At 66.0% G+C, this 56,347-nt stretch carries 56 protein-coding genes and 1 tRNA gene (1 of these 57 cut by a window edge); 14 read left to right on the top strand and 43 right to left on the bottom strand.

What is annotated here, in order from left to right; all coding sequences use genetic code 11:
• A protein-coding gene (locus JYA52_RS13335; protein WP_205653661.1) for an ADP-ribosylglycohydrolase family protein crosses the window boundary here: on the top strand, positions 1-113 show its 3' end. Its footprint begins 1,015 nt before the window's first position; the window shows 113 of its 1,128 coding nt (coding positions 1,016-1,128); the start codon falls outside the window, past its left edge; its stop codon occupies positions 111-113.
• Here JYA52_RS13335 and JYA52_RS13330 read toward each other — a convergent pair.
• Together JYA52_RS13330 and JYA52_RS13325 are read right to left on the bottom strand one after the other, a co-directional pair.
• Complete coding sequence (locus JYA52_RS13330) at positions 100-636, bottom strand: DUF4395 domain-containing protein (protein ID WP_205653660.1); 537 nt, start codon at positions 634-636, stop codon at positions 100-102. The genes JYA52_RS13335 and JYA52_RS13330 overlap by 14 nt on opposite strands.
• Before the next feature lie 9 nt (positions 637-645).
• Positions 646-1,719: a 3'-5' exonuclease gene (locus tag JYA52_RS13325; protein WP_205653659.1), complete on the bottom strand. Its 1,074-nt coding sequence runs from the start codon at positions 1,717-1,719 to the stop codon at positions 646-648.
• 68 nt (positions 1,720-1,787) lie between these two features.
• Here JYA52_RS13325 and JYA52_RS13320 point away from each other — a divergent pair, with 68 nt between their 5' ends.
• Positions 1,788-2,555 carry a DedA family protein gene (locus JYA52_RS13320; RefSeq protein ID WP_205653779.1) on the top strand — a complete coding sequence of 256 codons (768 nt, stop codon included), beginning with the start codon at positions 1,788-1,790 and terminating at the stop codon, positions 2,553-2,555.
• An 85-nt stretch (positions 2,556-2,640) separates the two neighbouring features.
• Here the strand turns inward: JYA52_RS13320 and rdgB are convergent, their stop codons facing one another.
• The 6 genes from rdgB to clpS all read right to left on the bottom strand — a co-directional run bounded on the left by rdgB (position 2,641) and on the right by clpS (position 7,033).
• Positions 2,641-3,297, bottom strand: a complete 657-nt coding sequence (gene rdgB, locus JYA52_RS13315) for an RdgB/HAM1 family non-canonical purine NTP pyrophosphatase (protein WP_205653658.1) — start codon at positions 3,295-3,297, stop codon at positions 2,641-2,643.
• A 14-nt stretch (positions 3,298-3,311) separates the two neighbouring features.
• On the bottom strand, positions 3,312-4,070 hold the full coding sequence (rph, locus tag JYA52_RS13310; RefSeq protein ID WP_240460304.1) for a ribonuclease PH: 759 nt from the start codon (positions 4,068-4,070) through the stop codon (positions 3,312-3,314).
• Between the two features lie 65 nt (positions 4,071-4,135).
• Complete coding sequence (locus JYA52_RS13305; protein ID WP_205653657.1) at positions 4,136-4,933, bottom strand: MBL fold metallo-hydrolase; 798 nt, start codon at positions 4,931-4,933, stop codon at positions 4,136-4,138.
• Entirely contained in the window at positions 4,930-5,955 is a 1,026-nt protein-coding gene (gene murI, locus JYA52_RS13300) for a glutamate racemase (RefSeq protein WP_372433844.1), read from the bottom strand. Before murI ends, JYA52_RS13305 begins: the two co-directional genes overlap by 4 nt.
• A 138-nt stretch (positions 5,956-6,093) precedes the next feature.
• The gene (locus JYA52_RS13295) at positions 6,094-6,660 is read right to left on the bottom strand and encodes a DUF2017 domain-containing protein (RefSeq protein WP_205653656.1); all 567 of its coding nucleotides are present in this window, start codon (positions 6,658-6,660) and stop codon (positions 6,094-6,096) included.
• Positions 6,653-7,033: an ATP-dependent Clp protease adapter ClpS gene (gene clpS / locus JYA52_RS13290; RefSeq protein WP_205653655.1), complete on the bottom strand. Its 381-nt coding sequence runs from the start codon at positions 7,031-7,033 to the stop codon at positions 6,653-6,655. Before clpS ends, JYA52_RS13295 begins: the two co-directional genes overlap by 8 nt.
• Positions 7,034-7,070: 37 nt before the next feature.
• On the opposite strand from clpS, the gene JYA52_RS13285 reads away from it, so the two are divergent.
• Positions 7,071-8,399 (top strand): nicotinate phosphoribosyltransferase, encoded by a 1,329-nt coding sequence (locus JYA52_RS13285; RefSeq protein ID WP_205653654.1) that lies wholly within the window; start codon positions 7,071-7,073, stop codon positions 8,397-8,399.
• A 9-nt stretch (positions 8,400-8,408) separates the two neighbouring features.
• Positions 8,409-9,044 (top strand): isochorismatase family protein, encoded by a 636-nt coding sequence (locus JYA52_RS13280; protein WP_205653653.1) that lies wholly within the window; start codon positions 8,409-8,411, stop codon positions 9,042-9,044.
• Positions 9,045-9,052: 8 nt separating this feature from the next.
• Here the strand turns inward: JYA52_RS13280 and JYA52_RS13275 are convergent, their stop codons facing one another.
• The 8 genes from JYA52_RS13275 to JYA52_RS13240 form a co-directional block, all read right to left on the bottom strand.
• Positions 9,053-10,831: a DEAD/DEAH box helicase gene (locus JYA52_RS13275; protein WP_205653652.1), complete on the bottom strand. Its 1,779-nt coding sequence runs from the start codon at positions 10,829-10,831 to the stop codon at positions 9,053-9,055.
• Positions 10,831-11,172, bottom strand: a complete 342-nt coding sequence (locus JYA52_RS13270; protein ID WP_205653651.1) for a DUF3039 domain-containing protein — start codon at positions 11,170-11,172, stop codon at positions 10,831-10,833. Before JYA52_RS13270 ends, JYA52_RS13275 begins: the two co-directional genes overlap by 1 nt.
• 87 nt (positions 11,173-11,259) lie before the next feature.
• Entirely contained in the window at positions 11,260-12,042 is a 783-nt protein-coding gene (gene nagB / locus JYA52_RS13265) for a glucosamine-6-phosphate deaminase (RefSeq protein WP_205653650.1), read from the bottom strand.
• Between the two features lie 102 nt (positions 12,043-12,144).
• On the bottom strand, positions 12,145-13,716 hold the full coding sequence (locus JYA52_RS13260; RefSeq protein ID WP_205653649.1) for a transporter: 1,572 nt from the start codon (positions 13,714-13,716) through the stop codon (positions 12,145-12,147).
• Positions 13,698-14,462: an ABC transporter ATP-binding protein gene (locus tag JYA52_RS13255; RefSeq protein WP_205653648.1), complete on the bottom strand. Its 765-nt coding sequence runs from the start codon at positions 14,460-14,462 to the stop codon at positions 13,698-13,700. The genes JYA52_RS13260 and JYA52_RS13255 overlap by 19 nt, the downstream gene beginning before the upstream one ends.
• A 109-nt stretch (positions 14,463-14,571) precedes the next feature.
• Positions 14,572-15,675, bottom strand: a complete 1,104-nt coding sequence (locus tag JYA52_RS13250) for an NADH:flavin oxidoreductase/NADH oxidase (RefSeq protein WP_205653647.1) — start codon at positions 15,673-15,675, stop codon at positions 14,572-14,574.
• Complete coding sequence (locus tag JYA52_RS13245) at positions 15,675-16,685, bottom strand: tetratricopeptide repeat protein (RefSeq protein ID WP_205653646.1); 1,011 nt, start codon at positions 16,683-16,685, stop codon at positions 15,675-15,677. The genes JYA52_RS13250 and JYA52_RS13245 overlap by 1 nt, the downstream gene beginning before the upstream one ends.
• A gap of 98 nt (positions 16,686-16,783) precedes the next feature.
• Positions 16,784-18,508, bottom strand: coding sequence for a DUF8094 domain-containing protein (locus JYA52_RS13240; RefSeq protein WP_205653645.1), 1,725 nt, complete (start codon positions 18,506-18,508; stop codon positions 16,784-16,786).
• Between the two features lie 366 nt (positions 18,509-18,874).
• On the opposite strand from JYA52_RS13240, the gene JYA52_RS13235 reads away from it, so the two are divergent.
• Positions 18,875-20,053, top strand: coding sequence for an AI-2E family transporter (locus JYA52_RS13235; protein WP_240460315.1), 1,179 nt, complete (start codon positions 18,875-18,877; stop codon positions 20,051-20,053).
• Between the two features lie 27 nt (positions 20,054-20,080).
• Here the strand turns inward: JYA52_RS13235 and JYA52_RS13230 are convergent, their stop codons facing one another.
• Both JYA52_RS13230 and JYA52_RS13225 read right to left on the bottom strand, forming a co-directional pair.
• The gene (locus tag JYA52_RS13230) at positions 20,081-20,881 is read right to left on the bottom strand and encodes an alpha/beta hydrolase (protein WP_205653644.1); all 801 of its coding nucleotides are present in this window, start codon (positions 20,879-20,881) and stop codon (positions 20,081-20,083) included.
• A 20-nt stretch (positions 20,882-20,901) separates the two neighbouring features.
• A complete protein-coding gene (locus tag JYA52_RS13225) occupies positions 20,902-21,258 on the bottom strand; it encodes an Rv1322 family protein (RefSeq protein ID WP_205653643.1) in 357 nt (118 codons plus the stop codon).
• Between the two features lie 115 nt (positions 21,259-21,373).
• Here JYA52_RS13225 and nucS point away from each other — a divergent pair, with 115 nt between their 5' ends.
• The gene (gene nucS / locus JYA52_RS13220; RefSeq protein WP_205653642.1) at positions 21,374-22,069 is read left to right on the top strand and encodes an endonuclease NucS; all 696 of its coding nucleotides are present in this window, start codon (positions 21,374-21,376) and stop codon (positions 22,067-22,069) included.
• A 286-nt stretch (positions 22,070-22,355) separates the two neighbouring features.
• Positions 22,356-22,559, top strand: coding sequence for a cold-shock protein (locus JYA52_RS13215; RefSeq protein WP_011692441.1), 204 nt, complete (start codon positions 22,356-22,358; stop codon positions 22,557-22,559).
• 157 nt (positions 22,560-22,716) lie between these two features.
• Here the strand turns inward: JYA52_RS13215 and JYA52_RS13210 are convergent, their stop codons facing one another.
• The 14 genes from JYA52_RS13210 to JYA52_RS13150 form a co-directional block, all read right to left on the bottom strand.
• Positions 22,717-25,212 carry a bifunctional lysylphosphatidylglycerol flippase/synthetase MprF gene (locus tag JYA52_RS13210; RefSeq protein WP_205653775.1) on the bottom strand — a complete coding sequence of 832 codons (2,496 nt, stop codon included), beginning with the start codon at positions 25,210-25,212 and terminating at the stop codon, positions 22,717-22,719.
• A 41-nt stretch (positions 25,213-25,253) separates the two neighbouring features.
• A complete protein-coding gene (locus tag JYA52_RS13205) occupies positions 25,254-26,552 on the bottom strand; it encodes an alpha/beta hydrolase (protein ID WP_205653641.1) in 1,299 nt (432 codons plus the stop codon).
• 5 nt (positions 26,553-26,557) lie between these two features.
• A complete protein-coding gene (locus JYA52_RS13200; protein WP_205653640.1) occupies positions 26,558-26,989 on the bottom strand; it encodes a DUF2550 domain-containing protein in 432 nt (143 codons plus the stop codon).
• A gap of 10 nt (positions 26,990-26,999) precedes the next feature.
• Positions 27,000-27,284: a F0F1 ATP synthase subunit epsilon gene (locus JYA52_RS13195; protein WP_205653639.1), complete on the bottom strand. Its 285-nt coding sequence runs from the start codon at positions 27,282-27,284 to the stop codon at positions 27,000-27,002.
• 1 nt (position 27,285) lies between these two features.
• Positions 27,286-28,740: a F0F1 ATP synthase subunit beta gene (gene atpD, locus JYA52_RS13190; protein WP_205653638.1), complete on the bottom strand. Its 1,455-nt coding sequence runs from the start codon at positions 28,738-28,740 to the stop codon at positions 27,286-27,288.
• Between the two features lie 81 nt (positions 28,741-28,821).
• On the bottom strand, positions 28,822-29,712 hold the full coding sequence (locus JYA52_RS13185; RefSeq protein ID WP_205653637.1) for a F0F1 ATP synthase subunit gamma: 891 nt from the start codon (positions 29,710-29,712) through the stop codon (positions 28,822-28,824).
• A 76-nt stretch (positions 29,713-29,788) separates the two neighbouring features.
• The gene (gene atpA / locus JYA52_RS13180) at positions 29,789-31,426 is read right to left on the bottom strand and encodes a F0F1 ATP synthase subunit alpha (protein WP_205653774.1); all 1,638 of its coding nucleotides are present in this window, start codon (positions 31,424-31,426) and stop codon (positions 29,789-29,791) included.
• Positions 31,427-31,508: 82 nt separating this feature from the next.
• Positions 31,509-32,336 (bottom strand): F0F1 ATP synthase subunit delta, encoded by an 828-nt coding sequence (locus JYA52_RS13175; RefSeq protein ID WP_205653636.1) that lies wholly within the window; start codon positions 32,334-32,336, stop codon positions 31,509-31,511.
• Complete coding sequence (locus tag JYA52_RS13170) at positions 32,336-32,893, bottom strand: F0F1 ATP synthase subunit B (protein ID WP_205653635.1); 558 nt, start codon at positions 32,891-32,893, stop codon at positions 32,336-32,338. The genes JYA52_RS13175 and JYA52_RS13170 overlap by 1 nt, the downstream gene beginning before the upstream one ends.
• A gap of 52 nt (positions 32,894-32,945) precedes the next feature.
• Positions 32,946-33,164, bottom strand: coding sequence for an ATP synthase F0 subunit C (gene atpE / locus JYA52_RS13165; RefSeq protein ID WP_011692451.1), 219 nt, complete (start codon positions 33,162-33,164; stop codon positions 32,946-32,948).
• Between the two features lie 80 nt (positions 33,165-33,244).
• Positions 33,245-34,045 (bottom strand): F0F1 ATP synthase subunit A, encoded by an 801-nt coding sequence (atpB, locus tag JYA52_RS13160; protein ID WP_205653634.1) that lies wholly within the window; start codon positions 34,043-34,045, stop codon positions 33,245-33,247.
• Between the two features lie 81 nt (positions 34,046-34,126).
• Positions 34,127-34,465: a hypothetical protein gene (locus JYA52_RS22510; RefSeq protein ID WP_240460303.1), complete on the bottom strand. Its 339-nt coding sequence runs from the start codon at positions 34,463-34,465 to the stop codon at positions 34,127-34,129.
• Positions 34,458-34,955, bottom strand: coding sequence for a Cg1360 family ATP-synthase-associated protein (locus JYA52_RS13155; protein WP_205653633.1), 498 nt, complete (start codon positions 34,953-34,955; stop codon positions 34,458-34,460). Before JYA52_RS13155 ends, JYA52_RS22510 begins: the two co-directional genes overlap by 8 nt.
• A gap of 96 nt (positions 34,956-35,051) precedes the next feature.
• Positions 35,052-36,164 carry an MraY family glycosyltransferase gene (locus JYA52_RS13150; RefSeq protein ID WP_205653632.1) on the bottom strand — a complete coding sequence of 371 codons (1,113 nt, stop codon included), beginning with the start codon at positions 36,162-36,164 and terminating at the stop codon, positions 35,052-35,054.
• Positions 36,165-36,507: 343 nt separating this feature from the next.
• Here JYA52_RS13150 and JYA52_RS13145 point away from each other — a divergent pair, with 343 nt between their 5' ends.
• The gene (locus JYA52_RS13145) at positions 36,508-37,404 is read left to right on the top strand and encodes a glycosyltransferase (RefSeq protein ID WP_205653631.1); all 897 of its coding nucleotides are present in this window, start codon (positions 36,508-36,510) and stop codon (positions 37,402-37,404) included.
• Here JYA52_RS13145 and JYA52_RS13140 read toward each other — a convergent pair.
• The 10 genes from JYA52_RS13140 to argS form a co-directional block, all read right to left on the bottom strand.
• Positions 37,385-38,182, bottom strand: a complete 798-nt coding sequence (locus tag JYA52_RS13140; RefSeq protein ID WP_205653630.1) for a WecB/TagA/CpsF family glycosyltransferase — start codon at positions 38,180-38,182, stop codon at positions 37,385-37,387. The genes JYA52_RS13145 and JYA52_RS13140 overlap by 20 nt on opposite strands.
• Complete coding sequence (locus tag JYA52_RS13135; protein WP_205653629.1) at positions 38,179-38,958, bottom strand: L-threonylcarbamoyladenylate synthase; 780 nt, start codon at positions 38,956-38,958, stop codon at positions 38,179-38,181. Before JYA52_RS13135 ends, JYA52_RS13140 begins: the two co-directional genes overlap by 4 nt.
• A gap of 15 nt (positions 38,959-38,973) precedes the next feature.
• Positions 38,974-39,873 carry a peptide chain release factor N(5)-glutamine methyltransferase gene (gene prmC / locus JYA52_RS13130; protein WP_205653628.1) on the bottom strand — a complete coding sequence of 300 codons (900 nt, stop codon included), beginning with the start codon at positions 39,871-39,873 and terminating at the stop codon, positions 38,974-38,976.
• Between the two features lie 18 nt (positions 39,874-39,891).
• Complete coding sequence (prfA, locus tag JYA52_RS13125) at positions 39,892-40,965, bottom strand: peptide chain release factor 1 (protein WP_205653627.1); 1,074 nt, start codon at positions 40,963-40,965, stop codon at positions 39,892-39,894.
• A gap of 192 nt (positions 40,966-41,157) precedes the next feature.
• Positions 41,158-43,299, bottom strand: a complete 2,142-nt coding sequence (gene rho / locus JYA52_RS13120; protein WP_205653626.1) for a transcription termination factor Rho — start codon at positions 43,297-43,299, stop codon at positions 41,158-41,160.
• A 402-nt stretch (positions 43,300-43,701) separates the two neighbouring features.
• Positions 43,702-44,667 (bottom strand): homoserine kinase, encoded by a 966-nt coding sequence (gene thrB / locus JYA52_RS13115; RefSeq protein ID WP_205653625.1) that lies wholly within the window; start codon positions 44,665-44,667, stop codon positions 43,702-43,704.
• Positions 44,668-44,678: 11 nt separating this feature from the next.
• Positions 44,679-45,785: a threonine synthase gene (gene thrC, locus JYA52_RS13110; protein WP_205653624.1), complete on the bottom strand. Its 1,107-nt coding sequence runs from the start codon at positions 45,783-45,785 to the stop codon at positions 44,679-44,681.
• Positions 45,786-47,102, bottom strand: a complete 1,317-nt coding sequence (locus JYA52_RS13105; protein ID WP_205653623.1) for a homoserine dehydrogenase — start codon at positions 47,100-47,102, stop codon at positions 45,786-45,788.
• Complete coding sequence (gene lysA, locus JYA52_RS13100) at positions 47,103-48,575, bottom strand: diaminopimelate decarboxylase (RefSeq protein ID WP_372433841.1); 1,473 nt, start codon at positions 48,573-48,575, stop codon at positions 47,103-47,105.
• Positions 48,576-48,597: 22 nt separating this feature from the next.
• Entirely contained in the window at positions 48,598-50,247 is a 1,650-nt protein-coding gene (gene argS / locus JYA52_RS13095; protein WP_205653621.1) for an arginine--tRNA ligase, read from the bottom strand.
• A 174-nt stretch (positions 50,248-50,421) separates the two neighbouring features.
• Here argS and JYA52_RS13090 point away from each other — a divergent pair, with 174 nt between their 5' ends.
• The 6 genes from JYA52_RS13090 to JYA52_RS13065 all read left to right on the top strand — a co-directional run bounded on the left by JYA52_RS13090 (position 50,422) and on the right by JYA52_RS13065 (position 55,085).
• Positions 50,422-50,898 carry an FMN-binding protein gene (locus JYA52_RS13090; RefSeq protein ID WP_205653620.1) on the top strand — a complete coding sequence of 159 codons (477 nt, stop codon included), beginning with the start codon at positions 50,422-50,424 and terminating at the stop codon, positions 50,896-50,898.
• 51 nt (positions 50,899-50,949) lie between these two features.
• Positions 50,950-51,822: an FAD:protein FMN transferase gene (locus JYA52_RS13085; protein ID WP_205653619.1), complete on the top strand. Its 873-nt coding sequence runs from the start codon at positions 50,950-50,952 to the stop codon at positions 51,820-51,822.
• Entirely contained in the window at positions 51,819-53,378 is a 1,560-nt protein-coding gene (locus tag JYA52_RS13080; RefSeq protein WP_205653618.1) for a ferredoxin--NADP reductase, read from the top strand. The genes JYA52_RS13085 and JYA52_RS13080 overlap by 4 nt, the downstream gene beginning before the upstream one ends.
• 105 nt (positions 53,379-53,483) lie before the next feature.
• A tRNA-Arg gene (locus JYA52_RS13075) sits at positions 53,484-53,556 on the top strand.
• 110 nt (positions 53,557-53,666) lie between these two features.
• Complete coding sequence (locus JYA52_RS13070; protein ID WP_205653617.1) at positions 53,667-54,710, top strand: M4 family metallopeptidase; 1,044 nt, start codon at positions 53,667-53,669, stop codon at positions 54,708-54,710.
• 60 nt (positions 54,711-54,770) lie between these two features.
• Entirely contained in the window at positions 54,771-55,085 is a 315-nt protein-coding gene (locus tag JYA52_RS13065; RefSeq protein WP_205653616.1) for a protealysin inhibitor emfourin, read from the top strand.
• Between the two features lie 191 nt (positions 55,086-55,276).
• On the opposite strand, the gene JYA52_RS13060 is transcribed toward JYA52_RS13065, so the two are convergent.
• Positions 55,277-56,347: HNH endonuclease (locus tag JYA52_RS13060; RefSeq protein WP_205653615.1), on the bottom strand; the 1,071-nt coding region annotated here is incomplete at its 5' end.

The following is a 56,347-nucleotide window of genomic DNA, read 5'->3' as shown; positions in this document are numbered from 1 at the left end:
TGGGCGCCTATTACGGCGAGGCGTGCCTGCCGGCCGACTGGCTGGAGGCACTTGAGGCGCCCGACGTGATCCGTGGCATGGCGGACCAGCTGGTGTCCGTTACAACTGCCTGAGGGAAATGTTGTTGCAGGCCTCGCAGACGTCCTCCGGGATCATGCCCCGGCGCTGCAGGAAGCCGAATATCGAGCAACCGAGGCAGAACCCGGCGAAGGCCTCCAGGGAAGCAGCGGCGACGAGGACGGCCAGCAGCACCCAGGCCGCCGGTGCCAGGCCCGCGAAGAACAGCGCGGCCGCCGCAGTGGAAACCGCAGCCCCGATCCCCTGCGCGAACCGCTTGGGCGGTCCGGGAACCAGTTTGGCGCGCCCGAGCCGCGGAGCAAGCACCTTGACCGAGAGCAGCGCCAGCGGGGAGATCCTCGGGCCGAAAAGCACGCGAAGCCAAAAGCCGGCAGCAATGATGGCAAGTCCCCAGCCGAAGCCGGTGAGGAGCGTGGCGGCGGCGAGCAGCACCACCAGCCCCGCCGTGATGCGGGCGGCATATTCATTGACCGGGTTGGGAAAGGCAAACACCGCCTGCCAGTCCACCCCGCCCCTTGCGGTGGCCGGGGACACACTGGTCTCGCTTGGTCTGCTCATGCAGCAAGGCTAGGAGCGCAGGGCCGCCGCTGGGAAGCTTTGTTGCGCCAGATGAATCCCGGCAGCGGGCAGCCCGGCGCCAGTCAGCGTCGTGCCCGGCGTCCCTCCGACCATCTGCAGGAATTCGCCCTCGGACAAGACCTCGATGGACTGCCCCCGTTCGTGCAGCTCAAGCACGCGCTTGGCCTTGCCGGTGAGCCGTCCGGACCGGAGGTCGCCGGCGTCGAATCCGTCGCCCACCACCAGGACGCTGGTCCGGGCGGTGACCCGGCTTTCCGGTTTGGCCCCCATCTCGGCCGAGCGCATTTTGGCCTCCGGCCGGGGCATGGCCAGCTGGCCGGTGAACACCACCGTCTGGCCATAAAGCGGGTGGCCGGGTTCGGCGTCCGGATTAGGTACGGGGTTGTCCCCCTCCTCCGGCCATCCGCTTCGGAAGGGCCGGGCAGGTCCGGCACTGCCGCCGCCGGCGAGGGCCGCGACGGTCGCCTTGGACAGGGCGTCTTGGGCCGGGTGAAAGGCCTGCTGCCGGGGTATCGACAGGCCGAGTGACAGGTAGAGCTCCGCAACGCTGTTTGCCTGGTTGCGGGCGGCGATGTCGATCAGGATGCCGGCGCAGGCCCTCGCATCCTCGGCGGCATCGTGGTGGTTGACCAAGGGTACGCCGGCCTCTTCGGCAGCGAAGGGCAGCGAATTGGACACCAGTGAGTAGCAGCGCCGGGACAGCATCACGGTGCACACGTAGTCGTACGCCGGACCGGGAAGCCCGGAGACTTCGAGTCCGGAGCGGATGACGCCCAGGTCGAAGGCGGCGTTATGTGCAGCGAGGATGTCGCCGCCAATGAATGCACCGATTTCAGGGAACAGCTCCCCGAAGCGCGGCAGGCCCGCGACCTTCTCGGGCCTGATGCCGTGGATCCGCACGTTGTGGTGGTCGAAGGAGTCGTGGTTTTCCGGCGGCCGCATGAGCCAGGAGGCTTCCTCGACGATCACACCGCCGCGGACCTTGCTGAGGCCAACGGCGCACGGAGAACCGCGAAAGCCGTTGGCGGTCTCGAAGTCGATCGCCGTAAAGTCCAAACTCACGGGCTCAACTTTAGCGCCGCGGGAGCAGCGGCACGGTCAAGTACCCTTGGAAGGTGAACTTTAATGCCATCAGCGACTTTGCCGTGCCCATGTTGGGAGGAGCCGGACCTGTCCAGCCGCAGCTGGCCTCGTTCCTGCCCGACTGGCTTAATCCCCAGGTTTTCCTCGCCGACCCCGCCCTGGCTCCGTGGGTGGTGCTGCTGGTCTGCGGAATCATCTTCGCCGAAACCGGCCTGCTCATCGGGTTCTTCCTTCCCGGCGACTCCATGCTGTTCACCGCCGGCCTGCTCGTGGCCACGGACACCATCAAGTTCAATATCTGGCTCTTCGCCGCGCTCATCATCGTGGCGGCGATCATCGGAAACCAGACCGGATACCTCATCGGCTCCAAGGCGGGCCCGGCGATCTTCAACAAGCCGGATTCCCGGCTGTTCAAGCACGAAAACGTTGAAAGCGCCCACAAATTCTTCGAGAAGCACGGCGGCAAAGCCCTGATTCTGGCGCGCTTCGTTCCCATCATCCGGACATTCGTGCCGGTCATCGTCGGCGTGGCGCAGATGGACAAGCGGAAGTTCTTCCTCTTCAACGTCATCGGCGCGTTTCTGTGGGGCGGGGGCGTGACGCTGCTGGGCTACCTGCTGGGTGACAGGATTCCGTGGGTGCGCGAGAACCTGGACATCATCTTCATCGTGATCGTCCTGCTCTCGGTGATTCCGATCGGCATCGAGGTCTTCCGGGGAATGGCCGCCAAGCGTCAGGCCGCCAAGTACGGCACCGACGTGGTGGAGGAGTTCATCGAGGAGCACGAGCCCGAAGAGGAACGCAAGACGCCCTAGGGTCCTCAGAGACACGAACGGCCGTTCCCCGCATACGCGCTGCTGGCCAGCAACGCTTATGCGGGGAACGGCCGTTTAAAGGGATCTAGCGGCCGGCGAGGGCGTCGACTATCGCGGGCAGCAGGGCACGGAAGGCCTGCCCGCGGTGGCTGATGGCGTTCTTCTCGTCCGGCGTCAGCTCCGCGCAGCTGCGGTCGAGTCCGAGGGGCTGGAGCACGGGGTCGTAGCCGAAGCCGCCCTCACCGCGCGGCTCCCGCAGCAGGGTGCCGGCGAGCTGGCCGTACTCCACCACCTCGTGTGCCCCGTCCCCCGCCGACGCCGGCACCGCCAGGGCTGCGGCGCACACGAAGGCGGCGCCGCGGTGGGCGTCGGGGACATCGGCGAGCTGGGCCAGCAGCAGCCGGAGGTTGGCGGCATCGTCCCCGTGCCGACCTGACCAGCGGGCGGAAAAGATGCCCGGGGCTCCGCCCAGCACGTCAACGGACAATCCGGAGTCGTCGGCGATCGCAACCAGCCCTGTCGCCTCGGCCACCGCCCGCGCCTTGAGCAGCGAGTTTTCCGCGAAGGTCACGCCGGTCTCGGCGACGTCGGGGCCTCCGACGGCGGACGCGTCCACTACCTGGGTGTCGACGTCCAGCCCGGGAACCTGCCCCCGCAGCAGATCGCGCAGTTCCCGCAGCTTCCCCTTGTTGTGCGTGGCCAGCACCAGCCGGGGTGCCGGCGCTGGGCTCTGGCCGCTCACGGCGCTGTTGTCATTCACGGCGCTTCGGCCAGGGTTTCGCGCTGGATGGCTGCGAGCTGCTCCGTCCCCAACAGTGCAAGGTCGAGCAGCTTGTTGAGCTCGTCGCGGTCGAACGGGGCGCCCTCCGCGGTGCCCTGCACCTCCACGAACTTGCCGGAACCGGTCACCACGACGTTCATGTCGGTCTCGGCCCGGACATCCTCGATGTACGGCAGGTCAAGCATCGGAACGCCGTCGATGATGCCAACGGACACGGCGGCGATGGTGTCCACCAGCGGCTGGGCGTTCCGGGCAATCATCTTGTTCTCGCGGGCAAAGCGGATCGCCTCGGCGAGGGCCACATAGGCGCCGGTGATCGCGGCGGTCCGCGTCCCGCCGTCGGCCTGCAGGACATCGCAGTCCAGCACGATGGTGTTTTCGCCGAGCGCCTTGGTGTCGATGATCGAGCGCAGCGAACGCCCGATCAGGCGTGAAATCTCATGGGTGCGGCCGCCGATCTTGCCCTTGACGGATTCGCGGTCGGAGCGCGTGTTGGTGGCGCGCGGCAGCATGGCGTATTCGGCCGTGACCCAGCCGCGGCCTTCGCCCTTGAGCCAGCGGGGAACGCCCTCGGTCAGGGAAGCCGTGCACAGTACCCGGGTGTTGCCGAACTCGATCAGGGCGGATCCCTCCGCCTGCTTGGACCAGCCGCGGGTGATGCTGATGGGGCGGAGCTGGTCCGGGGTGCGGCCGTCGGCACGGATGACGGGGGCAGTGGTTGCTTCGGAAGTCATGCCTTTAGCTTATCGATTTATCCGCGCCCGGCTGGCGCAGTAGGTGCCAGCCTCAGACCGTGCCCTCAGACGATGTAGTGGACTCCCGCGACCGCGACGGCGACATCGCCGCCGAAAGCGGGACGCGCCTCGGCCATGACTTTCGTCTGGGAGGTCCAGACCGGGATGTGCGTCAGGAGCAGGCGGCGGGCGCCGGCCACCGCAGCGGCTTCGCCTGCCCGCTTGCCTGTCAGGTGGACGTCCTTGATGCCGTCGTCGCGGCCCTCTTCGAAGGCCGCCTCGCACAGGAACAGGTCAGCGTCCTTGGCAGCTTCTTCGAGTCCGCGGCAGGAATCGGTATCCCCCGAGTAGGTCAGGACGCGCGTCACGGCCGCCCCGGTGGCGTCGGGCTCGGTCACCTCCACGCGCAGCGCGTAGGCCTCCTCCACGGGATGGTTCACCGCGAAGGGCGTCACGGTGAAAGGCCCCACGGTGACGGACTGGCGCTCGGTCCAGTTGGTGAAGTCAAATTCCTCGTGCATGCCCGGGTCGAGGTCAAGGCCGTACGCGGTGGCCATCCTGTCCGCCGTCGCGGCAGGCCCCCAGACCGGGATGCGTCCCCGGTCCCAGCCGCCGGGCTTCCACCGCACGGCCACGTGCAGTCCGCACAGGTCCATGCAGTGGTCCGGGTGCAGGTGCGTCAGGAAGATGGCGTCGATGTCCTCAAGGTCCGTGTAGCGCTGGATGGCGCCCAGGGCTCCGCTGCCAAGGTCCATGACGACTTTCCAGGTGCGTTCGCCGTCATGCGCTGTCAGCAGGTAACAGGACGCGGGCGAACCAGGCCCGGGGAAGGACCCGGTGCAGCCGACGATGGTGAGCTTCACAGGGCGGAACCTCCGGACGACGGGCTGCCGCCGGCACCCTGTCCCACAAAATTCGAGATCCGCGGCCGGGACGCCGCACGCTGGGCAGCGGCGATCATTTCCGGCGTAATGCGCGCCAGGCTTCCGGTCGGATACTGTGCGGCCACATGGTCGACGTGCTTGACGCTGAGGACTTCGGGCCCGAGGAACCTGCGCGCGAGCGATTCAAACTGGCCCGCGTCACCCGTGGCGATGAAGCTGTGCTCCGGCGCGGCAGCGGCGGTCCGCTCCAGGCCGCGGCTGGCAAGCGCGCGGTACACGTCCTTGGCGGTTTCCTCGGCACTGGAAACGAGGGTGACGTCCTCGCCCATGACATAGGAAATGACTCCGGTCAGCAGCGGGTAGTGGGTGCAGCCGAGCACAACGGTGTCCACTCCGGCGGCCTTCAGCGGCTCGAGGTACTCCCCCGCCACAGCCAGCAATTCGGGGCCGGTGGTGATGCCCGCCTCCACGTAGCTGACGAACGCGGGACAGGCCACGGAGGTGATGACAAGGTCCGGCGCCGCGGCAAACGTGTCCTCGTAGGCGCGGGAGCCCACGGTGGCGGAGGTGCCGATCACGCCGACGCGCCCGGTGCGGGTGGCCGCCACGGCACGCCTGACGGCCGGCTGGATCACCTCGATCACCGGAATCCCGTAGCGGGCCGTGTACCGCTCGCGGGCGTCCCGGAGGACCGCTGCCGACGCCGAGTTGCAGGCGATGGTGAGCAGTTTGACGCCGGAATCCACCAGTTCGTCCATGACGCCCAGGGCATTGGCGCGCACCTCGGCGATGGGGAGGGGACCGTAGGGCCCGTGGGCGGTGTCACCGACGTAGAGGATGGATTCGTTCGGCAACTGGTCGATGATGGAACGCGCCACCGTGAGTCCGCCGACGCCCGAATCGAAGACCCCGATCGGCAGCGATCCGAGGTTGCCGCCGATGGTCGTTGCGGAATCCGGCGCAGCTCCTGCTGCGGGATCCGTGCTCGATGCTGAAGTCATGATTATTCGAGGATAGGTCTTCCCGGTAGGCGCGGCCATCACTTGTGGTGTGCGCCTCATGTCAAATTTGTCACATCCGGGAACCCGCGCGCCGGCCCGTACGTGGAAGGCCAGCGGACAACGTGCCCCGAGATGGGGCTACGGGCGGGTTTCCAGGGACTGCAGCATCGCCTGGACGAGGGACTCCTGAAGCCACGTGGTGAAGTTGTAGACGAGGGCCAGGTAGCTTTCCACGTCTTCCGCCTGGGACCAGTCCTGCATCTGGTGCACGTGGTCGGCATCGGCCTCGTCCCGGATGTCGAGGCGCTCGGCCAGGACCAGCCGGACATCGTTCAGTGCCGTGGACCAGTGCCGGGCGTCGGCGGCAGTCAGGACCAGCTCATCCTTGTCCAGCTCCAGCGCCGCCGCGCGCAGCGCGCCGATCTTGCTTTCCCGCAGTGAACGTTCGGTGAGCTGGCGGAACTCAAGGGAGGCGGCGCCGTCGTCCTTAACAACGTTCGGCAAGAGCCGCCGGAGCGCGCGGTCCGAAGGCTCCTTGACGTCCATGTCCAGCCCGATCATGGCGGCCAGCGGATCCTGGTTTCCGCGGTCTTCCGGCTCGAGCATCGAGATGACGTCGTCAAAAAGACTGCGCAGCAGCTCCCGCTCCGCCGGTTCCAGGAACCCCGTGATGCCCTTGAGCCCGTATTTGAAAGCCTTAGCCACGTTTTCCCCTGCCCTTGCCTGGGCCGCCGTTCTTGCCGCCCCCGCTGTTTCCGCCGGTGGCCTTCTCAACCGTTGCCCACAGGCCGAAGCCGTGCATGGCCACCGCGTGCTGTTCCACCTGTTCCTTGCTGCCGTGGGCAACGATGGACCGGCCCTTCTTGTGAACCTCCATCATGAGCTTGTTCGCCTTGCTTTCCGAATACCCGAAATAGCTCTGGAAAACGAAGCTGACATAGCTCATGAGATTGACCGGATCATTCCAGATCACCAGGTTCCAGGGGATGTCAGGGGCGGTCAGGGCGTCGGTGGACTCCGCTGTTCCGGTTTGGGTGCTCTCCTGTGTGTCAGGGCCGAGCGCAACGCTTAAGGTCATCTGTCCATTCTATGGGGAGGCGCACTAGAGTGATTTTGTGAGTACCTCCCCGGGCTGGAACCAGCCACGCACGTCCCTGTTCACTGATCACTACGAACTGACCATGTTGCAGGCCGCGCTCCATTCCGGCGCCGCCCACCGCAAGTCAGTCTTCGAGGCGTTCGCACGCAGGCTGCCCGACGGCCGGCGCTACGGGATCGTGGGCGGCACCGGCCGGCTGCTGGACGGCATCGCGGCCTTCCGCTTCGGCGACGCTGAACTGGAGTTTCTGGGCCGTACGCACGTGGTCAACCAGAAGACCCTGGATTACCTGGCCGACTTTCGCTTCACCGGGGACATCTGGGGCTATGCGGAAGGCGAGGCCTACTTCCCGAACTCGCCCGTCCTGATCGTCGAATCGACGTTCGCCGAGGCCTGCATCCTGGAGACCTATATCCTCTCCGTGCTGAACCACGACAGCGCCATCGCCTCGGCGGCCTCCAGGATGATCACCGCGGCCGGGGACCGGCCCTGCATCGAAATGGGCTCGCGGCGGACGCACGAGGAATCGGCCACGGCCGCTGCCCGCGCCGCCGTGATCGCCGGTTTTGACAGCACCTCCAACCTCGAGGCCGGCCTCCGCTACGGGATCAAGACCGTGGGCACCGCGGCCCATTCCTTCACGTTGCTCCATGACACCGAACGCGACGCCTTTGAGGCGCAGGTCGCCTCGCTGGGTACCGGCACCTCGCTGCTCGTGGACACGTACGACGTCGAAACGGCCGTCCGTACGGCCGTGGACATCGCCGGGGACCAGTTGGGCGCCGTCCGGCTGGACTCGGGCGACCTGGTGGAGCAGGCCCAGTGGGTGCGCCGGCTGCTCGATGAGCTGGGCAACGTGAACACCCGCATCATGGTCACCTCCGACCTCGACGAGTTCGCCATTGCGGCCCTCCAGTCCGCGCCGGTGGACGCCTACGGCGTGGGCACGTCCCTTGTTACCGGGTCCGGGGCGCCCACCGCGAGCATGGTGTACAAGCTTGTCAGCCGCACTGACGACAACGGGGAGTTCGTTCCCGTGGCCAAAACTGCCAAGAACAAGGTGAGCAAGGGCGGGCGCAAATATGCCCTCCGCCGGCTGAACGAGCACGGCACGGCCACCCAGGAACTTATCGGCGTGGGCCACCGCCCCCTCGACGACGGCAACGACCGGCCCCTGCTGCAGCAGTTCATCAAGAACGGAGAGCTGCTGCCGGCCTGGACCGGCCACGAAGGCGTGCTGCGCGCCCGCCAGCGCCATGCCGAATCCATGGCGGAACTGCCGGCGGTCGTGCACCGCCTGCATCGCGGCGAGCCGGCCATCCCCACTCTTTACGAGGAAAACTGAGGAGAACTGATGTCACGTGCACTGATCATTGTCGACGTCCAGAACGACTTCTGCGAGGGCGGCGCCCTGCCGGTGGAGGGCGGAGCCGCCGTGGCGGGGGCCATCAGCGAGTACGTCGAAGCGCACCACCTCCAGTTCGACCACATCGTCGCCACGCAGGACTGGCACATCGATCCCGGCGCGCACTTCTCGGAGACACCGGATTTCAAGGACAGCTGGCCGCCGCACTGCGTCGCGGGAACGCAGGGCGCTGAACTCCATCCGGACCTTGAGACCGAACACATCCAGGCCTACTTCCACAAGGGCCTGCACACCGCCGCATACTCCGGCTTTGAGGGCCTGCTCGCTCCCGAGGACGCTGTGCCCACCGGTGACCGGAAACCCGGCGCCCTGCCCATGCCCGGTGATGCGGACTACGCGCCCGAAGAGGACTCCATAGGCCTGGACGACTGGCTCCAGAGCCACGATGTGGAAGACGTCGTGGTGGTGGGCCTCGCCACCGACCACTGCGTCATGGCCACCTCCCTGGACGCCGTGCAGGCGGGCTACTCGGTCACTGTCATCAAGCGGCTGACGGCGGGAATCGCCGAGGACCTGGACGATACCTACGCCGAGCTGGAACTGGGGGGCGTTGACCTCGAGTAGCCGTCCCGCTACTTGCGGCCGACGAACCAGTCCTGGAGCTTCTTGAGCCTTGACTGCAGCTGCTCCTCGTTGGCCTGCGCGACGGGCGGACCGCCACAGACAGTACGCAGCTTCGTATGGACCACACCGTGGGGCGTTCCCGTCCGGGCGGACCAGGCAGCCACATTCTTCGCAAGCTCGTTCCGCAGGTCCATCAGCATCCGGTGGTCCGGAACGGCCGGCGCCGCCGGGGCCGCCGCGGGGCCCTGGCGCTTTTTCCGGCTCTGCTGCTCGTGCTGGCGCTGGCGCAGCAGGGTTCCCACCTGTTCGGCGTCCAGCAGGCCCGGAATGCCGAGGAAATCCAGTTCATCCTCGGACCCGATGTCGCCGCCCGTGCCGAATTCGCCGCCGTCGAACAGCACACGGTCGAAGGATGCCTGGGAATCAAGGGCCTCGAACTTGCCCTTGGTCAGGCTGTCAGAGGCCTTGTCCTCACGGTTGGCCTCGTCCATGAGCGAATCTTCCGGATTGAAGAGGCCGTCACCGTCCTCCTTTTCCGGCCGGTCCAGGGCATGGTCCCGTTCCGCCTCCATGCTGTTGGCCAGCGCCATCAGCTGGGGAACCGAGGGCAGGAACACAGAGGCGGTCTCGCCCCGCTTCCGCGCACGCACAAAACGGCCCACGGCCTGGGCGAAGAACAGCGGCGTGGACGTCGACGTCGCGTACACGCCCACCGAAAGACGCGGAACGTCCACGCCTTCGGACACCATGCGGACGGCCACCATCCAGCGCTTCTCGTTCGCCGAGAATTCTTCGATCTTGCTCGAAGCCTTCGCATCATCCGACAGGATGACGGTGGGCGATTCGCCGGTGATCCTCTTCAGCTGGCCGGCATACGCCCTGGCATCCTCATGGTCCGTCGCGATCACCAGGCCGCCTGCATCCGGCACGGACCGGCGCACCTCGCTGAGGCGCTTGTCCGCTCCGGCGAGCACGGCCGGAATCCACTCCCCGGCGGGGTTCAGGGCTGTGCGCCATGCCTGGGACGTGACATCCTTGGTCACCGCGGCCTCGCCAAGGGAAGCGGCCATTTCCTCTCCGCCGCTGGTGCGCCAGCGCATCTGGCCCGAATACGCCATGAACATGACCGGCCTCACCACGTGGTCGCGCAGCGCATTGCCGTAGCCGTAGGTGTAGTCCGCCTTGGACCGCCTGATGCCGTCCCGGTCCTCCGCGTACTCCACGAACGGGATGGGCGAAGTGTCCGAACGAAAGGGGGTGCCGGTCAGCGACAGGCGCCGGACCGCGGGATCGAACGCCTCGCGGAGGCCGTCTCCCCAGGACAGCGCCTCGCCGCCGTGGTGGATCTCGTCCAGGATCACCAGGGTGCGGGCAGCCTCGGTCTTGGCACGGTGCAGCATGGGCTTGCTGGCCACCTGCGCATACGTCACGGCAACGCCAATGAAGCCCCGGCCGTGCTGGCCGTCGGAATTCTTGAAGTTCGGATCGATGGCGATGCCGACGCGTGCGGCGGCGTCAGCCCACTGCCTCTTCAGGTGGTCCGTCGGGGCAACGATGGTCACCCGGTTAACGGCGCCGGACTCGATGAGCATGGACGCCACGCGGAGGGCGAAGGTGGTCTTGCCTGCGCCGGGCGTCGCCACAGCCAGGAAGTCGCGCGGACCAGTGCTGAAGTAGCGGTCGAGGGCTTCCTGTTGCCAGGCACGGAGTTTCTGGGCGGTTCCCCAGGCTGCACGTTCCGGATAAGCCGGGGGCAGGGTGGGTCCGCCGAAGAGTGTCTCCGTCACTACTTGTTGTTGCCTGAGTCCCCGCCGGACCCCTTGCCGCCGTCATTGCCCGGGCGAAGGCCGTCGTAGACCTCTTTGCACATCGGGCAGACCGGGAATTTCTGCGGGTCACGCCCGGGCGTCCAGACCTTGCCGCACAGCGCGATGACGGGGTCACCGGTCAGCGCGGACTCCATGATCTTTTCCTTGCGGACGTAATGCGAGAAGCGTTCACGGTCGCCGGGTTCCACTTCCTGGCGCTGTTCCTCGCGCTCAATGGTGGCCGTGGACGATCCGGCTCCGGAGAGCTCACGCATGGGGTCGTTGTCGAGAGGATCCGTCATGCTAGTCATGCCATCCATCTTAGCCCGTCCCGGAGCGTGGGCCGCGGACCCCGGACCGGAGCCGCGCAGCCGGCAAAGCAGCAGGCAAAGCGGCCGGCGCGGCGTCTACAGGTCCTGCCAGGCCGGCTTGTGATCGTACGAATGGCGGTAGTAGTCGGCCAGTTTCAGCGACGACGCCGCGGCCTCGTCGATGAGGATGGACGCGTGCGGATGCAGCTGGAGGACGGAAGCGGGGCAGACTGCCGCCACGGGACCCTCGATGAGATCATGGACCGCCTGCGCTTTCTGTGCCCCCGTCGCCACCAGCACGGCGTGGCGGGATTCGAGGATGGTGCCCAGTCCCTGCGTCAGCACGTGGTGGGGCACCTCCGTGAGGCTGCCGAAAAAGCGGGCATTGTCCCGGCGTGTCTGCTCAATGAGCGTCTTGATGCGCGTCCGGGACGCCAGCGATGAACCCGGTTCGTTGAATCCGATGTGGCCGTCGGTTCCCAGTCCCAGCAGCTGCAGGTCCACCCCGCCGCTCTCCCGGATGGCGTCCTCGTACGCCCGGCACGCGGCGGGAATGTCCGGCGCGCTGCCGTCCGGGCCGTGGACATTGTCCGGGGGGATGTTGACCCTGTCGGCAAAGTCCCTGCGGATGACCTCGCGGTAGGACTCCGGATGGCCGGGTTCCAGCCCCACGTACTCGTCCAGCAGAAAGCCGTGGACCCTGCTGAAGTCCAGCAGGCCACGCTCATGGCGCGCTGCCAGTTCATCGTAGATCGGCAGTGGCGATGAACCTGTGGCCAGGCCCAGCACGGCCTCGGGCTTGCGGCGCAGCAGCGCCTGGACGGCATCCGCCGCCAGGGAGGCGATCTGCCTGTTGCCCGGAAGGATCACGACCTCCACGGTGCACCGCCTTTCATCTGCATGCCGCGACCGGACGTGCACGGTCCGGGCCAGCGGTCTCGTGCCTAGTCAACCACGTGCGGAGCCGCCCCGGCAGGCCCGTTACCTGTTGACGGTCAGCTGGGCCAGCAACTCGGGCCCGCGGGCATCGAGCCAGCGGCCGCCGACGCGGACGCCTGCCACGAAGAGGGCCAGTCCCAGCAGCAGCCCGACGGCGAGGTTGGCCCAGCCAAAGGCCGGGTCACCGGTGACGGACTGGGCGATCAGCAGGGCGGCTTCCGGAAGCATCAGCACCAGCAGGACGCCCATGCCGCCGAACTGGACGGCCAGGGTCTGGCCCACGTTGCCGGGCGGTTTCTTGAAGGGGCTGTCCCCGGGGAGCGGAACCGCCGCCGTGTAGCGGGCCGAAACCACCGAGGCGAGGCCAAGCCCGCTGAACAACACACCGAGGGAGAGCCCCAGGATGGCCGGCAGCCACTCCCAGTTCCCGGTCAGGAAGAACGGCCCCACCGCAAGGACCAGCACGGTGGGCAAGGCAAAGGAAAGGCATGCCAGGGCGCGCCCCAACCGGTCATGCAGGCCGCGGACTCCTGCGGCGAGATGCAGGGCGAATGCCGTGTTGTCGTAGGACACATCGGCCGAGATGGACCAGGCCAGCAGGAATGCGGTCAGCGGGCCGACGATCATGATGACGCCGAAACTGCCCGTCTGGCTTCCCTGGAACGCCAGCACCACGGGCAGGAGCGGAATGGCCACGAGGGATCCGGAGTACCGCGGATCCCGGAACCAATAGGTCAGGGAACGGGCGGCAATGGCGCCCGTCGGCGAGGCGGGAAACAGCGCGAACAGCCCCATCCGGCCCCCCGTCCTGCGGTTGCTTCCGGCGTAGGGCGGGGTGACCAGGGCGCGCTGCAGCAGGAGTTTCCAGCACCAGGCCATGGCGCCGAGGGTTGCCACGCCGATGAGGAGCTTCAGGGCTGCATCGACAGGACGCCCCGCCGCGAGGTCGCCGCCCAGTGACCAGGCTGCGCCCAGGGGCGTCCAGGACAGAACCTGTGCGAGCTCGGTGAGGAAGTCCCGGGAGTCCGCAATGCCCTGTGACACGCCGGCCACAAGAGGCCCCATCAGGACCAGGGGCACCATGAAGGCCAATCCGCTGGCATCCTTGAAGCGCCGCGAAGCAGCCAGGCTAACGGTGGCGGTGGTGACCACCTTGGACAGCACGACGCAGCTCAGCACGGCCACAACGGCACCGACGAGGGCGCCGGCCGCAGGGAGGACGCCCCGCCACCAGGTGCCCACCGTCGCGAGGGCCACGAGTGATGTGGCCAGCCCGGGAATCCCGATCAGGCCTCCCACAGCAAGGCCCGCCAACAGCTGGGGCATCGGGATCGCCGAGGTTGCGAACCGCGCGGGGTCCAGCGTCATGTCGGCCGCGGCGGCAACCACGGGAACAATCCCCCAGCCGAGCAGGGCCGCAGAACCGCCGAGCACAACAACTGTCTGGGCAAGGAGCGGGTCCTGCTGGCGGAGGAAGAGCAGCGCCGCGACGCATGTGCCCACGATCCCCAGGGCGTACAGCCCGCCGATTGCCAGGCCGATCAGCTGCAGCGGACTCCGCCGCAGCCCGTTGCGCAAAAGCGTCAGTTTCAGCCTTAGGAGGTGCGCAACCACTCGAGCCCCCCGGTCTGGACTTTTCCGCCCACCAGCTGGACGAACCGCTCTTCGAGGCTCACGCCGCCGCGGACTTCTGCCACAGTACCCGCGGCCAGGAGCCGTCCTTCGGCAACGACGGCAACGTGGTCGCACATCCGCTGCACCAGGTCCATGACATGGCTGGAGACGATCACGGTTCCTCCGCTGGCAACGTACCGCTCCAGGATGTCGCGGATGTTTGCTGCGGAGACCGGGTCCACTGATTCGAACGGCTCGTCCAGGACCAGCACCTTGGGCGCATGGATCAGGGCGGACGCGAGGGCTATCTTCTTGGTCATCCCGGCCGAGTAGTCCACCACGAGCGTTCCGGCGTCACCGCTCAGGTCCAGCGCGGTCAGCAGCTCCCCCACGCGGGCCGAGACCACGGCCTTGTCCATGCCGCGGAGCAGTCCCGCGTAGGTGACGAGCTGTTCGCCCGTGAGCCGGTCGAACAGCCTGATGCCGTCCGGCAGGATGCCCATCAGCTTCTTGGCTTCCAGCGGCCGCGCCCACACGTCAACGCCGTGGACCACCGCCGTGCCGAAATCGGGCCGCAGAAGCCCGGTGGCCATGGACAGCGTGGTGGTCTTGCCTGCACCGTTCGGGCCGACGATTCCGAAGAAAGAGCCGGCGGGAACCTCCAGGCTGATACCGTCGACGGCGATCTTGCTGCCGAAGCGCTTGGCAAGTCCCCTGATGGACAGGGCAGCGGCGGGAACACTCATGGACTCACCCTATCCGCGTCCCGGCCGCGGCGGGATCCCCCTCAAGGAGTAAAGCGCCGCCGGCAGCGGCTCCGCCTCAGGGCTGAGGGCCGCGCCCCGCTGCGGGTGCTCAAAACGTCCGCCGGGGCACCGCCCGCTCGTACTGGGGTGCCCACTTGAGGTCGTGTCCGAGCTCGAAGGCGGCCCGCAGCCACCAGTGCGGGTCCCGCAGCGCCGCCCTGGCGATGAAGACGCCGTCGGCTTGTCCGGTGGCAACCACATGCTCCGCCTGCCCGGGCGACGTCAGCAGCCCGACGGTGCCCGTGGCAACGCCGGTTTCGCGGCGGATGCGGGCGGCGAAGCCGGTCTGGTATCCCGGTCCCGGCTGGATCTGCTGGTGCGCCACCGCACCGCCGCTTGAGACGTCGATGAGGTCAACGCCGTGTTCCGCGGCCTGGGCCGCAAGCTGCACGGAGTCCTCGACGACGATTCCGCCCTCGGTCCAGTCCGTGGCCGAAATCCTCAGCAGCAGCGGCATGGAGTCGGGGATCACGGCGCGCACGGCGTCGACGACGGCAAGGGTCAGCCTGTTCCTGCCTGCGGCGTCCCCGCCCCAGGCGTCGGTGCGGTCATTCACGAGCGGACTCTGGAACTGGTGCAGCAGGTAGCCGTGCGCACCATGGATTTCAATCGTGTCGAACCCTGCGTCGACGGCCCTCGTGGCCGCAGCGGCGAAATCGGCGATGACGCCCCGGATGTCCTCCTCTGTCATTGCCGCCGGTGCAGCGTAGCCGTCAAACGCCCCGCTGCCGGGCCCCACGGTCTCCCAACCGCCGGCGGATGCGGGAACAGACCCTTTCTCCCCGGAAAACGGCCAGTAGGTGGAGGCCTTCCTGCCTGCGTGGGCGAGCTGGGCGCCGATCTTGGCGTCCGCGGCGCCGTGGCGGTGCACAAAGCCCACGATGCGCTCCCAGCCGGCCGCCTGCTCGTCGTTATAAAGCCCGGCGTCACGCGGACTGATCCGCCCGGAGGCGTTGACTGCCGCGGCCTCGGTGAGGATCAGGGCCGCTCCCCCGGCCGCGAACGAGCCCAAATGCATGAGGTGCCAGTCGTTGGGCACACCCGGCGCGGCCTCAGGGTCGCAGCTGTACTGGCACATGGGCGAAACCCAGCCCCGGTGCTGCAGCCGCAGCGAGCGGAGGGACAGCGGCCTGAAGAGGGCCGGAACTGTCACTAGAACAGCACCCGCGCCAGCGCCTGGCGGGCCTTTGCGACGCGCTGGTCGGTGCTCCCGACGACGTCGAACAGCTCCAGCAGCCGCACGCGGGCCGTCTCACGCTCCGGTCCAAAGTTCCTGCCGATGAATGCCACCACGCGGTTCAGGGCATCCTCCACGTGTCCCCCGGCGACGTCGAGGTCGGCGACTCCGAGTTGGGCATCGAGGTTGTCCGGTTCGTCGGCCGCGAGCTGCCGGAGCGCGTCACCCTCCGGGCCGGAGACCTTCTGGAGCCGGTCCATGAGTTCCACCTGTGCCAGGCCTGCCTTGGCCTCGGCATCGGCCGGCATCTCGGTCAGCGCCTGCCGGTAGGCCGCCGCGGCGGCGGCGTAGTCCCCGGCCTCGATGGCATCGAAGGCGGCCTGATGCAGCGGCGGCACCGGCGCTGTGGCCGGCTCGGCCGCGGCAGCTCCGCCGACGCTGCCGGACACGCCGTTGGCTGCGGCAACCTTGAGCAGTTCGTCGAGCAGTGCGCGGATCTGCTGTTCGTCGGCCCCGCCCTGGAACAGCGGAACGGGCTGGCCCTTGAGGACGGCCACTGCTGTGGGCACGGCCTGCACCTGGAAGGCCTGGGCGAGCTGGGGAAAGGCCTCGATGTCCGCCGCACCCAGCACCAATCGGCCGGCATAGCCTTGCACGATCCGCTCCAGCGCATCCAGCACGCCCGCCGATTCCGGTGAGTACGCTGCCCAGAGTGCGAACACCACGGGGACCTGCGACGACAGCTCCACGAGGTCCTGGAAGTTGGCCTCGGTGACATCGACGCGAAGGGCCGGCGCCTCGGAGCCGGCAGTCCCGGGCGCTCCGGCCGGGGGCGTGCTGGCCGGGCCGGCGCCGGCAGCGGGGCCCGCCGCCGGAGCAGCCGGCGGCGCCTGGCGCTGCTTGAGGACAGACAGATCGACGGCGCCGCGCAGGTTGAGCTGGCTGGCGGCGGCTGGAGGGACAGGACGGGAGGCTGGCGAACTCATAGCTTCCACTCTAGCCACTCCCGGCGCCACAGGGGGCACGGTTAACGCAGAGAGCACCGCCCCGCGGCAAGCGGTAGCGGTGCTCTCTGGTGAGGCGTTTACTTGAAGCTGGCTCCGACGAGCCCGCGCGTGGCGGCCACGAGCTTCATCGGGTCTTTCGACCCGGTCGGCGGAACGTAGACAGCCACGGATTCGGCAAAGTTCAGCACCATGCCGGACGTGGTTTCCTTGCCACCGGCGAGGACGGCTGCATCGTTACCGATGGACAGCTTGTCACCTTCAGACTTGGGCGTGCCATCGAAATTGAAGGTCAGCCGGCCGAGCACCAGGGCTCCGCCATCCGCGGTGCGGAAGACCACAGCACTGTCCGGAACGACCTTGTGGGTGAAGGCGAACTTACCGTTCACGCCCGACTTCACCACGTCGGCCTGGTAGGACAGCGTGTCCGCGATGTACGGCGAGGACTCGCCTTCAACGAGTTTGCTCTTGAACGTGGAGTCCTCGTTGGACAGCCGGTCGGCAAGTCCGGAGAGCGCTTCCTGTCCGCTGTACAGCAGCCCCGATTTGTCCCCGGCGGCCAGTGTCTCGGTGCCGTTCCGGGCAATCGAGGGGAACGTGGTGCCGGGCTGGAGCGGGCTGGTGCCCACGAGCTTGTAGTTTTCGCGCGGGGACTTCTGGACCAGCGTCAGCAGCTGGGGCACGACATTGCCCTCGCCCTGCGTGACCGCCAGTACCTGGCGCGGCCAGGCGCGCTTGCTGGTGACCACGGTGGTCAGCAGCTTGGTCGCGCGGACCGGCATGCGTGCATCGTAGGAAGCCACCCGGGAACGGATCTTGTAGTTCTGGGTGCGCACTTCAAGCTCTGACCCGGCAACGCGGGTGGCGAGCTTCTTGGAATCCTTGGCGGCGTCGCCCGAGTCGGTGGCACTCGCCACCTGCTCCAGGATCCGGCGGAACTGGGCGTCCAGAAGCACGGGGCCGCCGCCGGCATCCGCGGTGGGGGCCGCCGTCGAGGACGCGCCCGGCGTGGCAGCGGGATCCGGCGTCTGGCTGGCCTGCGCGGCGGCGCCGGTCCCGGCGAGCAGCGCGGCGGTGGACGCCGCCACAATGACGCTCATGCGCGAGGAGGAGGAACCGGTGGCGGTCTTCACGGCAGCCTTGGCGCGCTTCGTGAAGGGGTTGCCCGGACCTGCGGCGGAGCCGCCCCGCCCGGAGATCCCACGGTTGCCGCCCTTGGGCTTGAGGACCAGGAGCGCGGCACCGGCGAGCATCAGGAGAGCACCGATCACCATGAGCGGCACAGCCCACGGCGTGGAGGTGTCATTGGGGAAGGTCATCGAAATCGACGACGGCGCGGGCTTCTTGCCGTCGCTGGCCAGCAGAAGTGACCACTCGCCGTCGGCAGGTGCCGACCACGTGTAGTCCAGTTCGCCGCTGGCGTTTTCGCTGGAAACCCACAGATCCGATCCGGCCGGCGACGGGGCGGCTGCCTCGCCGTCGGTGCGCTCCACCTGCAGTGACTTCTTGTCCTCGGAGAGTCCGGTGACCGTGTTGTGCGCCGTCTTGCCCACCCAGGCGGTGACGTCGTCAGGGCGGCCTGCGGCGAGGAGGAAGTTGCCCTCACCCTTAACCTTGATGGTCACCGTTCCGCCTTCGACGGTGCGGAGCTTCTGGTCAATAACGGTCAGCGGCGCGGCTTTGGCATCCGCGGGGGCGGTGGCCGTCACCGTCTCGGCGGGGGCCCACACCGTCTTCTGTCCGATGCCGGCGAGCAGTGTCAGGAGGCCGAGCAGCACGAGTGCAACTGCAGTCTTGAAACGCAAAGGAGTCCTATCATCAGCGGGGGTTTGCCTTCAATAGTAACCGTTTTGTTACCAATCCATCAGTTCGGGTCGCCTAACCCGTCCCGGGACACCCCTGTAGAACAGTGCACATCCGGCTATCCACAAGGCTGCTGATAGTGTTTGCGATGATCATCACATGCGGCCCGCAGCCGCGGCGCCACGGACGGAACACAGACGGAAAAGGCATCAAAAGCAGTGACTGAACACACGGATCCGTCGATGCGCGGCCCGGAAAACCTGCCCGACGCCGGCTCCCCCAATCACGCCCCAGCAGCGACCCCCGCTCCGGATGACCACGCGAAGCCGCTGCGGACCAAGGCACGCCGCCCCGCCGTGCTCGGAGCCATGCTGAAGCGCCTGCGGCAACCCATCCCTGGCGCGCAGCCGCGGCTCCGGTTCGAGATGCCGCCCGAACAGCTTGACATGCTCGAAGCCGAACCGTCGGATGCCGGGGACGTTGACCGCTTCGGCTCCCCGGGCCCCCGGATTTCTGCCCAGCATCCGCTCTATCTCGGCTTCATGGGCACAGTCGGCGTCGGCCTTGCCCTCCTGGTGTACTGGATCGGTTCCAACACCACGCAGCTTCTCCTGTGGATCGTGGCGGCCCTGTTCATAGCACTCGGGCTCGATCCGGTGGTGCGCTGGCTGGAAGGCCGTGGAATACCGAGGCCTGCCGGCATCCTGCTGGCCGTCTCGGTGCTGGTCGCCGCGGTGGTGGGCTTTTTCGCCACCCTCATTCCCACCATCGTGGAACAGGTGACCGAGCTCGTCAGGCAGGCCCCGGTCTGGGTCCGCGACTTCATCGATTCGGAGTTCTTCCGCACCCTGGACAGCCAGTTCGGAGTACGCGACCGCATCAACGAGGAACTGGACAAGTTCGTCAACAACCCGGAGGCCATGGGCGGCATCTTCGGCGGAGTGGTGGGGTTCGGCTCCACCGTCGCAAACGGCCTCTTCGGAACCCTGATCGTGCTGGTGCTCAGCCTGTATTTCCTTGCCGCCCTGCCCGCCATGAAGAAGTGGGGGTACCGGCTCGCCCCGCGGTCCCGCCGCGCCAGGGTGGAAGCGCTCTCTGAGGAAATCACACGCTCGGTGGGCAACTACGTGATCGGGCAGGCCGTGGTGGCCCTCCTGAACGCCACGTTCGCCTTCATCGTCATGTCCATCATCGGGGTGCCCTTCGCTGTGCTGCTGGCCTTCGTCGTGGCGCTCCTGGCGTTCATCCCCCTGGTCGGCGGACTGATTGCCGGCGTGGTGGTCATCCTGATCACCCTCACGCTGGGCTGGCAGTCGGCCCTGGCCTATGCCATCTGCTATTTCGCCTATCTGCAGTTCGAGGCCTACTTCATCTCGCCCCGCATCATGCAGAAGGCCGTGGCCGTGCCCGGTGCCGTTGCCGTGATCTCGGTGATTGCCGGCGGCAGCCTCCTGGGCGTCCTCGGAGCCCTGATTGCGATACCGACGGCAGCGGCGGTCCTGCTCCTTGTCAAGGAGATTTACATCGTCCGCCAGGACAACCACTAGTCCGTGCGGCACCGCACGCGGCGGCTGCTAAACGGTCGCCGTGGCGGCAGGTCCGCTCCACTCCTGGGCGAGCCCGGCGGACCCTGAGCCGTCGCGCGTAACATCGTCAACGATTTCGTTGAGCACGCGCGCAGCCTGCTTCTCCCCCACCCAGAGGTGCTTGGCGCCGTCGACGCCCACCACCCTGGCCTGCGGCACGAGGCTGAAGCGGGCCGACGCAGCGGCCGGCCGGAGGTAGTCGTCGTGTTCGGGAACGAGGACAGTCAGCGGCTTGCCGGATTCCGCCCACAACTGCAGGTGGGCGTCCGTGGCACGGTGCAGCGGCGGGGACAGCAGAATGGCGCCTTCCACCTGCGAGGCCACGGGTTCAACGGCGCCGTACATGAGGGCGAGCTCCGTACCGAAGGACCATCCCACAAGCCAGCGGTTGGGCAGACCCCTCTCCACGGCGAAACGAACCGCGGCTTCAACGTCATGCCGTTCGCCGATGCCCTCTTCGAACTGACCGTCGCTGGTGCCCCGGGGCGACGAGGTGCCGCGGGTGTTGAAGCGCAGCACCGCCACGCCTGCGAGAGCCGGCAACCGGTAGGAGGCCTTCCGGTAGACATGGGAGTCCATGAAACCACCGTGCGTGGGCAAAGGGTGAAGCGTGATCAGCGTGGCACTGATCTCCCCCGATTCCGGCAAGGCAAGCTCGCCAACGAGCGTGCGGCCGTCTTCGGTATGGATCTCGATGTTCTCGCGGCGGGCAGGCAGCACCGTGGAAGCGCGGATGGCCGTCGCTTCGGACGGCTGGCTGAAAACGTACGACGACGGGTCAAAAGTCATGCGTAACAGCTTAGCTTCCGCTACCGGTACCGGAAGTTCCGCGACGTCCAGCAATTGGTGTGCCAGTGCCGGCGCTCGGCGAGTCCCGCCGCCGCTCCGAACAGGTGGTCGTCGGCCCACACCACCAGGTGGGCGATGCCCGGCAGCACAGCCGTGGAGCAGCCCGGGCAGATGTAGGCCTTTTCCGCCTTGCGGGCTGTCATCGTGCGCACCATCCAGACGCCGTCCGGCGCGCTCTCCCGCCGGGCGATGCCGGCGCGCGCCCGCTCAAGGTCAAGCTCGGGAACCGGTCCTGAACCGTGCTTGCCTCCTGCCGCGGCCTTCCCGGACGAGGAACGCCCTGCGGAGGAGCGGCGGGGACGGTTCGAACGCGGCATGTCTCCATTCTGCCCCAGCCCCAGCGGTTCCAATGCCCGCCCCGAACTCCGCACGCGGCCGCCGGGCCGCGACACAGTGACCGGGCTCCCTGGCTGACGCGGTAGTGTGTACGGCGTGCGTCTTGTCATAGCCCGTTGCTCTGTTGATTACGTGGGTCGGCTCAAAGCCCATCTGCCCCTCGCCACGAGGCTCCTCCTGGTGAAGGCCGACGGCTCTGTGCTGGTCCATTCCGACGGCGGCTCCTACAAGCCGCTGAACTGGATGAGCCCGCCCGCCTCACTGCGCGTCTCCTCACCGGATGAGACGGACGTCGAGGTCGGCGTCATCGAGCAGTGGACCGTGCAGTCCGCCAAGACTGACGACAGGCTGATCATCAACATCCACGAACAGATTCACGACACGTCACATGAGCTCGGCCAGGATCCGGGACTCATCAAGGACGGCGTCGAGGCCGATTTGCAGCGGCTGCTGGCCGAACAGATCGAAACACTCGGGTCGGGGTTCTCGCTGATTCGCCGCGAGTACTTCACGGCCATTGGCCCCGTGGACATCCTGGCCCGGGACGCTGACGGTGCCACCGTGGCGATCGAGCTCAAGCGGCGCGGCGATATCGACGGCGTGGAGCAACTGACCAGATACCTGGAATTGCTGAACCGGGATCCCCTGCTGGCCCCGGTGCGGGGGATTTTCGCCGCCCAGCAGATCAAGCCGCAGGCCCGCGTCCTCGCGGCCGACCGCGGCATTGACTGCATCACGCTGGATTATGACGCCATGCGCGGAGTGGACGACATCGAGTCACGGCTCTTCTGACCCCCTGGGTTCGGCGGCGGCGGCCCTGCCAGGCGTTTACTTTCGTTTTACCCAAATTTTGTCGGATTCTGCGCTTTGCCCGTTGACCAGACCGTGCTGTCATGAAATTCTTAGAGCAGTCTTTGTGTAGGTGTTTTTCATGCTCGCAAGACATGTTGCGAGCGCGAAGCTCCTGCAATGCTTTCCGGCCCAGCCGGAGCTGCTGGCCAGGATTCTTCTCGCAGAGTGACCAAGACCAGTACGAGGTGTACTGGCCTTAACTTAGTTCCATAATGAGGAGAAATAAATGGCACAGGGAACCGTCAAGTGGTTCAACGCTGAAAAGGGCTTCGGCTTCATCACCCCGGACGACTCCGATGGCGATGTCTTCGTTCACTACTCTGAGATCCAGACGGGCGGCTTCAAGACCCTCGACGAGAACCAGCGCGTTCAGTTCGAGATCGGCCAGGGCGCCAAGGGCCCCCAGGCCACCGGTGTAACGCTGGTCTAGTTTATAGAGGTTTCCCTGCGGGGAATCGCCTTATAAAAAGAATGATCCCCGGCATTAGTGCCGGGGATCATTCTTTTGCGTTGCGCTGCAATTGCTGACCCGGCCACGCCATGGGCGCAAATGGCGGCAAAGGCATGAGGGATCCCCGTTGAATTTTCTAGCGCACGAGCGTCCTCAGCAGGCGCGCGCTTTGCCGAATGGAAAGTCCCGGCAGATAAGCGCGGCTCAGCGCGCGGCCTATGGCGGGCAAGTGCAGCGGGTCCTGGTAGTACAGATAGAGGGTCCTGTACTCCGGCTTGAACCGCGACTTGAACGTCGCCAGGGACCTGAATCCATAGATCGGTTCGAGTGCCCGCCCCACGACGTCAAGGATGCCGGACAGCACCTCGGTCTCCTGCTCCCGTCCGCCGCCCCCGGGAACAGCGGGGTCCTGGGCCAGCGGCGAACCGGAGAGAGAGATGACCTCGACTGTTTTTCGTAATTCCAGGACGGCGGATGCAACCAGGAACTCCATCACTCCGGGGAAGCCTTCGCCGCGGCGCCGCATGAAGTCCAGCGTCCAGCTCACCACGTGCCCGTCTTCATACGCCGGCAGCCAGCTCGTCACTCCGTGCACAAGTCCCTGCTCGTCGACGGCGAGGCAGCACAACACGTCGTCGTCCATCAGCTCGTCGATGCCGCCCAGGGTGAAGCCCATCTCCGGAACGGTTTTCTGTGCTGCCCACTCCTCCGAAACTTCACTGAGCTGGGTCCGCAGGGACTGCGGCAGGCTGCTGTAGTTGCCCCATTGCGCGTTCACCCCGAGTTTCTTGGCACGGTTGAGCGCAGTGCGGACGTTTTGCCATTCCTTGCCCTTGAACTCCAGTTCGCGCACCGACAGCCTCGTCTCCTGGGCGACCGAAACCCGGGAGAAGCCACGGTCGCTCAGCATCGGCCATAGTCCGTCCGTGCAGGAATAGAAGCACGGAATCAAGGCATGCTCGGCGCAGAAGCGCAGGAAACCTTCAGCAGCCTCCTCACGTTGGAGTGGATCGCCGAAGGGACCGGCAAGGGTCAAGGCGACGCTGCCGTGCTGTTGGTACGCGATCCCGGCAGCCCCGCCCGGCAGAAACCAGTACTTGTTGGGTTCCCACAGGGCCATCCATGAGAGGGAATCACCGCTTCTCCGCACCAGCTCCCGCGCTGCCTCCCGGTCGTCCGCCCCCGCGTCGGAGTGGTCTTGGCGCCCCAGCAGGACCATCCAGACGCCTGCGAGTGCAACAATCCAGAAGATGACTCCCGAATAGGCAAACAGCACGGTTTCCATGGCACTGTGGTTCTCGAAAACCCGCCGGTAGAGCCCGGGCAAGGGTATGGGAAGGTATTGCCGCGCCAGTTCGCCGGCCAGGACCAGCAGCCCTCCGTCCCTCCGCGGGCCACCGGCGGCGTACCAGGACGCGGTATACAGCGAGGCCAGTGCCAGCCAGGTGCCTCCAACCGTCAAGGCGAGGGCGCGCAGGGCCCGGGATGAGGTTTGGATGCGGAAGTGACGGCGGTACGCCAGCAGCAGCACCACCAGCAGTACCGGCACAGCGACCAGCGGCAGAACGTGCACGAACTTTGATTCCAGTGCCGAGGTGTCCTGGAGGGATACGGAACCGGCAACCTGGGCGAAGAGCGCAAGGTATACAGCGGAGAGTGCGGCCACGCTCAGCTGGACGACTGTGGCAATCCAAAGCGCCAGTTTCCGGCCGCGGCGCATCCCGTCGGCGCAGATCAGCAGCAGGATCACCGGTACGACGGCGAGGGCCAGGCCCAGCGGCCCCCCGAGGCCCTGCCTGTCCAGTTCCAGGCAGCCCGCGTCCAGCGTGCCGCCGCAGTTCCCCTCAAGCTGGCTCAGCGTGGGCAGCGGGTTGAGGACAACGTTGCGCAGAAGGGCGAGCGGACCGGCGGGACTCTTTGCCGCGGCGGTGAGCATTGGCCCGATGGCGAAAATGGCGACCGTCAAGGCGAGGAGGTTGCGGGTTTCGCGGCCGGTGGAACGGTGCCGGTGCAGAACTCCCTGGTCGCTCTGGATCCACCATCCTGCGGCCAGCCCCAGCAGTGCCCCGAGCAGCCCCACCACGGCTTCGGCGTGTCCCACATAGAGCACCAGCACCAGCGCGGTGGACAGCACTGCAGTGCGCAGCCGCCGCTGCCACAGCGGCGGGAAGAGTCCGCTGGCTGCGAGGGACGCTGCGAGGACAGGCGCGTACGGCCCCATCAGCAGGGTATTCTCCATGGGCCCGAGCCACGGGTCACCGGCCCGCTGGGCAAGCTGGGTGATCAGGAAGAAGAGGGTCACGGAGGCGAATTGTCCTCCGAAATAGAACGCGGCCGTGCGCACCGGGCCGAGCTTCCTCTCGGCAAACCCAAGCAGCAGCAGGATCATGAGCGCGGCGGCCAGGTAGGCCGCGGGGTTGCTGGCGAAGAACATCGAGGTGAACAGCGACCACCAGCGCCCGGCTTTGACGCCCTCCGCGTTTACGGCGGCGAAATCAAGCATTGATTCGGGTGGCCCCGACAGAAAGCTGCCGGTGACAGCACCGGCCGCGACGAAAGCAGTCAGTACGGCAAGTGTCAGTGGTGTGGTCCTCAAGTGCTGCAGGCACACTTTCGCAGTCTGCCGCCGCATTTTGGTGAGAGCATCACCCGCGCCGGCTTCGGATACCGCCGTCAAGGCGCGATGCCCCAGCGCGGAGCGAGGAAATCGAGCGCATCCTGCATGCCCTTGGACACGGTCTCCCAGGAGTGGCCGGAATTGGCGATGCGGCGGACTTCAACCTCGAACCCTGCTTCGCGGGCGGCTGCCGAGAGCACGTCCATGTACCCAGTGAACTCGGGATCGGTGGCTCCGGCAGCGAAATAGACCGCGCTGCCTTCAAAGCTGTGTTGTTTCATCAGATACAGAGGGGTCTGCGCTTCGAAGGCCTTCGTGTCCCCGCCGAAAGAAGCCTCCACTGTCTTCTCCCGTTCCTTGGCCAGCGCCGGTTCATGTTCACTGGCAAAAGCGAGGATGGAACTGTAGAGCTCCGGATGCCTGGTGCCCAGTTGCATGGCGCACGTGCCACCGAACGAAAACCCTCCGACGGCCCAATTGCTGCGCTCCGCGCCGACGTCGAGCGTTTCACTGATCCAGCGGGGCACATCGACGGACAAGTAGGTGTCCGCCTTGGCGATACGGCTGTCCATGCAGAGCGAGTTCCCGGAAGAAGAACCGTTGGGATCCACCACCACCACTACCGGGGCGACTCCATTGTGCCGGGCGGAGAACCTGTCCATGTGGCTTCGCAGGGCTCCCCCGGTGAGCCAGTCGGCCGGCCCGCCGGGCTGGCCTGAAAACAGCACCAACACCGGAAGCGCGGGGCGTTCCGGGCTCTGATAGGCGGGCGGCAGGTAAATATAGGCCTCACGGGCGTCGAAACCCGAACTCGTGCCCGGAATGTCGGCTTTCCGGAGCACCCCTTCGGAGGGCAGGCCTTCAGGCCTCGCCCATTCTGCGAGCGGCACCGGCACCGCCCTTCCGGCGTGGCGGGTCAGCTCTGCCTCGAGCGGAGGAATGCGCGCAACGGCTGTCCCCAAAAGGTCGCCCACTGTGCGGTTGAGCCCAAAGTAGGCATTCATTTGCACCGAGGACAACAGGACGACCCCCAGCATGGCTGCCGTGGCGGCGGCCCTGCCTTTCCAGCCGGCAGGAACGAGCCTGGTGATCCAGAGCAGCACGCCGGCTACTGCCGGTACGGACCACCCCAGCACCTCGCGCGGGAGATCTTCGGGGAACGTGGAGAAGACGTAAATCAGCAGCCAATGAACGGCTGCCACGATGAGGGCAGCCGAGACCACGGCAAGAACGGGCACCGTGGGCCAGCGTCTGCCGCGCCGCCAGAGCAGGTATACAGCGCCAGCGGCTCCCACAGCCCAAGCGGCCCACAAAAGGGGTCCGTCCACGAGCCGGATATCGGATAGCGCATCCATGCCGGCTAGCGCCAGGTGCCGATGCCAATAACCGGGCCAGCCTCAAGCCACGAGGAAAGTCCGGTATATGCGTCGAACTTCATCGCGAGCAGCACGTCCTGGCCCTCGTACTTGAGTTCGACGATCACGACGTCGGGCTGGACTTTGACCAGCTCGGCTTCGGTGGGCTGCCGCCGCCCCCGCAGCTCCAGCGAACTGCGCGTGAAGCGGTGCTTGGGCCGTACGCTCAGGGACAGCAGCCTGAACCACTCCAGCTCATTGTCCTGATAACGACAAACCCCCATCTGCCAGCTCTTTCCAGCCGTGCAAATGGAGGCGTCAACCGTGCCAAGGGCGCGCCGCAGGTTGTAGCGGCGCACCCCGAAAAGGCACAGCGTAAAAATCAGCAACCCAAACGCGGCTGCTATGGCGATGAACGGAAAACCAGTAACGTCCATCAAGGTCGTGCTAGCGGATCCCCGCAGTGGCCGCGTCGCCCAGCTGGGCGTTGTCAGCAACAATAACCACCCGGTTGTTGTCGACGGAGAAGAACCCGCCGTCAACAACTACAGCGATACGGTCACCGGAAACCGGCTCGATTGCCATTTCACCTTCGGCCAGAATCGCCAGCAGGGGCGAGTGGCCGGGCAGGATTCCGATTTCACCATCGCTGGTGCGGGCCTTGACCATCTTGGCCGCTCCGGACCACACGAAGTGGTCCGCTGCGACAATCTCAACCTCAAGCTCAGCCATATTACTTGGTCTGTTCCTGGATCTTGGCCCACTGGCGCTCAACGTCATCGAGGCCACCGACGTTGAAGAACGCCTGCTCCGCGATGTGGTCGAGGTCGCCGTCGCAGATGGCGGTGAAGCCTTCAACGGTGTCCTTGATGGACACGGTGGAACCCTCGACGCCGGTGAACTGCTTGGCGGTGTAGGTGTTCTGCGACAGGAACTGCTGGATGCGGCGTGCACGGGACACGACGATCTTGTCTTCCTCAGAGAGTTCGTCAACACCGAGGATGGCGATGATGTCCTGGAGTTCCTTGTTCTTCTGCAGGATCTGCTTCACACGGACAGCCGTGTTGTAGTGGTCCTTGCCGATGTACTGGGGGTCCAGGATTCGGGAGGTCGACGTCAGCGGGTCAACGGCCGGGTACAGACCACGGGAGGCGATTTCACGGGAAAGTTCCGTGGTCGCGTCGAGGTGTGCGAAGGTCGTGGCCGGGGCCGGGTCGGTGTAGTCATCTGCGGGAACGTAGATGGCCTGCATCGAGGTGATGGAGTGGCCCTTGGTGGACGTGATGCGCTCCTGGAGGAGGCCCATCTCGTCAGCCAGGTTCGGCTGGTAACCCACGGCGGAAGGCATGCGGCCGAGAAGGGTGGAAACCTCGGAACCTGCCTGCGTGAAGCGGAAGATGTTGTCGATGAAGAGCAGCACGTCCTGGTTCTGGACATCGCGGAAGTACTCCGCCATGGTCAGGGCCGACAGGGCGACGCGCAGACGCGTTCCCGGCGGCTCGTCCATCTGGCCGAATACAAGGGCGGTGTCCTTCAGAACGCCGGCTTCTTCCATTTCAACCCAGAGGTCGTTACCTTCACGCGTACGCTCGCCAACGCCGGCAAACACCGACGTACCACCGAAGTTGCGGGCAACACGGGTGATCATTTCCTGGATCAGAACAGTCTTGCCCACGCCGGCGCCGCCGAACAGGCCGATCTTTCCACCCTTGATGTACGGGGTGAGGAGGTCGATGACCTTGATGCCCGTTTCGAGCATCTCGGTGGAGCCTTCGAGGGACGCGAAGGACGGAGCCTTGCGGTGGATGGGCCAGTAGTCCGAAGCGTTGATCTCGGACTCGGCAACGTCGAGCGGCTTGCCCAGCACGTTGAAGATGTGGCCCTTGACGCCGTCGCCCACGGGCACGGTGATCGGTCCGCCGGTGTTGACGACAGCCGTGCCGCGGACGAGTCCGTCGGTGGCCTGCAGGGCGATAGCGCGGACGAGGTTGTCACCCAGGTGCTGGGAGGTCTCGAACGTGATGGTCTTGGTCTCACCGTTGAGAGTGATCTCGGTGGTGAGTGCGTGGTAAATCGAGGGGATTGCGTCAGCCGGGAATTCGACGTCGACAACCGGGCCAATAACACGTGCGATACGGCCGGTGGCACCGGACGTTGCGGCTACGTGTTCGGTAGCGGTGGCAGTCATCTCTCTCACTTCACTCAGTAGATGGCGTGGGGGTTAAGTTTATCTTTGGTGCAGGTCTGGCTGGATCCGAGATCCGGCAGGCTAGGACGCGAGAGCGTCGGCGCCGGCCACGATTTCGGAGAGCTCCTGCGTAATTTCCGCCTGGCGGGCGGTGTTGCGCAGACGCGTGTACTTCTTGATGAGGTCCGTGGCGTTGTCGCCGGCGGACTTCATGGCCCGCTGGCGGGCAGCGAGCTCCGAAGCCGCGGCCTGCAACATGGCTGCGAAAATCCGGGATTCGATGTACCGCGGCAGCAGAGCATCGAGAACCTGCTCTGACTCCGGTTCGAACTCGTACAAGGGCAGCAGGTCCGATTCGGAGGCAGGCTGCTCGTCTACAACTTCGAGCGGAAGAAGACGGATGACCGTCGGCTCCTGGGTCACCATGGACTTGAAGCGGGTGTACACAACGTGGATTTCGTCCACGCCGTCCTCTTCGTAGTCCGTTGCGAAATCCTTCAGCAGTGTCGCGCCGATTTCCTGCGCCGTAGCGAACTCCGGTGCGTCGGTGCCGCCGGTCCAGACCCCTCCATAGGAGCGGCCACGGAAGTCGAAGTAAGCCTGTGCCTTGCGGCCCACCAGGTACGTCTTGACTTCCTTGCCCTCGGCGCGGAGCAGCTCATTGAGGCCTTCGGCCTGCTTGAGCACGCTTGCCGAGTAGGATCCTGCCAGGCCGCGGTCTGAGGTGATGACCAGCACTGCGGCACGGCGGATGTTCTCCGGCTCGGTTGTCAGCGGGTGGTCGATTTCGCTCTGGCTAGCAACGGCAGAAACGGCGCGCGTGATCGCGTTCGCGTAAGGCAGTGAAGCTGCTACGCGTGCGCGGGCCTTGCCGATGCGCGAGGTAGCGATCAGTTCCATCGCCTTGAAGATCTTCCGCATCGACGTCGTCGAGGCGATCTTCTGGCGGTAGACCCGAATCTGGGCTCCCATACTTATCCTTTCCTAAGATCCCGATGGCCGGGACTGCCGGAACCCGTCGGGGTTCCGGCAGTCCCTGCCAGCGAAACTAGCGCTTCTGCCTGACGATTTTTTCCTGGTCGACCTGGCCCTCGGAGATGGCTTCATGCTCCTCATGGCCGGCGCCTACCAGGTGGTTGTCGCCTTCGCCGAAGAAGCCCTTCTTGAAGTTGACGATCGCGTCCTTCAGCGCTGCTGCGGTGTCGTCATCCAGGACGTTGGTCTGCGCCAGCGTGGTGAGGATGGAGGACTTGTGCTTCAGGTGCTCAAGGAACTCGCCCTCGAAGCGGCGGATGTCCTCGACGGGAACGTCGTCCAGGTGGCCCTGGGTTCCTGCCCAGATGGACACGACCTGGTCCTCGACCGGGAACGGCGAGTACTGGCCCTGCTTGAGCAGTTCCATCAGGCGTGCGCCACGGGTCAGCTGCTGGCGGGAAGCGGCGTCAAGGTCGGATGCGAACATCGCGAACGCCTGCATGTCGCGGTACTGGGCGAGGTCCAGCTTCAAAGTACCGGAGACCTTCTTCATGGACTTGACCTGTGCTGCACCGCCAACGCGGGACACAGAGACACCCACGTCGACAGCGGGGCGCTGGTTGGCGTTGAAGAGGTCCGACTGCAGGAAGATCTGGCCATCGGTGATGGAGATCACGTTGGTCGGGATGTAGGCCGAAACGTCGTTTGCCTTGGTCTCGATGAGCGGCAGGCCGGTCATCGAGCCGGCGCCGAGCTCGTCGGAGAGCTTGGCGCAACGCTCGAGGAGACGGGAGTGCAGGTAGAACACGTCGCCCGGGTAGGCTTCGCGTCCCGGCGGGCGGCGGAGCAGCAGCGACACTGCACGGTAGGCCTCGGCCTGCTTGGAGAGGTCATCGAACACGATGAGGACGTGCTTGCCGCCGTACATCCAGTGCTGGCCGATGGCGGACCCGGCGTAGGGAGCCAGGTACTTGAAGCCGGCGGGGTCGGAAGCCGGGGAGGCAACAATCGTGGTGTATTCCAGTGCGCCGTTGTCTTCCAGCGTCTGGCGGATCGCCGCGATGGTGGACGCCTTCTGGCCGATTGCCACGTACACGCAGCGAACCTGCTTGGTCACGTCGCCGGAAGCCCAGTTGGCCTTCTGGTTGATGATCGTGTCGATGGCAATGGCGGACTTACCGGTCTGGCGGTCGCCAATGATCAGCTGGCGCTGGCCACGGCCGATCGGAATCATCGCGTCGATGGCCTTCAGGCCGGTCTGCATCGGCTCGTGCACCGACTTGCGCTGGGTCACGCCGGGAGCCTGGAGCTCCAGTGCGCGGGTGGTTTCGGCCTTGATCTCGCCGAGGTCATCGATGGGCACGCCCAGCGGGTCCACGACGCGGCCGAGGAAGGCGTCGCCAACCGGCACGGACAGAACCTGTCCGGTGCGGTGGACTTCCTGGCCTTCTTCGATCCCGGTGAAGTCACCGAGGACGATGACGCCGATCTCGCGGACGTCGAGGTTCTGGGCCAGGCCCAGCGTGCCGTCTTCGAAGCGAAGCAGCTCGTTCGCCATGACCGAGGGAAGGCCCTCAACACGGGCGATGCCGTCACTTGCGGTGGTAACACGGCCGACCTCTACGCGCTCTGCGTTTCCGGGTTCGTAGGACGCCGCGAACTCGTTCAACGCATTACGGACGTCGTCGGCGTTGATGGTCAATTCGGCCATCTGCAGTCCCTGCTCTCCTGTTTCGTGATCATCGTTGCTCACGATGACCGGGGTTTCTATCAGTTAAGTTGTGCTTGTCCGGCTAGCCGGCCAGTTGGCGTTGCAGCTCGCCCAGGCGGGTGATCACAGAAGCGTCGAGCACTTCGTCGCCCACCTGTACGCGGATGCCGCCGATCAGCAAAGGATCAACCTTGACGTTGATCTTGAGCTCGCGCCCGTAGAGGGCGTTGAGCCCCGCCTGCAGACGGCCGGCCTGCGTCGCCGTCATGGGACGGGTGACGCTGACCGTTGCAATCCAGCGCTGCTGGCGCTTGGCGGCGAGCTCGGCAAACCGGGCGACGAGCCTGGTTGCCTTGATGCCGCGCGGTTGCGACACTGCCTGGCCGATGAGGACTTTTGCTTCCTCGCTTGCGCCAGGAACCAACCTCTCGGCCAGGGCGATCTTTGCTGCGCCGCTGGCCTGCGGTTCAGACAGAGCACGCTGCACCTCGTGGCTGGAAGCCACGGCCTGGTTGAAAGAGAACAGATCGTTCTCAAGCTCTTCCAGTCCGCTGATGCCGGAGGCAGAAACGGCCGACTTGTTTTCTGCAACGGCGATAACCACCGTTGCGGCAAGCGTCTCGAGTGCATCGCCGATGTCTCGCGCCGATGCCCAGCGTGAACTGGCCAGTCCGGCCGCGATCTCCGCAGCCTCAGTGGAGACCTTCCCGCTGAACAGCTGCCTGATCAGCGCTGACTTTTCCTCACCGCTGCGGGACGGGTCCGTCAGGGCGCGGCGCAAGCCAGCCGAGCTGTCCACCGTTCCCAGGATTCCGAAGAGTTCCTTTGCCAACTGCAGCGATGCAAATGGAAGCCTGGCTTCCAGCCCGGTCAGCGCCTTGGTCAGCGATTCGCTCGATACACCTGCCATTACTTTGCTACACCTGCGTTCTGGTTCTCCAGATCAGCCAGGAAGCGGTCAACAACACGTGCCGCGCGCTCGTCGTCGCTCAGCGACTCACCGACGATGCGGCCAGCCAGCGTGGTGGCCAGGGTGCCCACCTCTGAACGCAGCGACACGACGGCCGCCTGACGCTCGGATTCGATCTGTACGTGTGCCTGCGCCGTGATGCGCGCAGACTCGGCTGCAGCCTTCTCCTTCAGCTCCGCAAGGATCTGGGCGCCTTCGGCACGGGCCTCCTCGCGGATGCGGTTGGCCTCTGCGCGTGCGTCGGTGAGCTGCTGCTTGTACTCCTCGAGCGCTGCGGAAGCCTCGGCCTGGGCCTTCTCAGCCTTGGCGATGCCGCCTTCGATGGCCTCAGCGCGCTCCGCGAAGGTCTTCTCGAACATCGGGACAACAAACTTGACCACGATGAAAAAGAGGACAGCAAAGCCGGCGAGGACGACGCCCATTTCCCAGGGATTGGGAACGAGCGGGTTGACCGCCGCTGCGCCTTCGGTGGCGGCTGAGATGATCAGCTGATTCATATTTCACCCGTCCTTATCTACTCGGTTCTGAATGTTCGCTAGTTCTGCTGGACTAGCTAAGAACGAATGCGAAGACCAGACCCAGGATGGCGAGGGCTTCAGTCAGCGCGAGGCCGAGGAATGCGATCGGCTGCAGGACGCGCTGGGCTTCCGGCTGACGTGCCACACCGTTGATGTAAGCAGCGAACACGAGACCCACACCGATACCACCGCCGATGGCGGAGAGGCCGTAGCCGATGAGGTTGAGGGAGCCGTTGATGGAGCCTTCCATTTTTCTTCCTTTCAAGATGCCAACTCTGTGGCAGGTTGTTTGGGTTGCTTCATCCCCGCGTGGGGGAAGTTTAAGGGTGCCTAGTGGCTGTCGGCGTGAAGTGCGCCTTCGATGTAGATAGCCGTCAGCAGGGTGAAGACGTAGGCCTGCAGTGCCATGATCAGCGCTTCGAGCATGTACATGGCAATTGCACCGGCGAGGACCAGAACGGAGGTCCCCTTCAGCAGAACGTTTTCCTGCATGACGAGGAACTCAATCCCCGAGCCGGCGATCATGACGATCAGGTGGCCTGCCAGCATGGTGGCGAACAGACGGAGGCTGTGCGTAACAGGGCGGACCAGGAAGTTGGAGATGATCTCAATCGGGATGACGATCGGCAGGATGTAGACCGGCACTCCGGAGGGCACGGTGGCGAGCTTGAAGTAGCGCAGGCCGTTCTTCTTGACGCCGATCGCGATCCAGGTGATGTACACGATGGCCGCCAGGACGTAGGCACCGCCCACGTGGGAGAAGCTCGGCAGCTGGATCAGCGGGATCGCGCCGTAGATGTTGTTCACCAGGATGAAGAAGAACAGCGTGAACAGCAGCGGGACATACTTCATGAAGTCCCTGCCGCCGATGATGTCCTTGGCGATGCTGTTGCGGACGAAGCCGTATGCCATCTCGCCGGCGAACTGCAGCTTGCCGGGAACCAGCTGCTGCTTCCGCGCAGCTAGCATAAAGAATGTAGCGATAATGACGACGGACAGGATTACCAGCAGCATCTGCTTGGAGAATCCGTCATGCGCACCCCACGGCAGGATCGCCGGCAGGTGCATTTCTTCAATTCCGGGAGGCGTGAAGACTCCTGAATTTTGGGCCGGGAGCGCAAGCGCGATCAACGCGTTTCCTCTCTGCAGTGTCCATCGTTGGGCGTTGGTCGGGTTCCGGCGTGACTCATGCTCGCCCTCCCCCTCGTAAAGTTATTTGGCATTACTGGTCCCGTCCTCGGACGGGCCGCTGGCTGCACCATTCCCGCCAGTCGGTTTTCTCGAACTGGTGAGGCCGTGCATATGGGATAGATAGAATCCTCCCGCAGCTCCAAGCAGAGCGCCTGCGAGCACAATCCAGCGGGTTCCCCACAGATAATCCAGACCCCACCCTATCAAACTCCAGACCATGATTCCGCCAATAATGTAGCTGAATACGGCGATTCCAGCGTTGTAACCGCCGTCACCATTCCCGGCTGACTCGGCTGGAGTGCCGACCGGTTTGGAGGCGTCGCCGGCAGGGTTGTTTTCGGAGTGGCGCCGCTTAGACATCGGTGCTCCCACTGTCCGTCTGCCGGCTGGGCTGGGGGTCATTGAAGATCTGCAGCCGGGCCTTGCTGAAGCCATAGATCTCAGCCGCCTGCCAGAACACGACACAGACCACGGCCCCGATCAGGAACCAGCGTTCGTGCAGCCATGCCGGCGCCCCGAGGACGAACAGCACGACCGCAAAGCCGATGACCTTGACGACGTATGTGGCCACGAACAGGCCCACGGCGCCGGACGGATTGCTTCGTCCAACAAAGTGGCCAATCAGCAGGCTGATGGCAAAAAACGCCATCACCAGCAGGCCGCCGAACGTACTCGAGAGAAGTCCGACCCAGCCGTTGAAAATCAGGGCCAGGATGCCGGTGAGCAGCAGCGCTCCGCCGGCAGCTGCCGAGCTGAGGCCCAGCAGGCCAAGCCACAGGGACCGCCTGGAACCGGATGCGCCAACGGATCCGTTGCCGGACGGAGGTCCGGGCTCGGCGTTGGAGGTCATTCGATCCCAATCGTCGGGGGCAGGCGGTGGATTTGGTGCAGGACACACCTGCCCCTGAATTCTACACGAGATAGAAATATTTAGGGAAACAGCTGGCTACTGCGCTGTATCAGCGCTGCGGCGGCTCAAATACGGCCATGCGGTGATGAGTCCCATGCCCAGTGTTGCCATCAGATCAACGGCCAGCACGATCTGCCAGGGGTACACAGCAAAGGCGAGGCCGCCGAAGGACAGGACGGCGGTCCACATGTACATCAGCATCACTGCGGTGCGGTGGGAATAGCCGATGTCCATCAGCTTGTGGTGCAGGTGTCCGCGGTCCGCCGACCACGGGGACCGGCCCACCGCCGTGCGCCGGACCACGGCGAGGCAAAGGTCCAGGAGCGGGAGGAACAGTACTGCAAAGGGCAGCACGATGGGGATGATGGTGGGGATACCGTTCACGCGGTCATAGAGCCCGGACGTAATCTGGCCCGTGGACACCACACCGGCCGAGGCCATGAGCAGGCCTATCAGCATGGCTCCGGAATCTCCCATGAAAATCTTCGAGGGAAACCAGTTGTGCGGCAGGAATCCCACGCAACTGCCGACCAAGATTGCGGTGAGCAGCGTTGCGAGGTCCGAGCGGTCCAGCAGGACAGCAGTCCGGTGGACCCAGTAGGCGGTCAGGAAGAAGGCCGCGCCGCCGATGATTGCCACGCCGGCCGCCAGGCCGTCCAGACCGTCGATGAAGTTGAAGGCGTTCATCGTCGTCACAATGAGGCCGGTGGTGAGGATGATGTTCACCGGATCCGAGTCGAAGCGGATGGGCTCCGGGATAAAGGGGATGATGGTCATCCGCACGCCCCACACCGCCACCACCAGGGCCGCCGCGATCTGCCCGATCAGCTTGACCCACCAGCGCAGGTCCAGGAGGTCGTCAGCCACGCCGACGAGGACTATGACGGCGGCCCCCGCCAAGACACCCCAGGGCGCCGTGTTGCCCCGGAAGATGTCCTTCACGAAGAAGGACTGGCTGGCCACGACCAGCGCCACGAGCACACCGGCAAAGATCCCCAGCCCGCCAAGACGCGAGACCGGGCTCGAATGCATGTCCCGGCTGCGGATCGGCGCGAACAGTTCAAGCCGGTTGCCGACCAGCCGCGCGCCCCAGGTTGCCGCATAGGACACGATGGCCGCCGTCAGCATCATGCTCAGGTACATGATCATGGCGTCTCCCCCGCCCGGCCGGCGAGCAGGAGGCCGGGGCCGCCTGGCTGGCGGCCGTAACCGCGGAGACACCGCGCAGGGGCGCTGTGCTGCAATTGATGCCGACGCAGATTCGGGGTGTGGCTGGGGGGACCGTGGGGGCTAGATAGCTGTTGATCTGACGTGCAATAAATGAAACTTCTCCGTCGCCATGCGCACAGACAGGCACTGCATGAGTGCCTGACAGGGCTGTATTACAGTGGACTCTAGTCAAGATACTAACGCCAACGGGTACATCGCTTCGCGTCACACGGCCTCACGCCGGCGGGAAACTTGCCGACGGCTGTGCTGAAAGGATCCCGTAATGCCAGTGTCTGTCGCCGTTGCTGCCGTGACGTTTGACCGCCCCCGAGAACTCGCCGTTCTGCTCAGCGCCATCAACAGCCAAACGGCGCCGGTGGCCTCGATTTGCCTGGTGGACAGCGGCACCGTTCCCGCCAGGGAGGTGGCCGAGGAGCACCACAACGTGGATTACGTCCGTTCGGAGGCGAACCTTGGCGGGGCCGGCGGGTTCTCGCTGGCCGTCCTCAAGGCCGTGGCCAGCGGTGCTGAGTGGATCTGGATGATGGACGACGACGCCGAGCCGGCGGACACCGAATGCCTGGCCACCCTGATCCGGGAGGCCGAGGCCCGGGACCTTGAAGCCGTGGTTCCGCTGGTTGTGGCGCCCGGGCACCCCGACCGGCTGTCCTTCTTCTTCCGGCTCGACGGCAAAGTGACCCACGACCGTGCCGCGCTGGAAAAGGTGGGATTCCTCCCGCAGGACGGGCATTTCTTCAACGGGGCGCTGATCCGCTCGGACGTTTTCTTCAAGGTGGGCCTGCCCGACATGCGCCTCTTCATCCGGGGCGACGAGGTGGACTTCACCATCCGGCTGCGCAAGGCGGGGATCCGGTTCGGCACCGTCACCACCGCGGCTATCACGCATCCCCATGCCTTCTCCGAAACCCAGCACGTCTTCGGCGCCCGGTGGCACGTCATAGTTCCGGAGTCGGCGTTCAAGCGGTACTACTACTACCGCAACCGCGGCTATCTGATCCGCCGCTACTTCCGCGTCAAGTCCCTGACAGCCGACGTCGGCGGCTACCTGGGATACTTCCTGCGCCGCGGCGACTTCCGGGGCCTGGCCGACTGGTTCAGGGCATTTTCCACCGGCCTTCGCGGCAAGGGGTTCGGCCCGCTCAAGGACCAGAAGTTCTAGAGGATCCCTCGCCGGCCGCTGCCGTCCTGCGTTGCAGGCGGCGCCGGACCAGCAGGCCAAGCAGCACCCACGGTTCACCCAGAACGCGGTACGCAACGCGCCGCGGGTGAAGCAAGAGCCGCCACGCCCACTCGAGGCCAAGCCTGCCAAGCCAGCGCGGGGCCAGCTTTTGGATGCCGGCAATCTGTTCGATGGCACCGCCCACCGCGCAGTAGACCGCGGGAGGCAGCGAGTCGAGGCGGCGCCGCAGCACTTCTTCCTGCAGCGGCATGCCCAGGCCAACGAGCACCAGCTGGGGCCGCTGCTCCGCGAGCCACGCTGCTGCCGCCTCCTCGATGTCTTCGTTCCAGCCATCGCCGGGCATGCCGGAAACCGTGGCCCCGGGAACGATGCTCTGCAGCTTTGCCACGGCGCGTGCATTGGCCACAGGTCCTGCCCCGAGGACCGCGATCCGCTCAAGCCCGCCGACCTCGCCCAACGCCGGAATCCAGTCTGTCGAACCCAGCCGGTAGTCCATGACGGGCACGGAGTGGTTCTTTCCCCTCCCCCACAGCCACAGCACGGGGGCGCCGTCGATCAGGACAACGTCGCTGTCCTCATAGAATTTGCGGAATTCAGGTTCGGAATGGAACAGCGTGACGCTGTGGAGGTTGTGCCCGACGACGGTCCGTGTGGTTCCGTCAGCGACGAACCTGTTCAGCACCCCGGTGAGTCCGGCGACGTCCAGAGGAGTGGCGTCGACCCCCAGGACAGGTACGGCCTGGCGCTGCAGCATCATTCGGCATGGGGCGCTTTGTCGCCCTGGGGTTCCCCACCGACAGGTTCCTCGCCGGCAGGCTCCGCTTCCCCAGCCGCGGCCGCAGCCGCAGCCGCAGTGTCAGACTCAGCGGCATTGCCGTCAATGTCCAGCAGCCCGGGAACCACTTCGCGGAGCCGTTCAAGGCTCACGGCGCCTTCCCGCACCACCCGCAGCGGACGGGACGTGGCGTCCACGATCGTGGACGGCAGCGCATCGGTTCCCTCGACGGGACGGAATCCGCCTTCCAGGTAGACCTCAACGGACTCGGCGAGCTGGGATTGGGCTTCAAAAGCCGTCTGCGCGGGTGCCTGCCCTGTCCTGTTGGCGGACGATACGGCCAACGGGCCGGTGAGGGTCAGCAGCTCCTGTGCAACTTCATCGGCCGGAATCCTGAGGGCCACGGTTCCCTTGGTGTCCCCCAGGTCCCAGTCCAGCGAGGGCTGGGCGTGCAGGATGAGCGTCAGTCCCCCGGGCCAGAAGGCCTCAGCCAGCTGGCGCGCCTCGGGAAACACATCTGTGGCCAGACCGTCCAGTGCGTTGAGGCGCGGCATCAGCACGGGAGGCGGCATGCTCCGGCTGCGGCCCTTGGAAGCAAGCAGCATGGTGACGGCCTGCGGCGAAAACGCGTCCGCGGCGATCCCGTAGACGGTATCCGTGGGAAACACCACGCACTTCTTCTCAAGGATGGCACGCCGTGCGTGAGCCAGTCCTGCGGTGCGCTCATCGTCGGACATGCAGTTATAGGTAGTGGTCACTGCCTTATTCTTTCATTACTCCGCGCCGGACATGGCGAGGACGGCACTGGTTGCGCGTTCCTTGCCGTTGAGGTCCAAGTGCGTGGTGACATCTGTCCACCGTCCCGTTCCGGACAGCATGGCCGCGATCCAGCGGGCCTGGACTTCGGCGTGTTCCATCACGAAGTACCCCCCGCGAACCAGCAGCCGCGCCGCAGAGGCGGCAGCCGCCGTCGGAAGTTCCATGCCGTCCGCTCCCCCGCCGTAGAGCGCTTCGGGAGGGTCGTGCAGGGCTACTTCAGGTTCGTTCGGAATGGCCTCGGCGGGAATGTAGGGCGGGTTGGACACCACGACATCGAAGGTTCCGTTGAGTTCCGGCAGGGCGTCCCGCAGGTCCCCGCGAACGAGGCTGACTCCCAGGGGCTGGAGGTTCTTGGCCGCCCAGGCATGGGCGAACTCGCTGAACTCCACCGCATGCACTTCCGCCTCCGGCACCTCATGGGCCACTGACCCCGCGATGGCCCCGGACCCTGTGCCGAGATCCACCACCTTGGGCCGGGCAACACCCGCCCGGACCAGTTCCCGGAGCCGGTCGATGACCAGCTGGACCACGGACTCCGTTTCCGGGCGGGGAATGAAGACGCCCGGGCCCACGGCCAGTTGAAGGTAGCGGAAATGCGCGACGCCGGTGATGTGCTGCAGCGGAATGCGGCGGGCCCGCTCGGCCACCAGTTCCGCGTAGCCCTCAGGCGCAGGCGCATCGCCCAGCATCATGGACCGCAGCCGGCCCAGCCCGACGCCCAGCAGGTGGTCTGCCAGCAGTTCGGCATCGACCCTGGGGCTGGGAACCCCGGCATCGGCCAGTAGTCCCGCGGCCTCGCGGACGGCGTCGCCAAGTGACTGCCCCGGCTGGGCCAAATCTTGCTCGGAGGTCATCTGGTTCGGCGGTTCCGGCTAGTCGCCGATGGCGTCCAGGCGTGCCTGCTCGTCCATCTCGATGGCCGACTGGATCACCGGTTCGAGATCGCCGTTCATGACCTGGTCCAGGTTGTACGCCTTGTATCCGGTGCGGTGGTCAGCGATCCGGTTTTCGGGGTAGTTGTAGGTGCGGATCCGCTCGGAGCGGTCCATGGTGCGGATCTGGGACTTCCGCTGGGCCGAGTTCTCGGCGTCGATCTGTTCCTGCTGGTGCGCCAGGATCCGGGCGCGGAGGACGCGCATGCCTGCTTCGCGGTTCTGCAGCTGCGACTTCTCGTTCTGCATGGCCACCACGATGCCGGTGGGAAGGTGCGTGATTCGCACGGCGGAGTCAGTGGTGTTGACGGACTGGCCGCCGGGTCCCGACGAGCGGTAGACGTCGATCTTGAGGTCGTTCTGGTTGATTTCGAGCTCTTCCGGCTCGTCCACTTCGGGAAGGACCAGCACGCCGGCGGCCGAGGTGTGGATGCGGCCCTGCGACTCGGTGACGGGCACGCGCTGCACGCGGTGCACGCCGCCCTCGAACTTCAGGCGCGCGTAGACACCTTCGGCGGGGTCGTTCGAGCTGCCCTTGACGGCCACCTGGACGTCCTTGTAGCCGCCCAGGTCGGATTCTGTCGCGGAGATGATTTCGGTCTTCCAGCCGCGCGACTCCGCATAGCGGGTGTACATGCGCAGGAGGTCACCGGCGAACAGCGCGGCCTCGTCGCCGCCTTCGCCGCCCTTGACCTCAAGGATCACGTTGCGGGCATCATCGGGGTCGCGGGGAATGAGCAGCCGGCGGAGCTTCGCGGCAGTCGTTTCGAGGGCAGCCTCAAGTTCGGGAACCTCGGCAGCGAACTCGGGGTCCTCAGCAGCCATTTCCTTGGCGGCAGCAAGGTCATCCTGGATTCCGTGCCACTTGTGGTAGGCCTCCACAATGCCGTTAAGCTGCGCAGACCGCCGCCCCAGCTTGCGCGCCAGCTTCTGGTCAGCATAAACAGCCGGATCCCCAAGCTGGGCCTGAATAGCATCATGCTCATCAAGCAGGCCCTGTACGGACTCAAACATTTTCAAAACCTCTTTCGACTTGTAACCAAGTCTAATAATGCGGCGACGAAGGTGGGCAAACAGAGAAGCCGCTCAAAATATGCCGGCCAGGGAGTGGCTTCGGGCCTGCCGGAGCCGGGTGGCTGACGATCGTAGATCGGAAGCCACCCGGCGTAGGGGCGGGGCCGGCATATTTTGAGCGGCTAAAGCCAGCTACTTGTCGTTATCCGACTTTGCACCAAGCGTCGTCTTCTGGACCTGCATGAGGAACTCGACGTTGCTCTGCGTCTCCCGGATCTTGTTGGTCAGCAGCTCAAGGCTCTGCTGCGTTTCGAGTCCGGAAAGGACGCGGCGCAGCTTCCACATGATCTTGACCTCTTCAGGCGAGAGCAGGTTCTCTTCGCGCCGGGTACCGGACGCGTTGACGTCCACGGCGGGGAAAATGCGCTTGTCTGCCAGCTGGCGGGACAGGCGGAGCTCCATGTTGCCGGTGCCCTTGAACTCTTCGAAGATGACCTCGTCCATCTTGGAACCGGTCTCGACGAGTGCGGTGGCCAGGATGGTCAGCGAGCCGCCGTTTTCGATGTTTCGGGCTGCACCGAAAAAGCGCTTCGGCGGGTACAGCGCCGCGGAGTCGACACCACCGGACAGGATGCGGCCCGAGGCCGGTGCTGCCAGGTTGTAGGCACGGCCCAGGCGGGTCATGGAGTCGAGGAGCACCACGACGTCCATGCCCATTTCCACGAGGCGCTTTGCGCGTTCGATGGAGAGCTCGGCCACGGTGGTGTGGTCATCGGCGGGACGGTCGAAGGTTGAGGCGATGACCTCACCCTTGACGGTGCGCTGCATGTCCGTAACTTCTTCGGGGCGTTCGTCAACGAGCACCATCATGAGGTGGACCTCAGGATTGTTGGTGGTGATGGCGTTGGCGATGGACTGCAGGATGAGGGTCTTACCGGCCTTCGGCGGGGAGACGATCAGGCCGCGCTGGCCCTTGCCGATCGGGGCAACCAGGTCGATGACGCGGGGGCCGATCTTCTTGGGGTCCGTCTCGAGGCGCAGGCGCTCGGACGGGTACAGCGGAACCAGCTTGGCGAACTCAACACGGTCCTTGAGGTCCTCGGAGGTCTTGCCGTTCACCGAGGTCACGCGGACCAGGGCGTTGAACTTCTGGCGGGCAGACTGCTGGCCGCGGTCTTCGCCGTCGCGCGGAGCGCGGATGGCACCGACCACCGCGTCGCCCTTGCGCAGGTTGTACTTCTTGACCTGGGCCAGGGACACGTAGACATCGTTCGGGCCCGGCAGGTAGCCGGACGTGCGGATGAAGGCGTAGTTCTCAAGGACATCGAGGATGCCTGCCACGGGCAGCAGGACATCGTCATCGGTCACCTCGACGTCGTCGACGTCGGGCCCCTGGCTGCGTCCCCGACGGCGGTCGTTGCGGTCGCGGAAGCGGTCGTTGCGGGCGTTGCCGTCCCGGCTGTCGGACCGTTCGTTGCGGTCGCGGCGGTTGCGGCGGTTACGGCGGCTGCCGCCGTCGTCGTCGCCATCGCGGCTGTCATCGCGGCGGTTGTCGCGGCTACCTGCGCCCTCGGCGGAGTCACGGCCACCGCGGGTGCGGCCGCCCTCGCGGCGGTCCGTGCGCTGCCCGCCGTCGCCGGTATCGCCGCCCTGTTCACGGGCTTCGCCACGGGTTTCTGCACGGGCTTCGCCACGGGTTTCGCCACCGCGGGTTTCAGCACCGCGGGTTTCAGCGGCACGGGTTTCAGCGGGAGCGGCTTCGGCCGGAGCCTCGGCGGCTTCGCCCTGCGGAGCAGCTGCGGCAGCCTCGCCGCGGCGGCGGTTCCGGGTACGCGGCTGGCGGCGTTCGCCGGCGCCTTCGCCGGCTGCGGCTTCGGGGGCCTCGCCGGCTGCCGGGGCGGCCGGCGTTTCGACGGCGGCGGGCTCGGCGGCAGCTTCAGCGGCGGGAGCGGAGACCACACCGTCGCTGACGGCGCGGCGGCTGCGGCCACGGCCCCGGGCACGGGTGCCTTCCTGGGCCGGGGCTTCGGTGGTTTCTGCCGGGGCGGCCGGAGCCGACACCTCAGCAGCAGCGCCGTTATCGGCGCTCTTCGCAGCAGCCCGGGCCGGAGCCTTGGTTGCTGACGTACCCGCACGATGCGCCGAGATGGCCGAGACAAGGTCTCCCTTGCGCATGCGGGAACCGCCCGAAATACCGAGCTGGCTGGCAAGAGCCTGCAGCTGGGCGAGCTTGAGGCCTGCGAGGCCACTGCTCTTGGCGGGTGCTTCCGTCAACGATCCGGAAGCAGAAGATGGTGTGTCCACAGCTGGCGACAGCTCAGTGGTTTCGGTCACGAAGGATCCTTCCCCCTCGACGGCGTCCAGACTGGGAGCTGGACGCGATGATTTGATCTGGGCTGCAGTTCAGATCTGCAGCCGGGATTTCGGCCTTGCCGGATGGAATTCGCGGCAGGGCCGGATACTGATCGCCTTCAACGCTCCGTAATACGGTGGGGCGTCGGACTGACGGTTCAGGGAACAGAATGTTTTCTGTGGGCCCCGGGTCAGGCCAAGGAGGCGGCACCGGAAAATACTGCGCATTACTAAGACGAAGCAGCAGCAGATCTATGCAGGTCCGGACCAGGATAGGCAACATGGCCGATCATCAGGTTCTTTGACTGCACGGTCTTTGGCTGCAGGGCCCCTTGACTGCAGAGTCGCTGTTGACTGCATAAACTGCGGTGACTGAATGCGGGTTTACCGCCGGTGCACTCCCACTTTAGCACCTTCGACGTCCACTGCCAGCTTCATCACGCGCCAGTTGATATCAGGCGTGTTGGCCGCGGTAAACGAATCGATGAACTGCAGCACATCCGCGGCTTCCGCCTCGCCGTTGGCGAGCACCAGGACGGTAGGCCCTGCCCCGGAAACGACGGCGGCGTGCCCGGCTTGGCGCAGCGCCTTGATGAGCGCGGCACTGGGCCGCATTGCCTCCGCACGGTAGCTCTGGTGCAGGAAGTCTTCGGTGCCGGCAAGCAGCAGTTCCGGCTTGTCCGTCAGGGCGTGGATGAGGAGTGCGGCGCGGCCGGAGTTCATGGCCGCGGCGTGGTGGCCCACCGACGCCGGCAGCAGGGCACGTGCGGCTTCCGTGGACAGTTCATAGTCCGGTACGGCCACGATGGGGATGACGGCATCGTTCACCGTGGCGCAGGTGCTGCTGTACTGGTCACTGTCCTGCCACGACAGCGCCAGCCCGCCGAAAATCGCCGGGGCGACGTTGTCCGGGTGCCCCTCCATTTCGCTGGTCAGCTGGAGGATCCAGTTCCGGTCCTGCTGCTCGCCCGAGGGGAGCAGGGCGTTCGCTGCCGTAACGGCGGCCACCACTGCGGCTGCCGAGGAACCCAGGCCGCGGCCGTGCGGGCTGACGTTTTCCGCCGTGATCTTCAGCCCGTTGTGCCGGTAGCCGAGGCGCTCGAAGGCGGCGTTCATGGCGCGCACCACCAGGTGGCTGGCGTCTCGCGGCAGGGACTCTGCGCCTTCACCGCTGAGCTCGAAGAGCAGCTCACCGCTGTCCAGGCTCTCCACGGTCAGGGTGTCGTGCAGGGTCAGGGCCAGGCCGAGGCTGTCATAGCCGGGCCCAAGGTTCGCGCTCGTGGCGGGGACCCGGACAGTGACCTGCTGCCCGCCCTGAATGGCGGGCAGCTGGGCGGTTTGCGGCAGCATGGTTTCCAAGGCTATTTGTCTTCCAGTCCCAGTTCGGCGGCAACCGTGACAACGTCGTTGGATACCTTCACGGGCTGGACGTCGCTGCCGTCTTCGGTCCGCAGGGCCCACTGCGGGTCCTTCAGTCCGTGGCCGGTGACGGTGATGACGATGGTCTTGCCCGAAGGGACCTCGCCGGCCGCGTGCTTCTTGAGGAGGCCCGCGACGCCGGCGGCGGAGCCGGGCTCTACGAAGACGCCCTCCTTGGAGGAGAGCCAGCGGTGGGCTGCCAGGATTTCGTCGTCCGTGACGGCCTCGATGAAGCCGCCGGATTCGTCACGGGCGGCGATGGCGCCGTCCCAGGAGGCGGGGTTGCCGATGCGGATGGCGGTGGCAATGGTGTCCGGCTCGGTGATGGGGTGGCCGGCCACAAACGGGGCGGCACCCGCGGCCTGGAAGCCCCACATCCGCGGCGTCCGGGTGGAAACAGCCGGAAGGGTGCCGGCTGTCGCGGATTCGAACGGCGCCGAGTATTCCTTGTAGCCCTTCCAGTACGCGGTGATGTTGCCAGCATTGCCGACGGGCAGCACGTGGATGTCCGGCGCGTCGCCGAGGGCATCGACGATTTCGAAGGCTCCGGTCTTCTGTCCCTGGATGCGGGCAGGGTTGACCGAGTTCACCAGGAAGACCGGGTAGGACTCGCCAAGCTTGCGGGCGATGTCGAGGCAGTTGTCGAAGTTGCCGTCCACCTGCAACAGGGTGGCGCCGTGGGCGATCGCCTGGCTGAGCTTGCCCATGGAGATCTTGCCTTCGGGCACCAGCACTGCGCACTTCAGGCCTGCGGCCGTGGCGTAGGCGGCCGCAGACGCGGACGTGTTGCCCGTGGAGGCGCACACCACGGCCTTGGCTCCGGATTCCACGGCGGCGGTCATGGCCATGGTCATGCCGCGGTCCTTGAAGGAACCGGTGGGGTTCATGCCTTCCACCTTGAGGTACACCTCTGAGCCGGTCAGCTCTGAGAGCTTCTGCGCGTGGACCAGCGGCGTTCCGCCCTCGCCCAGGGTGATGACCTTGGTGCTTTCCGTTACGGGCAAACGATCAGCGTATTCGCGGATGACTCCGCGCCATTGGTGAGCCACTTAGACTCCTTCTACCCGAAGTACGGATGTAACGGAATTGATGACGTCCAGGCCCTTGACGGCCTTGACGGTTGCTGCCAGCGCAGCTTCGCTTGCGCGGTGCGTGACGATCCGCAGTTCCGCCGATTCCACGTTGGAGTCGGCATCACGGTGGATCGTCTGGCGCATGATCTCGATGGACACGCCGTGCTCGGCAAACAGCTGGGCGATCCTCGCCAGTACGCCGGGCTGGTCGGCAACGTCCAGTCCGATGTAATAGCTGGTGGTGACGGCGTCGATGGGGAATGCCGGAACGTGCCCGGTGGTGGACTCGATGCGGCCCGGTCCGCCCAGGACAATCCTGCGGGCGGCCGACACGAGGTCGCCCAGCACGGCGGACGCCGTCGGCGTTCCGCCGGCGCCCTGGCCGTAGAACATGAGTTCCCCGGCGTTCTCGGCCTCAATAAAGACCGCATTGAAGGCCCCGCGGACGGCAGCGAGGGGGTGTTCCCGGGGCAGCAGCGTGGGGTGCACCCGCACCGAGACGCCGTCGTCGCCGTCGGCATCTGTCAGCTGCTCGGCAATGGCCAGCAGCTTGATGACGAACCCTGCTTCCTTGGCCGCGGCGATGTCAGCAGCGCTGACGCCGGTGATGCCCTCGCAGTGCACGTTGGCCAGGTCGAACCGCGTGTGGAAGGAAAGCGACGCAAGGATGGCAGCCTTGGCTGCCGCGTCAAGGCCTTCGACGTCGGCGGTGGGATCGGCCTCGGCGTAGCCCAGCCGCTGTGCCTCGGCAAGGGCGTCCGCGAACTGGGCGCCCGTGCTGTCCATCTGGTCGAGGATAAAGTTGGTGGTGCCGTTGACTATGCCCAGGACGCGGGTGATCCGGTCCCCGGACAGGCTGTCGCGGATCGGGCGCAGGATCGGGATGGCTCCCGCCACGGCAGCTTCGTAGGACAGCTCGACGCCGGCCTTGTCCGCCTCTTCGTACAGCGCGGGGCCGTCGGCGGCAAGGAGGGCCTTGTTGCCCGTGACGACGCTGGCGCCGTTCTGGATGGCCGCGAGGATCAGGGACCGGGCCGGCTCCAGGCCGCCCATCAGCTCGATGACGAGGTCGGCGTCCTTGACCAGGGTTTCGGCATCCGTGGTGAACAGGTCGCGCGGAAGGTCCACTTCACGCTCGGCGTCGATGTTGCGCACGGCGATGCCGGCGAGCTGCAGGTGGGCACCCGTGCGGGACGCCAGGGTGTCGGCGTCGTCCATGAGAATCCGCGCCACCTGAGCCCCGACGTTGCCACAGCCCAGCAGGGCCACTTTCAGGGTTCGCAATTCAGTCATTCAGGCTCCCATGTCGCGGTTCAGCAGATCTTCTTCGGTTTCCCCGCGGACAATCAGCCGGGGAGATCCGTCGCGCACAGCGACAACGCCCGGCCGGGCCAGATAGTTGTAGTTGCTTGACAGGGCCCAGCAGTAGGCGCCGGTCCCCGGTACAGCGAGCAGATCACCGGCTGCCACGTCCTCGGGCAGATATACATCTCTAACAACTATGTCGCCGCTCTCGCAATGTTTGCCCACTACGCGGGACAGCTGCGGCGCCGCGGCGGAGGCCCTCGAGGCGAGGATCGCGGAATAATCCGCGTCGTAGAGCACCGGGCGGGCGTTGTCACTCATGCCGCCGTCCACCGACACATAGCGGCGGGGGTGCGTAACGTTTTCTCCCCCTGTTTCCGGTGTTGCGGCGTCGCCGGCGGCCGGAGCATCCACGCGGACGGTCTTCCGGGTGCCCACTTCGTACAGCGTGAAGGTACTCGGGCCAACGATGGCCCGTCCCGGTTCGATCGAAATCCGCGGCGCGGCAATGCCCAGCTCAGCGCACTGCGAACGGACGACGGCGGCCATCGCCTGCGCGATGTCGGCCGGCGGCCGCGGCGTGTCAACCGGCGTGTACGCGATGCCGTAGCCTCCACCGAGATCGAGTTCGGGAAGGCGGATCGAGTACTTCGCCTGCATCTCCGCCAGGAAGCCCAGAAGCTTCACCGCGGCGAGGGCAAACCCGTCGGGTTCGAAGATCTGCGAGCCGATGTGGCAGTGCAGGCCGAGCAGTTCGATGCTGGCGTAGCTTGTTGCCGCGGCGACGGCTTCCTCGGCCGCCGAGAGGCCTGCCTGGTCAGTGGAGTCACCGGCCATGGATAGGCCGAACTTCTGGTCTTCATGGGCCGTGGCGATGAATTCATGCGTGTGGGCATGCACCCCAGGCGTCAGGCGCAGCATGACCTTGGCCGTTTCGCCCCGTTCGGACGCGATTTTGGCCACTCGCTCCAGCTCGTCCAGGCTGTCCACCACAATGCGGCCGAGCTTCATGTCCAGTGCCCGGTTGATCTCGGCGTCGGACTTGTTGTTGCCGTGCAGGCTGAGCTCGGCACCGTCGATGCCCGCACGGGCGGCCACCGCAAGTTCACCGCCGGAACAGGTGTCCAGGCGCAGGCCCTCTTCAGCCACCCACCGGGCCACAGCGGAGCAGAGGAAGGACTTGCCGGCGTAGTAGACATCCACTCCCCCGCAGATGTCGGCAAAGGCCTCGTCAAAGGCATCCTTGAAGGAGCGGGCGCGGGCGCGGAAGTCCGACTCGCTCATGATGAACAGCGGCGTCCCGAACTGTTCCTTGAGCTTACTGACCGGAATCCCGTCAACGGCCAGTTCGCCGTCGGAATTCCGCCCGACTCCGGCAGCCCACATGGGCTCGTGGAGTGCGTTCAGGTCCGCCGGCAGGGCCAGCCAGTCCGGAGCGAGCGGGGAAGCATGTGCTGACATTGGGGCATCTCCGGTCATTGAGTCACATCCGTTCCGGCGCCGACACGCCGAGCAGGTCCAGTCCGTTGGCAAGCACCTGGCTCGTGGCGTCATTGAGCCACAGGCGGGTGCGGTTGAGATCAGTGACGGCTTCCTCGCCCAGCGGGGCAATGCGGCAGGCGTCGTACCAGCGGTGGTAGGCGCCGGCGATGACCTCAAGGTGGCGGGCCACCCGGTGGGGTTCCCGCAGTTCCGCAGCCTTGGCCACGATGGACGGGTAGCTGCCCAGGTAGGACAGCAGCTCGTTTTCGGTTGCGTGGTGCAGCAGCGAGGCGTCGAAGGCGCTGCGGTCCACGCCCGCTGCGACGGCATTGCGCGCGGCGCCGCGGGTCCGGGCATGCGCGTACTGCACGTAGAACACCGGGTTTTCGTTGCTGTGCTTCTTGAGCAGCTCGGGATCCAGGGTCAGCGGGGAATCTGCCGGGAACCTCGCCAGCGAGTAGCGCACGGCGTCCTTGCCGAGCCAGGAGATCAGGTCCTTGAGCTCGATGATGTTGCCGGCGCGCTTCGACAGCTTGGCACCGTTGACAGAAACGAGCTGGCCAATCAGCACCTCAATATTGACCTCGGGATCATCGCCGGCAGCAGCCGCTATGGCCTTGAGCCGGTTGATGTAGCCGTGGTGGTCGGCGCCCAGCAGGTAGATCTTCTCGGTGTAGCCACGGTCCTTCTTGGACAGGTAGTAGGCGGCGTCGGCGGCGAAATACGTGGGCTCGCCGTTCGCGCGGATCATGACGCGGTCCTTGTCGTCGCCAAAGTCCGTGGTGCGCAGCCAGACGGCACCGCCGTCGTCGAACACGTGGCCCTGCTCGCGAAGGCGGGCTACGGCACTTTCGATGGCGCCGGCGTCGTGGAGCTCCTGCTCGGAGAAGAAGACGTCGAAGGAAACGCCAAAGTCGGCCAGGGTGTCCTTGATGTCCTTCAGCTGCGCTTTGTAGGCCGCTGCCCGGATCACCGGAAGGGCCGCCACGTCGGTCAGCTCGCGGATGTCCGGGTGCTGTGTGAGCACTTCATGGCCGAGGTCCCGGATGTACTCGCCCGGGTAGCCGCCCTGCGGCACGTCCCGGCCGTGCAGGCGTGACAGCACAGAGTTGGCGAACACGTCCATCTGCGAACCGGCGTCGTTGATGTAGTACTCCGCGGTGACATCCGCCCCGGAGGCCCTCAGCACACGCGCGATCGAGTCACCGAGGGCAGCCCAGCGCGTGTGGCCGATGTGCAGCGGACCGGTGGGATTGGCGGAGACAAACTCCATGTTGACCGTGTGGCCCGCGAGCGCGGAATTGGTGCCGTAGGCCGCACCGGCCTCCACGATCGCCTTGGCAAGGGCACCGGCTGCGGCCGCGTCCACGGTGATGTTCAGGAAGCCCGGACCGGCGATCTCGACTGCGGACACGCCGTCGATCCCTTCCAGGCGCGCGCTGAGGACGGTAGCGAATGCCCGCGGGTTGGTTCCGGCCTGCTTCGCCAGCTGCAGGGCGATGTTCGTGGCCCAGTCTCCGTGCTCCCGGTTTTTGGGACGCTCAACCAGGACGGCGTCCGGGACAGCCGCCTCGGGGAGGGCGATCTCGCCGGCGGCAACGGCATCTTGCAGGCAGGCGGATATGGCGAGGGAGAGTTCTTCGGGAGTCACATTCCTAGCCTACCGGGGGGCCCGGCCTGCCGCGGAATCCGGAGGGGGACCCTGGCCCCCTCCGTGGCCGCCCCGCCGTCACAGCTAATACTAGGGACATTCACAGTTTGAACGTTTAGCCTGATCTCGGCGTCGTCCACCAGGTAAGTGCCCGTACTAACGAAACGAGACACCGTGCAGCCCACACTCCGTAAAACTGTATTCGCCGGGATCGCCGGCCTGTCCCTCGCCGGTACGGTGGCCGGCTGCGCGCCTTCGGCGCAGCAGCCCGCCGCCCAGGAAACCCCTTCCTCTGCTTCTTCCTCTGCTTCGGAGACCGCAACACCCGGCTCGTCTGCGCTCGCAACGTCAGGCGCCGGCTACAAGGACGGCACCTACAGCGCGGACGGCACCTACAAGTCGCCCAACGGCACCGAGACCGTGGGCGTGCAGCTGACGCTGGCCAACGGAACGGTTTCCGCCGTTGAGATCACGGAGCATCCGTCCAACCCGAACACCCGGAAGTTCCAGGGGCAGTTTGCCGGCGGAATCGCGGCGCAGGTGGTCGGCAAGAGCCTCGACGAAATCAAGGTTTCCAAGGTGGCTGGCTCGTCCCTGACCAGCGGCGGCTTCAACCAGGCCGTTGAAGAGATCAAATCCCAGGCAGTGTAGGCAGGCGCGGGCGGCATGGACTCCACGAGAACAGCAATAAAAGGAGAGCCCATGCCGCACGCCGGCTGGCACGAATTCCGTTTTGACGGCATCGGAACGAGCTGGGAGATCTCCACTGCCGCGCCGTTGGATGCCAGTCTCCGTAGCCGGATCCTTGCCGAGGTGGAGCGCTACGACTCAACGTGGTCCAGGTTCCGCGGGGACTCGCTGATCAGCCAGATGTCGGTGCAGGCGGGGCGTCTTGAGCTGCCCCCTGAATCCGCTGGCCTCGCGGATCTCTACCGCAGCCTGTACTCGCTCAGCGGCGGGGCCATGACACCGCTGATCGGCGAAAGCCTGGAACAGCTGGGCTACGACGCCGGCTATTCCCTGCATCCCCGCGGAGCCGCGGCACCTCCGCCGGCCTGGGACGATGTCCTTGAGTGGCGCGGGACATCACTGCGCACCACCGCTCCCGTGGTGCTGGACATCGGGGCTGCAGGTAAGGGCCAGCTCGTGGATCTCCTGGCCGGAATGCTGCGGGACCAGGGACTCACAGACTTCTTTATCGACGCCAGCGGCGACCTTCTGAACGGCGGGGAAACGCCTGTGACGGTGGCGCTGGAGCATCCATACGACACCAGCAAGGCGATCGGCACGGTTCAACTCGGCCAGAGGGCGCTGTGCGCCTCGGCCTCCAACCGCAGGGCGTGGGGCGACGGACTCCACCACGTCTTGGATGGCACCACCGGCGAGCCGGTCCGGACTGTGGTGGCCACGTGGGCCATGGCCGAAACTGCCATGGAGGCAGATGCGCTGGCCACGGCGCTGTTTGTGGTTCCCGCCGCGGCGCTGGAGCCCCATTTCCGGTTTTCCTGGCTTAAGGTTTTTTCCAACGGCAGCGCGGAGTACTCCGCGGAATTCGAAGGGACGCTGTTCACATGAGTTCCACCACCACCGGGCTGCGGGCCTCCCCCGCCACCGCGCTGGATGCCTTCCTCGGCCGTTTCACCATGTACCGGCTGGTGTCCCTGGTTCTTGCCGCGCTGGCCGCCTATAGCCTGCTGCTCGACGGCCTGGGCTGGCTGACATTCGGCGTTGCCAACATGCTCGCCCACCTGGCGTTGTGCCTCGGCCTGACCTATGCCTCCAACCGCGCCCTGGCCGCAGTGTTCCGCGTCCGCCCGCATTCGGAATCGTCGCTGATCACAGGGCTTTTGCTCTACTTCCTGTTCTGGCCAACCCAACTCGGGCCGGCATTCGCTCCGATCGACCTGGCCGGCGTGGCCCTTGCCTGCATCCTCGCGTCGGCGTCCAAGTATGCGCTGGCCTGGCGCGGACGCCACGTGTTCAACCCCGCGGCCGCCGGCGCCTTCATTACCGGCCTCACCGGTTTGAACATCGCGACCTGGTGGGCAGGCACACCCGCCATGCTGTGGCTGCTGGTTCCCGGAGTCCTCCTGGTGCTTTACCGGACCCGGAAAATGCTGATGGCCGCAGTCTTCGTCGTTGTTGCCACGTCCATCGCGGCCAGCGACCTGCTGCAGTCGGGCGTGGACGCGGGCGGCGCCGTGTGGCAGCCGCTGGCCCAAAGCCCGGTGCTGTTCTTCGTCGGATTCATGCTCACCGAACCGCTGACGCTGCCTCCGCGCCGCTGGCAGCAACTGGTGCTGGCCGCCGTCGTCGGAGTGCTTTTTGCGATGCCCTTCAACTTCGGTTTCGTGGCGAACTCGCCCGAGCTGGCCCTGCTTGCAGGGAACCTGCTCGCTTTCCTGGCCGGTCAGCGCGGAAGCGTCCGGCTGCTGTTCAGCCACTCCCGCAGGCTCACACCGACAACCACCGAATTTGTCTTCAGGCCTCGCCGCCCCGTCCGTCACGAGCCCGGCCAGTACGTGGAGCTGGATCTCCCGCACGAGAAGCCGGACGGCAAGGGCCGCCGCCGCGTGTTCAGCCTGACAAATTCCCCGGACGCGACCCACGTGAAAATCGGCGTCGGCACCGCGGACCCCGTCTCCGCCGCCAAACGCAGGCTCCTGGCGCTCAAGCCCGGGGAGGAACTCACGGCCACCACCGTGGCTGGAGACTTCGTCCTGCCCAAAGGATCGAACGGCCCGGTCCTGCTCATTGCTGCGGGCATCGGCATTACGCCGTATCTGGCGCATCTTTCCAGCGGAGTGGCCAGGCAGCGGGATACTGTTCTGCTGTACCTGGCCAGGAATGCGTCCGAACTTGCGTATGCGGCTGAGCTGAAAGAATCCGGCGCCAGCATTCTTGCCCGTCTGGCCGACGGCTCCGCTCCGCCCGACTTCATTGAAGACGCCGGCGCCAGGCTGGATCCCGGCACCCGGCTGGACGGTGCGTCGCTCAAGCTGCTGGTCCCTGACATCGCCCAGCGGAGGGTGTTCATTTCGGGCTCACCGGGCAGTGTGGGGTCGCTGCGGCGTGCTGCACGGCAGGCAGGCGCCCGCCGAATCCACGTTGATTCGTTCGCAGGATACTAAATCTGTGCAGGGCGTTGGCTGCGGGCACGGTGCCGGTTTTCCATTCGGCCCCACCTTCCTGCTAAGCTCTAGGACGTCCCGCCGGCAACGGCAGGATCCCTGACTGCCCTCGTAGCTCAGGGGATAGAGCGTCTGCCTCCGGAGCAGAAGGTCGTAGGTTCGAATCCTATCGAGGGCACAGAAAAAACCCCGTCGTTTCAGCGAAACGGCGGGGTTTTCTGCGTCCCCTGTCGGCGCCTGCCAGTGCGCCTCCAAACATTGTCGGTGGCCCCTCGTAGGCTGAATTGCATGATCTGTTCCATCATTCCCCCGTACATGCTGAAGCGCCTCGCGGCGCAGGACGCGCCACGGTTCAGCGCTGTTCGCCGGGCAGCAAAAGAAGCACTGCTGCACGTGAAGACAGTGCAGGCGGCAAGAACGGCTCCGGCGCCTGTGACTCCCCCGGGTTTGAGGCAAGTGCAGCCTGCTCCCCCGGACAGATCTGTCTATGATGCCAAGTCGGCTGAATCCCTTCCCGGCGTGCTGGTGCGGAAGGAAGGCGAAGCCCCTGTCGGTGACCCCGCGGCTGATGAGGCCTACGACGGCCTGGGCCATACCCACAGCCTTTACGCCGACGTTTTCGGCCGGAACTCCATCGACGGCCAGGGCATGCCGCTCAACGCCACCGTGCACTTCGGCAAGCTCTACGACAACGCCTTCTGGGACGGCCAGCAGATGGTTTTCGGCGATGGTGACGGTGAAATCTTTGAACGGTTCACCCGCTCCCTCAGTGTCATCGGGCACGAACTGGCCCATGGAGTGACCCAGTTCTCCGCCGGGCTCGCCTACCGGAACCAGGCCGGCGCGATCAACGAGTCCATCTCGGACGTCTTCGGTGCCCTGGTGGAACAGTACTTCCGGAAACAGTCAACGGCCGACGCGAGCTGGCTGATCGGCGAAGATCTGTTCACTTCCCAGGTTGAGGGCACGGCCCTCCGCTCCATGAAGGCGCCCGGAACGGCGTACGACGACGACGTCCTGGGCAAGGACCCACAGCCAGACTCGATGGACGCGTATGTCCGCACCAGCGCGGACAACGGCGGAGTCCACATCAATTCGGGCATTCCCAACCGCGCCTTCTGCCTGGTCGCGCAGGCGATCGGCGGCAACGCCTGGGAGGCCCCGGGACAGATCTGGTACGAGACCCTGACGGGAGGATCCCTGCCGCCGACAGCCACCTTCAGCGTCTTTGCCAAGGCCACCGCGGCATCCGCAAGGGAATTGTTCGGCGACGGGTCTGCGGAGCATGACGCCGTGCGCGAGGCGTGGGAAACTGTGAAAGTGAAGCACTAACCCCACGCCGGGCGCGGCAGTTCCGCGCGTCCGGCAGCCTCGGATCACCAGGACCCTGCCATGAAAATCACAGTTGAGCGCAGCGGAGGGATTGCTGCGCTGACGCGCACCTGGACAGTTCAGGCCACCACGTCCAGCGACAAGAGCCACTGGCAGCCGATCGTCGAAGCCTGCCCGTGGGACGCAGTCCCGGACTCCCGGCAGGTTTCCGACGGGCAGCCCGACAGGTTCATGTATTCCATCCGGGCCGGCCAGCGCCGGGCCACTTTGCCGGAACGGGCAGTGACCGGGCCCTGGCGGGTCCTCGTGGAAACGACCAGGGCCGCTGCGGAACAGACGCCCCGCAACGGCACGGCAACCGGCATCCGCTCCTAGGCAGCGCCTTCCTATGGGCGGCGCCTTGCTATGGGCGGCGCCTGGCAATGACTGCGTGCGAAGCCTGTGCCAGCCCGGTGCCAGCCGCGTAGGTCAGGGCGAGGCCGGCGCCAACCCGGTGCCAACCACGTAGGTCAGGGCGGGCCATTGTCGGAGGACCTTCGGGGCCTGCTTTCGGCAGCCCTGAAGGTCTATGAGGCGCGGGCCAGTTGTTCGGGCTGGCTGGTTCCCGGCAGTGGCGGTGCTGTGGAGTGGTAGCTGTGGCCGGTCGGGGTCCGGAGTTCGATGGTGTGCCTCAGTCGATCTGCGCGCGCGGGGCCGGGGCGGGGTTTCACGCTCCAGCCGGGGGTTTCTTTGGTGTGGTTGCAGGCTTCGCAGAGCCCTGCTGCGTTTTCGAGGCTGGTGGTTCCGCCGTTGTGCCACGGGACGATGTGGTCGTGGTGGCGGATGGGGGCGTCGCAGTAGGGCGTGCGGCAGGTGTCATCGCGGGCCTGGATGAAACGTCGCAGCGGGGCCGGGAAGAGGCGTGCCCGTGAGTCCATCGCGACGAGTTCGCCGGTTCCGGGGGCGGTGTAGAGCCGGCGGACCCAGACCCTGAGTTCCTCACTGCTCGTAGGGTCTGTACCGGCGAGGGTTGTATCGCCACCCGTTGTACCGCTATCGGTTGTGGCGCCGCCGGTTGTCCGTGCACCATCCTGCTGGCCCTGGCCCTGGCCCTGGCCGTGGCCCTGTGGCTGGGTGAGCGCGTCGCGGGCCCAGCCCGCCGGGACCACGCCGTAGCCGGGGATCCGTGCCGGCTCTGAGTCGCCCTGGAAGAGGGTGCGGTCGGTCATGATGAGCTGGATCTCGATGCCGGTGATCCCTCCGGGGGTGCCGGTGGTCCATTCGACCAGGTCATCGGCCATGATCTGCCCGCGGGCGCGTTCATCCCCGCCGGAGCGCAGGGTGTCCGCATGCCGGGTCAGGGCCGCGTGCACGGCGACGCCGGCCGAGACGGGGAGCAGGGCGGTCAGGTAGCACATGGTGTCCGGTGCCGGGCGGAGGCTGACGTGCCGTTCGGTGGCGGCGTGGGCCGCGCGCTGGGTGACGGAGCGCGGGTCCCGGCGGTAGGCGGCGGCCCGGGCGGCGGCCCGGGCGGCGGCCACGACGGCCCGGTCTCCTGCACCGGTCAGCGTTCCGGTGTCGGGGGCGAGTTCCTCATCGACGCTGGACCGGTCCGCGGCGGACAGGGACGCCGTTTCGCGCACCAGCAACGTGGCCCG

The organism is Arthrobacter pascens (genome assembly GCF_017052465.1).
Taxonomy (GTDB): Bacteria; Actinomycetota; Actinomycetes; order Actinomycetales; family Micrococcaceae; genus Arthrobacter; species Arthrobacter pascens.
The sequence above is the reverse complement of the archived record's forward strand: the minus strand, read 5'-3'. Positions and strand labels throughout refer to the sequence as shown.

Excerpts from the sequence above, each read along its gene's own strand:
- JYA52_RS13330 (WP_205653660.1), bottom strand. The coding sequence starts at position 636 with ATGAGCAGACCAAGCGAGACCAGTGTGTCCCCGGCCACCGCAAGGGGC.
- rph (WP_240460304.1), bottom strand. The coding sequence starts at position 4,070 with ATGACTTCCGAAGCAACCACTGCCCCCGTCATCCGTGCCGACGGCCGC.
- murI (WP_372433844.1), bottom strand. The coding sequence starts at position 5,955 with ATGACTTCAGCATCGAGCACGGATCCCGCAGCAGGAGCTGCGCCGGAT.
- clpS (WP_205653655.1), bottom strand. The coding sequence starts at position 7,033 with ATGACCTTAAGCGTTGCGCTCGGCCCTGACACACAGGAGAGCACCCAA.
- JYA52_RS13280 (WP_205653653.1), top strand. The coding sequence starts at position 8,409 with ATGTCACGTGCACTGATCATTGTCGACGTCCAGAACGACTTCTGCGAG.
- JYA52_RS13270 (WP_205653651.1), bottom strand. The coding sequence starts at position 11,172 with ATGGATGGCATGACTAGCATGACGGATCCTCTCGACAACGACCCCATG.
- JYA52_RS13255 (WP_205653648.1), bottom strand. The coding sequence starts at position 14,462 with ATGAGTGTTCCCGCCGCTGCCCTGTCCATCAGGGGACTTGCCAAGCGC.
- JYA52_RS13245 (WP_205653646.1), bottom strand. The coding sequence starts at position 16,685 with ATGAGTTCGCCAGCCTCCCGTCCTGTCCCTCCAGCCGCCGCCAGCCAG.
- JYA52_RS13235 (WP_240460315.1), top strand. The coding sequence starts at position 18,875 with ATGCTGAAGCGCCTGCGGCAACCCATCCCTGGCGCGCAGCCGCGGCTC.
- JYA52_RS13230 (WP_205653644.1), bottom strand. The coding sequence starts at position 20,881 with ATGACTTTTGACCCGTCGTCGTACGTTTTCAGCCAGCCGTCCGAAGCG.
- JYA52_RS13225 (WP_205653643.1), bottom strand. The coding sequence starts at position 21,258 with ATGCCGCGTTCGAACCGTCCCCGCCGCTCCTCCGCAGGGCGTTCCTCG.
- JYA52_RS13215 (WP_011692441.1), top strand. The coding sequence starts at position 22,356 with ATGGCACAGGGAACCGTCAAGTGGTTCAACGCTGAAAAGGGCTTCGGC.
- JYA52_RS13210 (WP_205653775.1), bottom strand. The coding sequence starts at position 25,212 with ATGCGGCGGCAGACTGCGAAAGTGTGCCTGCAGCACTTGAGGACCACA.
- JYA52_RS13205 (WP_205653641.1), bottom strand. The coding sequence starts at position 26,552 with ATGGATGCGCTATCCGATATCCGGCTCGTGGACGGACCCCTTTTGTGG.
- JYA52_RS13200 (WP_205653640.1), bottom strand. The coding sequence starts at position 26,989 with ATGGACGTTACTGGTTTTCCGTTCATCGCCATAGCAGCCGCGTTTGGG.
- JYA52_RS13195 (WP_205653639.1), bottom strand. The coding sequence starts at position 27,284 with ATGGCTGAGCTTGAGGTTGAGATTGTCGCAGCGGACCACTTCGTGTGG.
- atpD (WP_205653638.1), bottom strand. The coding sequence starts at position 28,740 with ATGACTGCCACCGCTACCGAACACGTAGCCGCAACGTCCGGTGCCACC.
- JYA52_RS13185 (WP_205653637.1), bottom strand. The coding sequence starts at position 29,712 with ATGGGAGCCCAGATTCGGGTCTACCGCCAGAAGATCGCCTCGACGACG.
- atpA (WP_205653774.1), bottom strand. The coding sequence starts at position 31,426 with ATGGCCGAATTGACCATCAACGCCGACGACGTCCGTAATGCGTTGAAC.
- JYA52_RS13175 (WP_205653636.1), bottom strand. The coding sequence starts at position 32,336 with ATGGCAGGTGTATCGAGCGAATCGCTGACCAAGGCGCTGACCGGGCTG.
- JYA52_RS13170 (WP_205653635.1), bottom strand. The coding sequence starts at position 32,893 with ATGAATCAGCTGATCATCTCAGCCGCCACCGAAGGCGCAGCGGCGGTC.
- atpE (WP_011692451.1), bottom strand. The coding sequence starts at position 33,164 with ATGGAAGGCTCCATCAACGGCTCCCTCAACCTCATCGGCTACGGCCTC.
- JYA52_RS22510 (WP_240460303.1), bottom strand. The coding sequence starts at position 34,465 with ATGTCTAAGCGGCGCCACTCCGAAAACAACCCTGCCGGCGACGCCTCC.
- JYA52_RS13155 (WP_205653633.1), bottom strand. The coding sequence starts at position 34,955 with ATGACCTCCAACGCCGAGCCCGGACCTCCGTCCGGCAACGGATCCGTT.
- JYA52_RS13150 (WP_205653632.1), bottom strand. The coding sequence starts at position 36,164 with ATGATCATGTACCTGAGCATGATGCTGACGGCGGCCATCGTGTCCTAT.
- JYA52_RS13145 (WP_205653631.1), top strand. The coding sequence starts at position 36,508 with ATGCCAGTGTCTGTCGCCGTTGCTGCCGTGACGTTTGACCGCCCCCGA.
- JYA52_RS13140 (WP_205653630.1), bottom strand. The coding sequence starts at position 38,182 with ATGATGCTGCAGCGCCAGGCCGTACCTGTCCTGGGGGTCGACGCCACT.
- prmC (WP_205653628.1), bottom strand. The coding sequence starts at position 39,873 with ATGACCTCCGAGCAAGATTTGGCCCAGCCGGGGCAGTCACTTGGCGAC.
- prfA (WP_205653627.1), bottom strand. The coding sequence starts at position 40,965 with ATGTTTGAGTCCGTACAGGGCCTGCTTGATGAGCATGATGCTATTCAG.
- thrB (WP_205653625.1), bottom strand. The coding sequence starts at position 44,667 with ATGCTGCCGCAAACCGCCCAGCTGCCCGCCATTCAGGGCGGGCAGCAG.
- JYA52_RS13105 (WP_205653623.1), bottom strand. The coding sequence starts at position 47,102 with ATGACTGAATTGCGAACCCTGAAAGTGGCCCTGCTGGGCTGTGGCAAC.
- lysA (WP_372433841.1), bottom strand. The coding sequence starts at position 48,575 with ATGTCAGCACATGCTTCCCCGCTCGCTCCGGACTGGCTGGCCCTGCCG.
- JYA52_RS13085 (WP_205653619.1), top strand. The coding sequence starts at position 50,950 with ATGCCGCACGCCGGCTGGCACGAATTCCGTTTTGACGGCATCGGAACG.
- JYA52_RS13080 (WP_205653618.1), top strand. The coding sequence starts at position 51,819 with ATGAGTTCCACCACCACCGGGCTGCGGGCCTCCCCCGCCACCGCGCTG.
- JYA52_RS13070 (WP_205653617.1), top strand. The coding sequence starts at position 53,667 with ATGATCTGTTCCATCATTCCCCCGTACATGCTGAAGCGCCTCGCGGCG.
- JYA52_RS13065 (WP_205653616.1), top strand. The coding sequence starts at position 54,771 with ATGAAAATCACAGTTGAGCGCAGCGGAGGGATTGCTGCGCTGACGCGC.